General features: G+C 63.1%; 51 protein-coding genes and 2 pseudogenes (1 of these 53 only partly in view). 29 read left to right on the forward strand and 24 right to left on the reverse strand.

What is annotated here, in order from left to right:
• The 3 genes in view from pheS to ACVWYQ_RS22925 are tightly spaced (at most 55 nt apart) and all read left to right on the forward strand, a layout consistent with a single transcriptional unit that may run on beyond the window.
• A protein-coding gene (gene pheS, locus ACVWYQ_RS22915) for a phenylalanine--tRNA ligase subunit alpha (protein ID WP_271543350.1) crosses the window boundary here: on the forward strand, positions 1-584 show its 3' portion. Its footprint begins 499 nt before the window's first position; 584 of the gene's 1,083 nt are visible here — the last part of the coding sequence; its start codon lies off the left edge, out of view; it ends in the stop codon at positions 582-584.
• Positions 581-2,989: a phenylalanine--tRNA ligase subunit beta gene (gene pheT / locus ACVWYQ_RS22920; protein ID WP_404544915.1), complete on the forward strand. Its 2,409-nt coding sequence runs from the start codon at positions 581-583 to the stop codon at positions 2,987-2,989. The genes pheS and pheT overlap by 4 nt, the downstream gene beginning before the upstream one ends.
• Positions 2,990-3,044: 55 nt before the next feature.
• Complete coding sequence (locus ACVWYQ_RS22925) at positions 3,045-3,815, forward strand: sulfite exporter TauE/SafE family protein (protein ID WP_404544917.1); 771 nt, start codon at positions 3,045-3,047, stop codon at positions 3,813-3,815.
• 180 nt (positions 3,816-3,995) lie between these two features.
• Here the strand turns inward: ACVWYQ_RS22925 and ACVWYQ_RS22930 are convergent, their stop codons facing one another.
• Positions 3,996-5,384 carry a flavin monoamine oxidase family protein gene (locus ACVWYQ_RS22930; protein ID WP_404544919.1) on the reverse strand — a complete coding sequence of 463 codons (1,389 nt, stop codon included), beginning with the start codon at positions 5,382-5,384 and terminating at the stop codon, positions 3,996-3,998.
• Between the two features lie 192 nt (positions 5,385-5,576).
• Here ACVWYQ_RS22930 and ACVWYQ_RS22935 point away from each other — a divergent pair, with 192 nt between their 5' ends.
• Complete coding sequence (locus tag ACVWYQ_RS22935) at positions 5,577-6,542, forward strand: YiiX/YebB-like N1pC/P60 family cysteine hydrolase (protein ID WP_404544921.1); 966 nt, start codon at positions 5,577-5,579, stop codon at positions 6,540-6,542.
• Between the two features lie 220 nt (positions 6,543-6,762).
• On the opposite strand, the gene ACVWYQ_RS22940 is transcribed toward ACVWYQ_RS22935, so the two are convergent.
• Positions 6,763-7,038: a metal-sensitive transcriptional regulator gene (locus ACVWYQ_RS22940; protein ID WP_157287293.1), complete on the reverse strand. Its 276-nt coding sequence runs from the start codon at positions 7,036-7,038 to the stop codon at positions 6,763-6,765.
• Between the two features lie 63 nt (positions 7,039-7,101).
• On the opposite strand from ACVWYQ_RS22940, the gene ACVWYQ_RS22945 reads away from it, so the two are divergent.
• From ACVWYQ_RS22945 to ACVWYQ_RS22955, 3 genes are all read left to right on the forward strand, one after another.
• Positions 7,102-9,555, forward strand: coding sequence for a heavy metal translocating P-type ATPase (locus ACVWYQ_RS22945; protein WP_404544924.1), 2,454 nt, complete (start codon positions 7,102-7,104; stop codon positions 9,553-9,555).
• A gap of 200 nt (positions 9,556-9,755) precedes the next feature.
• Positions 9,756-10,202 carry a nickel-responsive transcriptional regulator NikR gene (gene nikR / locus ACVWYQ_RS22950; protein ID WP_271543339.1) on the forward strand — a complete coding sequence of 149 codons (447 nt, stop codon included), beginning with the start codon at positions 9,756-9,758 and terminating at the stop codon, positions 10,200-10,202.
• A gap of 470 nt (positions 10,203-10,672) precedes the next feature.
• Complete coding sequence (locus ACVWYQ_RS22955) at positions 10,673-11,413, forward strand: sulfate transporter family protein (RefSeq protein WP_271543337.1); 741 nt, start codon at positions 10,673-10,675, stop codon at positions 11,411-11,413.
• 20 nt (positions 11,414-11,433) lie between these two features.
• Here ACVWYQ_RS22955 and nth read toward each other — a convergent pair whose 3' ends face one another.
• Complete coding sequence (gene nth, locus ACVWYQ_RS22960) at positions 11,434-12,186, reverse strand: endonuclease III (protein WP_404544928.1); 753 nt, start codon at positions 12,184-12,186, stop codon at positions 11,434-11,436.
• A 22-nt stretch (positions 12,187-12,208) separates the two neighbouring features.
• Here nth and ACVWYQ_RS22965 point away from each other — a divergent pair, with 22 nt between their 5' ends.
• Together ACVWYQ_RS22965 and ACVWYQ_RS22970 are read left to right on the forward strand one after the other, a co-directional pair.
• Positions 12,209-12,739, forward strand: coding sequence for a DUF2244 domain-containing protein (locus tag ACVWYQ_RS22965; protein ID WP_271543335.1), 531 nt, complete (start codon positions 12,209-12,211; stop codon positions 12,737-12,739).
• A 54-nt stretch (positions 12,740-12,793) separates the two neighbouring features.
• Positions 12,794-13,690 carry a methylated-DNA--[protein]-cysteine S-methyltransferase gene (locus tag ACVWYQ_RS22970; RefSeq protein WP_157287299.1) on the forward strand — a complete coding sequence of 299 codons (897 nt, stop codon included), beginning with the start codon at positions 12,794-12,796 and terminating at the stop codon, positions 13,688-13,690.
• Between the two features lie 132 nt (positions 13,691-13,822).
• On the opposite strand, the gene ACVWYQ_RS22975 is transcribed toward ACVWYQ_RS22970, so the two are convergent.
• From ACVWYQ_RS22975 to dnaK, 8 genes are all read right to left on the reverse strand, one after another.
• Positions 13,823-14,446, reverse strand: a complete 624-nt coding sequence (locus ACVWYQ_RS22975) for a 2,3-bisphosphoglycerate-dependent phosphoglycerate mutase (RefSeq protein ID WP_157287300.1) — start codon at positions 14,444-14,446, stop codon at positions 13,823-13,825.
• Between the two features lie 24 nt (positions 14,447-14,470).
• The gene (dapB, locus tag ACVWYQ_RS22980) at positions 14,471-15,286 is read right to left on the reverse strand and encodes a 4-hydroxy-tetrahydrodipicolinate reductase (RefSeq protein ID WP_271543333.1); all 816 of its coding nucleotides are present in this window, start codon (positions 15,284-15,286) and stop codon (positions 14,471-14,473) included.
• A gap of 165 nt (positions 15,287-15,451) precedes the next feature.
• On the reverse strand, positions 15,452-15,763 hold the full coding sequence (locus tag ACVWYQ_RS22985; RefSeq protein WP_157287302.1) for a DUF1330 domain-containing protein: 312 nt from the start codon (positions 15,761-15,763) through the stop codon (positions 15,452-15,454).
• 21 nt (positions 15,764-15,784) lie between these two features.
• Entirely contained in the window at positions 15,785-16,495 is a 711-nt protein-coding gene (gene pyrF, locus ACVWYQ_RS22990; protein WP_271543306.1) for an orotidine-5'-phosphate decarboxylase, read from the reverse strand.
• Positions 16,496-16,501: 6 nt separating this feature from the next.
• Positions 16,502-17,080, reverse strand: a complete 579-nt coding sequence (locus ACVWYQ_RS22995; RefSeq protein ID WP_271543304.1) for an NADPH-dependent FMN reductase — start codon at positions 17,078-17,080, stop codon at positions 16,502-16,504.
• Positions 17,081-17,135: 55 nt separating this feature from the next.
• Entirely contained in the window at positions 17,136-17,735 is a 600-nt protein-coding gene (locus tag ACVWYQ_RS23000; protein WP_128265084.1) for a class I SAM-dependent methyltransferase, read from the reverse strand.
• Between the two features lie 88 nt (positions 17,736-17,823).
• Positions 17,824-18,960, reverse strand: coding sequence for a molecular chaperone DnaJ (gene dnaJ / locus ACVWYQ_RS23005; protein WP_036024343.1), 1,137 nt, complete (start codon positions 18,958-18,960; stop codon positions 17,824-17,826).
• A 272-nt stretch (positions 18,961-19,232) separates the two neighbouring features.
• Entirely contained in the window at positions 19,233-21,134 is a 1,902-nt protein-coding gene (gene dnaK / locus ACVWYQ_RS23010) for a molecular chaperone DnaK (protein ID WP_036003245.1), read from the reverse strand.
• A gap of 394 nt (positions 21,135-21,528) precedes the next feature.
• Between dnaK and ACVWYQ_RS23015 the strand changes: the two are divergent.
• Positions 21,529-22,459, forward strand: a pseudogene (locus ACVWYQ_RS23015) (hypothetical protein).
• 186 nt (positions 22,460-22,645) lie between these two features.
• A complete protein-coding gene (gene pncA, locus ACVWYQ_RS23020; protein WP_157287306.1) occupies positions 22,646-23,368 on the forward strand; it encodes a bifunctional nicotinamidase/pyrazinamidase in 723 nt (240 codons plus the stop codon).
• Positions 23,369-23,517: 149 nt separating this feature from the next.
• On the opposite strand, the gene grpE is transcribed toward pncA, so the two are convergent.
• Both grpE and hrcA read right to left on the reverse strand, forming a co-directional pair.
• Complete coding sequence (grpE, locus tag ACVWYQ_RS23025) at positions 23,518-24,135, reverse strand: nucleotide exchange factor GrpE (protein WP_036003237.1); 618 nt, start codon at positions 24,133-24,135, stop codon at positions 23,518-23,520.
• A 94-nt stretch (positions 24,136-24,229) separates the two neighbouring features.
• Complete coding sequence (gene hrcA, locus ACVWYQ_RS23030; RefSeq protein ID WP_036003234.1) at positions 24,230-25,318, reverse strand: heat-inducible transcriptional repressor HrcA; 1,089 nt, start codon at positions 25,316-25,318, stop codon at positions 24,230-24,232.
• Between the two features lie 168 nt (positions 25,319-25,486).
• On the opposite strand from hrcA, the gene rph reads away from it, so the two are divergent.
• Genes rph through hemW form a run of 3 tightly spaced genes read left to right on the forward strand, consistent with a single transcriptional unit; the run spans position 25,487 to position 27,991 of the window.
• Complete coding sequence (rph, locus tag ACVWYQ_RS23035) at positions 25,487-26,200, forward strand: ribonuclease PH (RefSeq protein ID WP_220003677.1); 714 nt, start codon at positions 25,487-25,489, stop codon at positions 26,198-26,200.
• 11 nt (positions 26,201-26,211) lie between these two features.
• Positions 26,212-26,847 carry an RdgB/HAM1 family non-canonical purine NTP pyrophosphatase gene (rdgB, locus tag ACVWYQ_RS23040; protein ID WP_275500417.1) on the forward strand — a complete coding sequence of 212 codons (636 nt, stop codon included), beginning with the start codon at positions 26,212-26,214 and terminating at the stop codon, positions 26,845-26,847.
• Positions 26,834-27,991 (forward strand): radical SAM family heme chaperone HemW, encoded by a 1,158-nt coding sequence (hemW, locus tag ACVWYQ_RS23045; RefSeq protein ID WP_404544936.1) that lies wholly within the window; start codon positions 26,834-26,836, stop codon positions 27,989-27,991. Before rdgB ends, hemW begins: the two co-directional genes overlap by 14 nt.
• A 107-nt stretch (positions 27,992-28,098) precedes the next feature.
• Here hemW and ACVWYQ_RS23050 read toward each other — a convergent pair whose 3' ends face one another.
• Positions 28,099-29,331, reverse strand: a complete 1,233-nt coding sequence (locus ACVWYQ_RS23050) for a penicillin-binding protein activator (RefSeq protein ID WP_404544938.1) — start codon at positions 29,329-29,331, stop codon at positions 28,099-28,101.
• Between the two features lie 353 nt (positions 29,332-29,684).
• On the opposite strand from ACVWYQ_RS23050, the gene rsmI reads away from it, so the two are divergent.
• From rsmI to ACVWYQ_RS23085, 7 genes are all read left to right on the forward strand, one after another.
• Positions 29,685-30,635 carry a 16S rRNA (cytidine(1402)-2'-O)-methyltransferase gene (rsmI, locus tag ACVWYQ_RS23055; RefSeq protein ID WP_271543288.1) on the forward strand — a complete coding sequence of 317 codons (951 nt, stop codon included), beginning with the start codon at positions 29,685-29,687 and terminating at the stop codon, positions 30,633-30,635.
• A complete protein-coding gene (locus ACVWYQ_RS23060; RefSeq protein WP_036003220.1) occupies positions 30,622-31,023 on the forward strand; it encodes a YraN family protein in 402 nt (133 codons plus the stop codon). The genes rsmI and ACVWYQ_RS23060 overlap by 14 nt, the downstream gene beginning before the upstream one ends.
• Before the next feature lie 10 nt (positions 31,024-31,033).
• Positions 31,034-31,978: a glutathione synthase gene (gshB, locus tag ACVWYQ_RS23065; RefSeq protein WP_404544940.1), complete on the forward strand. Its 945-nt coding sequence runs from the start codon at positions 31,034-31,036 to the stop codon at positions 31,976-31,978.
• 360 nt (positions 31,979-32,338) lie between these two features.
• A complete protein-coding gene (gene cpaB, locus ACVWYQ_RS23070) occupies positions 32,339-33,160 on the forward strand; it encodes a Flp pilus assembly protein CpaB (RefSeq protein ID WP_275511735.1) in 822 nt (273 codons plus the stop codon).
• A gap of 10 nt (positions 33,161-33,170) precedes the next feature.
• Entirely contained in the window at positions 33,171-34,688 is a 1,518-nt protein-coding gene (locus ACVWYQ_RS23075) for a type II and III secretion system protein family protein (protein WP_157285177.1), read from the forward strand.
• 49 nt (positions 34,689-34,737) lie between these two features.
• Positions 34,738-35,469 (forward strand): CpaD family pilus assembly protein, encoded by a 732-nt coding sequence (locus ACVWYQ_RS23080; protein WP_157285176.1) that lies wholly within the window; start codon positions 34,738-34,740, stop codon positions 35,467-35,469.
• Positions 35,466-36,755, forward strand: a complete 1,290-nt coding sequence (locus tag ACVWYQ_RS23085; protein ID WP_404544942.1) for an AAA family ATPase — start codon at positions 35,466-35,468, stop codon at positions 36,753-36,755. Before ACVWYQ_RS23080 ends, ACVWYQ_RS23085 begins: the two co-directional genes overlap by 4 nt.
• A gap of 92 nt (positions 36,756-36,847) precedes the next feature.
• Here ACVWYQ_RS23085 and ACVWYQ_RS23090 read toward each other — a convergent pair whose 3' ends face one another.
• Both ACVWYQ_RS23090 and ACVWYQ_RS23095 read right to left on the reverse strand, forming a co-directional pair.
• Entirely contained in the window at positions 36,848-37,645 is a 798-nt protein-coding gene (locus tag ACVWYQ_RS23090; protein WP_157285175.1) for a tetratricopeptide repeat protein, read from the reverse strand.
• 81 nt (positions 37,646-37,726) lie between these two features.
• Positions 37,727-37,972, reverse strand: a complete 246-nt coding sequence (locus ACVWYQ_RS23095) for a PilZ domain-containing protein (RefSeq protein WP_018644993.1) — start codon at positions 37,970-37,972, stop codon at positions 37,727-37,729.
• A gap of 228 nt (positions 37,973-38,200) precedes the next feature.
• On the opposite strand from ACVWYQ_RS23095, the pseudogene ACVWYQ_RS23100 reads away from it, so the two are divergent.
• A pseudogene (locus ACVWYQ_RS23100) lies at positions 38,201-38,845 on the forward strand (magnesium chelatase domain-containing protein); the annotation flags it as partial.
• A 75-nt stretch (positions 38,846-38,920) separates the two neighbouring features.
• Here the strand turns inward: ACVWYQ_RS23100 and ACVWYQ_RS23105 are convergent.
• Complete coding sequence (locus ACVWYQ_RS23105) at positions 38,921-39,526, reverse strand: hypothetical protein (RefSeq protein ID WP_456726400.1); 606 nt, start codon at positions 39,524-39,526, stop codon at positions 38,921-38,923.
• Positions 39,527-39,881: 355 nt separating this feature from the next.
• Between ACVWYQ_RS23105 and ACVWYQ_RS23110 the strand changes: the two genes are divergently transcribed.
• The 4 genes from ACVWYQ_RS23110 to ACVWYQ_RS23125 all read left to right on the forward strand — a co-directional run bounded on the left by ACVWYQ_RS23110 (position 39,882) and on the right by ACVWYQ_RS23125 (position 43,063).
• The gene (locus ACVWYQ_RS23110) at positions 39,882-40,517 is read left to right on the forward strand and encodes a hypothetical protein (protein ID WP_456726401.1); all 636 of its coding nucleotides are present in this window, start codon (positions 39,882-39,884) and stop codon (positions 40,515-40,517) included.
• Between the two features lie 170 nt (positions 40,518-40,687).
• A complete protein-coding gene (locus ACVWYQ_RS23115; protein WP_456726402.1) occupies positions 40,688-42,274 on the forward strand; it encodes a DNA polymerase in 1,587 nt (528 codons plus the stop codon).
• Between the two features lie 86 nt (positions 42,275-42,360).
• Positions 42,361-42,738: a hypothetical protein gene (locus tag ACVWYQ_RS23120; RefSeq protein ID WP_456726403.1), complete on the forward strand. Its 378-nt coding sequence runs from the start codon at positions 42,361-42,363 to the stop codon at positions 42,736-42,738.
• A complete protein-coding gene (locus ACVWYQ_RS23125) occupies positions 42,728-43,063 on the forward strand; it encodes a hypothetical protein (protein ID WP_456726404.1) in 336 nt (111 codons plus the stop codon). Before ACVWYQ_RS23120 ends, ACVWYQ_RS23125 begins: the two co-directional genes overlap by 11 nt.
• 580 nt (positions 43,064-43,643) lie before the next feature.
• Here ACVWYQ_RS23125 and ACVWYQ_RS23130 read toward each other — a convergent pair.
• The 7 genes from ACVWYQ_RS23130 to ligD form a co-directional block, all read right to left on the reverse strand.
• Positions 43,644-43,832, reverse strand: a complete 189-nt coding sequence (locus ACVWYQ_RS23130; RefSeq protein ID WP_456726405.1) for a hypothetical protein — start codon at positions 43,830-43,832, stop codon at positions 43,644-43,646.
• 254 nt (positions 43,833-44,086) lie between these two features.
• A complete protein-coding gene (locus ACVWYQ_RS23135; RefSeq protein WP_456726406.1) occupies positions 44,087-44,575 on the reverse strand; it encodes a rolling circle replication-associated protein in 489 nt (162 codons plus the stop codon).
• Positions 44,554-44,973, reverse strand: a complete 420-nt coding sequence (locus tag ACVWYQ_RS23140) for a hypothetical protein (RefSeq protein WP_456726407.1) — start codon at positions 44,971-44,973, stop codon at positions 44,554-44,556. The genes ACVWYQ_RS23135 and ACVWYQ_RS23140 overlap by 22 nt, the downstream gene beginning before the upstream one ends.
• A 744-nt stretch (positions 44,974-45,717) precedes the next feature.
• Positions 45,718-46,443: an SOS response-associated peptidase gene (locus ACVWYQ_RS23145; RefSeq protein ID WP_456726408.1), complete on the reverse strand. Its 726-nt coding sequence runs from the start codon at positions 46,441-46,443 to the stop codon at positions 45,718-45,720.
• A 2-nt stretch (positions 46,444-46,445) separates the two neighbouring features.
• The gene (locus tag ACVWYQ_RS23150; protein WP_456726409.1) at positions 46,446-46,895 is read right to left on the reverse strand and encodes a hypothetical protein; all 450 of its coding nucleotides are present in this window, start codon (positions 46,893-46,895) and stop codon (positions 46,446-46,448) included.
• Between the two features lie 20 nt (positions 46,896-46,915).
• Positions 46,916-47,317 carry a hypothetical protein gene (locus tag ACVWYQ_RS23155; RefSeq protein ID WP_456727203.1) on the reverse strand — a complete coding sequence of 134 codons (402 nt, stop codon included), beginning with the start codon at positions 47,315-47,317 and terminating at the stop codon, positions 46,916-46,918.
• Between the two features lie 44 nt (positions 47,318-47,361).
• Complete coding sequence (gene ligD, locus ACVWYQ_RS23160; RefSeq protein WP_456726410.1) at positions 47,362-48,288, reverse strand: non-homologous end-joining DNA ligase; 927 nt, start codon at positions 48,286-48,288, stop codon at positions 47,362-47,364.
• Between the two features lie 409 nt (positions 48,289-48,697).
• On the opposite strand from ligD, the gene ACVWYQ_RS23165 reads away from it, so the two are divergent.
• The 3 genes from ACVWYQ_RS23165 to ACVWYQ_RS23175 all read left to right on the forward strand — a co-directional run bounded on the left by ACVWYQ_RS23165 (position 48,698) and on the right by ACVWYQ_RS23175 (position 55,713).
• A complete protein-coding gene (locus tag ACVWYQ_RS23165) occupies positions 48,698-48,955 on the forward strand; it encodes a hypothetical protein (protein ID WP_456726411.1) in 258 nt (85 codons plus the stop codon).
• 701 nt (positions 48,956-49,656) lie between these two features.
• Positions 49,657-53,196, forward strand: coding sequence for a hypothetical protein (locus tag ACVWYQ_RS23170; protein ID WP_456726412.1), 3,540 nt, complete (start codon positions 49,657-49,659; stop codon positions 53,194-53,196).
• 9 nt (positions 53,197-53,205) lie between these two features.
• The gene (locus tag ACVWYQ_RS23175; protein WP_456726413.1) at positions 53,206-55,713 is read left to right on the forward strand and encodes a hypothetical protein; all 2,508 of its coding nucleotides are present in this window, start codon (positions 53,206-53,208) and stop codon (positions 55,711-55,713) included.
• The last annotated feature ends 3 nt before the right edge of the window (positions 55,714-55,716 follow it).

The following is a 55,716-nucleotide window of genomic DNA, read 5'->3' on the forward strand; positions in this document are numbered from 1 at the left end:
ACGGCTCGCGCATGCTGCTGCGGACCCACACCTCGCCGGTGCAGGTGCGCACCATGCTGAGCCAGAAGCCGCCGATCCGCGTGATCTGCCCGGGCCGCACCTACCGCATCGATTCGGACGCGACCCACACGCCGCAATTCCACCAGGTCGAGGGCCTCGTCATCGACAAGAGCTCGCATCTCGGCCACCTCAAATGGATCCTGCACGAGTTCTGCAAGGCGTTCTTCGAGGTCGACCACATCAACATGCGCTTCCGGCCCTCGTTCTTCCCGTTCACCGAGCCGTCGCTCGAAGTCGACATCCAGTGCCGCCGCGACAAGGGCGAGATCCGCTTCGGCGAGGGCGAGGATTGGCTCGAGATTCTCGGCTGCGGCATGGTGCATCCGAACGTGCTGCGCGCCTGCGGCATCGATCCCGACGAGTACCAGGGCTTTGCCTGGGGCATGGGCATCGACCGCATCGCCATGCTGAAATACGGCATCGCCGATTTGCGCCAGCTGTTCGACAGCGACGTCCGCTGGCTGTCCCACTACGGCTTCAAGCCGCTCGAAGTGCCAACGCTTGCCGGAGGGCTGAGCACGTGAAATTCACCCTCTCCTGGCTGAAGGATCATCTCGACACTGACGAGCCGCTGGAAAAGCTCGCCGAGAAGCTCACCATGATCGGGCTCGAGGTCGAGAACATCGAGGACAAGGCGAAGGCGCTGAAGCCTTTCACCATCGCAAAGGTGATCTCGGCCGAGCAGCATCCGAATGCGGATCGCCTGCGCGTCTGCATGGTCGACACCGGCGACGGCGGTACGCCGGTGCAGGTGGTGTGCGGCGCGCCGAATGCGCGCGCCGGGCTCGTCAGCGTGTTCTCGCCGCCCGGCACCTACATTCCCGGCAAGGATATCACGCTCGGTGTCGGCACCATCCGCGGCGTCGAGAGCCGCGGCATGCTGTGCTCGGCGGCCGAGCTGCAGATCTCCAACGATCATGACGGCATCATGGAATTGCCTGAGGACGCGCCGATCGGTGCTGCCTATGCCGAATGGGCCGGCCTCGGAGATCCCGTGATCGAGATCAATCTGACGCCGAACCGGCAGGACTGCACCGGCGTGCACGGCATCGCGCGCGATCTCGCCGCCGCCGACATGGGCAAGTTCAAGAATCCAACGATCAAGCCGGTCAAGGGCGAATTCCCCTGTCCGGTGAAGGTGACGGTTGAAGACGCCACGCTGTGTCCGGGCTTCGCGCTCCGCCTCGTGCGCGGCGTCAAGAACGGGCCGTCGCCGGAATGGCTGCAGAAGCGGCTGACCGCGATCGGGCTACGTCCGATCAACGCGCTGGTCGACATCACCAACTTCATCACCTACGACCGCGCACGCCCGCTGCACGTGTTCGACGCCAAGAAGGTGAAGGGCAATCTCGTCGTGCGGCGCGCGCGCGAGGGCGAGAGCCTGCTGGCGCTCGACGGCCGCACCTACAATCTCGATCCCGCCATTTGCGTGATCGCGGACGAGCACGGCGTCGAATCGCTCGCCGGCATCATGGGCGGCGAAGCATCGGGCTGCGACGAGAACACCACAGACGTGCTGATCGAGTCGGCGCTGTGGAACGAGATCAACATCGCCCAGACCGGCCGCAAGCTCGGCATCAATTCGGACGCGCGCTACCGCTTCGAGCGCGGCGTCGATCCGGCCTTCATGGTGCCCGGAATCGAGCTCGCGACCAAGCTGGTGATGGAGCTTTGCGGCGGCACGCCGTCTGAAACATTCGTGGTCGGCAAGACCTTTGGCGACGATCGCCTGATCGAATTCCCGATCACCGAGGTCAAGCGCCTTTCGGGCATCGAGGTGCCGCAGGTCGAGATGAAGCGCATTCTGACCCATCTCGGCTTCATGATGGCGGGTCCCGGCCCGGTGGTGAAGGTCGCAGTGCCCTCGTGGCGCTCCGACGTGCACGGCAAGGCCGACATCGTCGAGGAGATCGTCCGCATCTTCGGCGTCGACAAGGTGCCGATGACGCCGTTCGAGCGCGGCGACGAGCCGCGCAAGCCGGTGCTGACGCCGCTGCAGCTGCGCACCCGCCGCGCGCGGCGCGCGCTCGCAACCCGCGGCATGGTCGAAGCCGTGACCTGGTCGTTCATCGCAAAATCTGCGGCCGAATTGTTCGGTGGCGGACAGCGCGAGCTCGAAGTGGCGAACCCGATCGCCTCCGATCTCTCCGACATGCGCCCGACCCTGCTCGCCGGCCTGATCGCGGCGGCGCAGGCCAATGCCGATCGCGGATTCGGCGATGTCGCGCTGTTCGAGGTCGGCCAGGTGTTCAAGGGCGATCGCCCGCAGGACCAGTTCATGGCGGCGAGCGGCGTGCGCCGTGGCCTTGCGTCGTCCGAAGGGCTCGGACGGCACTGGACCGGCTCGGCGCAGGCCGATGTGTTCGACGCCAAGGCCGATGCGCTGGCGGTGCTAGCGGCCGCCGGCGCGCCGATGCAGGCGCTCCAGATCGTGGCGGGCGGTCCCGGCTGGCTGCATCCGGGCCGCTCCGGCACGATCCAGATCGGGCCGCAGAACGTGCTCGGATATTTCGGCGAAGTGCACCCCAGAGCGCTCGAGGCGCTCGGCGCCGACGGGCCGCTTGTCGTGTTCGAGGTGATCCTCGACCGCATCCCCGAGGCGAAGAAGAAGCCGACGCGCGCCAAGCCCTTGATCGAGCTCTCGGCCTTCCAGCCGGTGTCGCGCGACTTCGCTTTCATTGTCGACCGCGCCGTCAAGGCCGGCGAGATCGTCCGCGCCGCTCAGAGCGTCGACAAGAAATTGATCACCGGCGTCAATGTCTTCGACGTCTACGAGGGCAAGGGCATCGATGACGGCAAGAAGTCGATCGCGATCGCGGTCACGCTGCAGCCGCGCGAGAAAACCCTGACCGATCAGGAGATCGAAGCCGTCGGCGCCAAGATCGTGGCCGAGGTCAGCAAGAAGACCGGCGGCACGTTGCGAGCATGACGCCGAAAAGTGCGAAGCGGTTTTCGGACAACGTCATGCTCGAGAGCCATAGAGCATGAGTCCTGCGGACTTCCTTCCGAAGGACGTCAGCCTCACGATCGCGGCGGCGCTCTGCGCCGTCGCTTTCGTTTCGGGCACAGCGCGCGGTTTCTCCGGCTTCGGTTCGGCGCTGATCTTCATGCCGCTGGCGAGCAGCATCGCGGCGCCGCGGCTCGTTGCTGCCCTGCTGCTCGTCATCGATTTCGTCGCGGCCGTGCCGCTGCTGCCGGATGCGTGGCGGAAGGCCGATCGCAAGGCCACCGCGGTGATCGTGCTGGGCGCGCTGATCGGCGTCCCTATCGGCACCTATTTCCTCAGCGTGCTCGAACCCGTCACCACGCGCTGGATCATCTCCTGCTTCGTCGCGGCGCTGTTGCTGCTATTGCTGTCGGGCTGGCGCTATCGCGGCAAGGACCACGCCTGGCTGTCGGTCGGCATCGGCAGCCTCTCCGGCTTCTGCAGCGGGCTCGCGCAGACCGGCGGCCCGCCGATCGTCGGCTACTGGCTCGGCCGCCCGATCGCGCCGATGGTCGCGCGCGCCAATATCGTGCTGTTCTTCGGCGCCTCGGATTTCTTCTCGATGGTCAGCTATGCGACGACCGGCCTGATTAGCCGCGAATCGCTGGTGCTGTCGCTGATCGTCGGCCCGGTCTATGCGGTTGGCGTTGCGTTCGGCAGCTCATTGTTCGGCCGCGCCAGCGAGAAGGTGTTTCGCGGCATCTGCTATGCGCTTATTGCGATGGCGGTGATCTTTGGATTGCCGGTGCTGGATGGGGTGTTGCGATAGCTCTCTCCGCGGGTCGTCCCCGCGAAGGCGGGGACCCATAACCCCAGGAAGAAGTTATGGTGCAAGCTGGTCACCGCGAGTCTTCGCCAAACCAGGCCCTGTGGTTATGGGTCCCGGATCGGCGCGCGCCTTGGGGCGCGCTTGTCCGGGACGACGGCGGAATGTGTCGCCGCTTTATTGCTACTGCCGCGGCACGCGCCGCTTCTTGGTCGACTGCGTCGGCACATCCGCCGGCTCGTCCTTCAGCGCGCCGATCTTGCGCAGGGCGGCGTCCGCGGCACGTTCGCCGCTCTCCCACGCGCCGTCGACGGTGCCCCAGAGCGTCTCGTGCGTGGCTTCGCCGGCGAGGAACACATTGCCGATCGGCTCGGCGAGGGTTCTTCGCGACAGCTGGCCGCCGGGCGAGGCGGCCGACATCGCGCCCATGACGTAAGGCGAGGCGTTCCAGCGCGTGGCGCTGGTCTTTTGCACCACGGCAGCGGCCTCGCTACCGAACAGCTTCGTGATCCACTCCCGGGCAAAGGCCGCCATCGCCTTCTCGCCCTGGTCGGCGAGATCGCGGCCGAAGGAGCCGCCGACATCGATCGAGCACAGCGAGGAGCCGCCGATATTGGCGAACATCAGCGCCGTGCGGGTCGAATTGCTCTGCTCGATGAGGATGTCGTCGCGCGACAGGCCGAGCGGATTGCCGGGCAACTGCAGCACGATACGATCGTAGCTGCCGAGGCTGAGCTTCGATGCCGCATCCAGCGTCCGCTTGGGAATGTCGGGTGCGAACTTGATCGCGCCCGATGTCAGCACATTGGTCGAGACCGTGACGATGGCGGCGCGCGCCGCGATCTTGCCGGCTTGCGTCTCGATGCTGACGTCGCGATTGCTCCAGGCGATGCGGTTCGCCGTCGTCGACAACGCCACCGGCGCCTGCTCGGCGAGCTTGGCGATCAGCGTGCCCAGGCCCTGGCGGCAGGCGATCGCTGCGTTGCGGTCCTGCGCGCGTCCCTTGTCGATGGCAGACAGCTCCTTCAGGTCCTTGCCGGCAAAGCTCGCACCCAGCATGAACTCGGCCGCGCCGGCCCAGTCGCCGAGATCCTTCGGCAGCACCGATGCGCAGGAGGTATCCAGCTTGCCCCGCCCGGCCTCGTCGATGGCGCGGTTGGCGCGCACCAGGGCGGCCAGGAATTGCTCGGTCTCGCCGGCGCGGGCATTGCGGCGGCCAATGCGCACCTTCTGGCCCGAGGGCGCCGGCAGCACGTCCAGCCCGGCGCTGCGCGCCAGCCGGATCATCGGGTTGGTGTCGGGATTGTGCAACCAGCGCGCGCCGCGGTCGAACGGCGTGTCGAAGGTCGTGCTGTCGGTGATGCAGCGGCCGCCGACCTGCGCGGCCGCCTCCACCACGATGACCTTGCGGCCCGTCGCGATGATGCGCCGCGCCGCGGCAATTCCCGCCGCCCCCGCGCCGATCACGACGATGTCAGCCTCGCGCGGCAGGGGCGCGGCCGATGCGCGCAGCACCGGCATCGCCGCAAGGGCCGCCGACGCCGAAAGAAAGCCGCGGCGCGTGATTGTCATGTCATGGTTTCCGGGGACTTGCGGCGAACGTGAACAGCCCGCGAACCTTGCCGTATCCGATGTTGCGCAGCAACCAGGATGGTGAATCAACCATGCTTGATCTCACAGAGTGATGAACCGAATTGCAACACGTTTCGACCATGATAGAGAAGGGAAAAAGACGGCCGGAAAAGGCCGTGGGGGGAGTTCGGCATGGGGACGGTCCTGGATTCTGTCGGCAAGGTGATTGCCGCGTACCTCTCGAAGGAGGTGCCGGGCTACGAGCCGTTCACGCCGAGCGACCCCGAGCATCTGCGCGGCGTCATCGAGCCCGGCGACGTGCTGCTGGTCGAGGGCAACAACCGCATCTCCGGCATCATCAAATACCTGACGCAGTCGACCTGGTCGCATGCCGCGCTCTATGTCGGTCCGGTCGAGGGAGCAGAGGAGCCCAACGGCGAGCCGCATGTTCTGATCGAGGCCAATATCGGCGAAGGCGTCACCTCGGCGCCGCTGTCGAAATATTTCCCCTATCACACCCGCGTCTGCCGTCCGGTCGGGCTGTCCTATGAGGATCGCACCACGGTGTGCCGCTATGCGATCAACCGCATCGGCTTCGGCTACGACACCAAGAACATCGTCGACCTCATGCGCTATCTGTTCCCGCTGCCGATACCGCAGCGCTGGCGCCGACGCATGATCGCGATCGGCTCGGGCGACCCGACCAAGATCATCTGCTCGGCCCTGATCGCGCAGGCCTTCGACGCCGTGCGCTACCCGATCCTGCCGAAGATCACCAAGGCCGGCAGCCGCGCCGCACGGCGAGAGATCCTGCACATCCGCGATTCCTCGCTCTACATGCCCCGCGACTTCGATATCTCGCCCTATTTCGAAGTCGTCAAACCCACCATCGTGCACGGGTTCGACTACACCGCCTTGCACTGGGCCGACAAGCAGAAGCCGCTCGAGGAGGTGGCGGGCTCATTCAGTGTGTTTCCAGAAGCGCTCGTGGCGCCGCCGCTCGCTCCTGAAGCGGCTGACGAAGCGACATCGGGTGAAATTCCGGCTCAAGAAGTGAGCGCGCCGGATGCGCGAGCCAGCGTGGCTTTCTCCGAGCATTTTGTGCAGCTGAGCGAGCTCGCGGTGTATCGCGCGCGGGCGCGGGAGATGACGGCTTAGGTTCGCACGGTCTCGTAGGGTGGGCAAAGGCGCGAAGCGCCGTGCCTACGTTCAGGCCCGATCACTGACGGATGGTGGGCACGCTCCGCTTTGCCACCCTACGAGGCGTCTCCTCCGTCATTGCGAGGAACTCTTGCGACGAAGCAATCCAGATTGCCTCCGCGGTAAAAGTCTAGATTGCTTCGCTGCGCTCGCAATGACGACGGAGAGAGAGCGCGCGCTACCGATCCGCCCGTCCGATCACCGCCATCAGCTCCGCGATCTTGGCGCGCTGGTCGGCCTTGTCGCCGCTCGCGATGGCGTGCTCGACGCAATGGGCGACGTGATCCTTCAAAACCTCTTCCTCGACCCGGCGCAGCGCGGCGCGAACCGCCGCGATTTGCGTCACGATGTCGATGCAGTAGCGGTCTTCCTCTACCATTTTCGAGAGACCACGAACCTGGCCCTCGATCCGGCCGAGACGTTTTCCGACGGATGCCTTGATGTCCTTGCGCATGGGCTCTATATACCCCTACCGGGTATGGGTTTCAAGACCAGACGCAAAGGCCGGAACATGGCAATGAACAACAACGAGCACGAGCATCGTCACAACGCGGCGACGCATTCCGGATGCGGCTGTTCCACGAAAGCTGCAGCGCCGGCGGCGAAGCCCGAGCTTTCCTCGTGCTGCGGCGGTCATTCCGGCCACGACCATCATCACGGCCATGATCATGGCGACGCCGTAACCAAGCTCAAAGATCCCGTCTGCGGCATGAGCGTCGATCCCGCGACCTCGAAGCACCACATCACACATCACGGCGAGACCTTCCATTTCTGCTCGGCCGGCTGCCGCACCAAGTTTGCCGCCGATCCCGCCAAATATCTTGCCAAGGACAAGGCGCCCGAACCGGAGGTGCCCGCGGGCACGAACTACACCTGTCCGATGCACCCGCAGATCCGCCAGGTCGGCCCGGGCACGTGCCCGATCTGCGGCATGGCGCTGGAGCCTGAGGTCGCAAGCCTTGAGACCGGCCCCAATCCCGAGCTCGCCGACATGACGCGACGCTTCTGGATCGGCGGCGTGCTGTCGCTGCCGCCGATCGCGCTGGAAATGGGCGGCCATCTCGCAGGCCCGCACAGCTGGATCGATCCGACCCTGTCGAACTGGATCCAGCTCGTCTTTGCAACACCCGTGGTGCTGTGGGCCGGCTGGCCGTTCTTCGTCCGCGGCTGGCAATCGCTGCTGACGCGCAATCTCAACATGTTCACGCTGATCGCGATGGGCACGGGCGTTGCCTACGTCTACAGCGTGCTCGGCACGCTCACGCCGCAGATATTCCCCGCCACCTTCCGAGGCCATGAGGGCGCGGTCGCAGTCTATTTCGAGGCGGCCGCCGTCATCACCGTCTTGGTGCTGCTCGGCCAGGTGCTGGAGCTGCGCGCCCGCGATGCGACCTCGGGCGCGATCAAGGCGCTGCTGCAGCTCGCGCCGAAGACCGCGCGCCGCGTCGACGCAGACGGCAGCGAGCACGAGGTCGAGATCGACACGCTGCATGCCGGCGATCGCCTGCGCGTTCGTCCCGGCGAGAAGGTGCCGGTCGACGGCATCATTCTCGAAGGCCGCTCGTCGCTCGATGAATCGCTGGTGACGGGCGAATCCATGCCGGTCACCAAGGAGGCTGGCGCAAAAGTCATCGCCGGCACGCTGAACCAGTCTGGCAGCTTCATCATGCGCGCCGACAAGGTCGGGCGCGAGACGCTGCTGTCGCAGATCGTGCAGATGGTCGCGGATGCGCAGCGCTCGCGCGCGCCGATCCAGCGCCTGGCCGACCAGGTCTCCGGCTGGTTCGTGCCGCTGGTGATCGTCATCGCCGTCGCGGCCTTTGCCGCCTGGGCCTGGTTCGGACCGGAGCCGCGGCTCGCCTTCGGCCTCGTCGCCGCGGTCAGCGTGCTGATCATCGCCTGCCCCTGTGCGCTGGGCCTGGCCACCCCGATGTCGATCATGGTCGGCGTCGGCCGCGGCGCGCAGGGCGGCGTCCTGATCAAGAATGCCGAGGCGCTCGAGCGGATGGAGAAGATCGACACGCTCGTGGTCGACAAAACCGGCACGCTGACCGAGGGCAAGCCCAAGGTGGTCTCGATCGCGCCGGCGTCCCGCTTTGCGGAAGACGATATCCTCCGGCTGGCGGCCACCGTCGAGCGCGCCAGCGAGCATCCGCTGGCCGACGCCATCGTGCGTGCGGCCAAGGAGAAGCAGCTCCCGCTCGGCCAGGTCGAGCAGTTCGATTCGCCGACGGGCAAGGGCGCGACCGGCAAGGTCGACGGCAGGACCATCGTGCTCGGCAATGCCAGATATCTGTCGTCGATCGGCATCGACACCACGGCGCTCGACGCCGAGGCCGAACGGCTGCGCGGCGATGGCGCCACCGTGATCAACATGGCCGTCGACGGCCGGCTTGCCGGCCTGTTTGCGATCGCTGATCCGGTCAAGGCCTCGACGCCGGAGGCGCTGAAGGCGCTCGCGGCGGAAGGCATCAAGGTGATCATGCTGACCGGAGACAACCGCACCACGGCCGAGGCCGTGGCGCGCCGGCTCGGCATCGCCGAAGTCGAGGCCGAAGTGCTGCCCGACCAGAAGAGCGCGGTGGTGACCAAGCTGCAGCAGGCCGGCCGCAGCGTCGCCATGGCCGGCGACGGCGTCAACGACGCGCCGGCACTGGCGGCGGCCGAGGTCGGCATCGCCATGGGCACCGGCACCGACGTTGCGATGGAGAGCGCCGGCGTGACGCTGCTCAAGGGCGACCTCGTCGGCATCGTCCGCGCGCGAAAACTGTCGCAGGCGACGATGAGCAACATCCGGCAGAACCTGTTCTTCGCCTTCATCTACAACGCCGCCGGAATTCCTATCGCCGCCGGCGTTCTCTATCCGGCGTTCGGTCTGCTGCTCTCCCCGATCATCGCCGCGGCGGCGATGGCGCTATCCTCGGTCAGCGTCGTCGGCAACGCGCTGCGGCTGCGTGCGACGCGGCTGTGAGGTGCCAGCGGCAACGAAGGCGCGCTCCCTCGCCCCGTTCTCCCGGGGAGAGCGTTGGGGTGAGGGGCTGTCCGCAATCCCGGTGACAGTTGGACTCGCGGAGAGTCCCCCTCACCCGGAATTCAAGCTACGCTTGAATTCCGACCTCTCCCCGCAAGCGGGGCGAGGTAAGAGAGAGCGGCGCCCGCGGAGAGGAACTGATGCAGCGGATTACCATCACGATCGAGGACGATCTCCTGGCGGAGATCGATGCGGCGGCGGAAGCGCGCGGCTACCAGAACCGCTCCGAGATCATCCGCGACCTCGCGCGCGCCGGCCTGCAGCAGAGCGCCGAGGACACCGCGCAGACCGGCCAATGCGTCGCCGGCCTCGTCTACGTCTATGACCACGCGGCGCGCGATCTGTCGAAACGGCTGGTGCAGGAATTCCACGGCCATCACGACCTCGCGCTGGCGACGCTGCATGTCCACCTCGACGACAACAATTGCATGGAGATGACGGCGCTGCGCGGCGCGGCCTCCGAGGTCAGGCATTTCGCCGACCACATCATCGCCGAACGCGGCGTGCGCTACGGCCGCGTGGTGATGATCCCGACGGGGGACGGCAAACAGGCGAAGGCGCGCAAGCACGGGCATAGACACGATTAGGCTGAATCTTACCCTCCCCTGGAGGGGGAGGGTCGGCACGTGATCGAGCGAAGCGAGATCGCGTGACGGGGTGGGGTGATCTCTCCACTCGGGCACTGTTCATCGCGGAGGGACCGTCACCCCACCCCGCTCGCGCTGCGCGCGATCGACCCTCCTCCTCCAGGCAGGGCTATCGCATATGAGACGTCGCTGTGGGCACCGGCTGCCGCCACAGCGTCATGGCCGGGCCTGTCCCGGCCATCCACGCCTTTCCACGCAGCACAAAGAACGTGGATGCCCGGGACAAGCCCGGGCATGACGACCTCTGCAATATCGACATGCGATCCATATGCGATAGCCCTGCTCCTCCAGGGGAGGGTGAGCAAGAGCTCGCGCCGCGTCCGCGGCCGAGGGCTGCTCAGCCACTCGCCCTTGCCGAAGCCGCATTGGGTGTCTACCTCTCGCGCAGTGTCTACCTCAGAGGGTCCCCCATGCTGGATGCCGCCATCAAGGCGCTGTCGCAATTGATCTCGCCGCCGATGCGCTCGATCCTGTGGCGGTCGATCGGGCTTGCGCTGGTGCTGATCACCGTGCTGGCGATCGGCTTGCAGCGGCTGCTCAGCTGGTTTGCGACCTCCGGCGAGGTGTGGCTGGAAGGCCTGCTCGGGCCCGGCTGGCATTCTTCGATCGAGGTTCTCTCCTGGATCGTCTCGATCGCGACGGGTCTCGGCGTCGTGTTCGGCGGCATCTTCCTGATGCCGGCCATCACCTCGGTGGTGGCGAGCTTGTTCGTCGACGACGTCGCCGACATCGTCGAGCGCGAGCATTATCCGGCCGAGCGGCCGGGCGCGGCCCTGCCGTTCAGCCGGGCGATCCTCGAGGGCATCAAGACCGCGCTCGTGGCCATCCTGGTCTACCTCGCCGCGCTGCCGCTGGTGCTGTTCGCCGGCGCGGGATTCCTGATCTTTTTCCTCGCCGCCGCCTGGCTGCTCGGCCGCGAATATTTCGAGCTCGCCGCGATGCGCTTCCGCCCGCCGGAGGAGGCCAAGGCGATGCGGCGCGACAATGCCGCGACGGTCTTCACCGCCGGCCTGTTCATCGCCGCCTTCGTCTCGATCCCGATCGTGAACCTGGCGACACCGATCTTCGGCATGGCCTTCATGGTCCACATGCACAAGCGCCTGTCAGGCCCGCGGCCCGAGCTGATCGAGCCGGCGCGGCAGGTGCGATAGCGGCCCGGCGCAGCGCTGTCTCACACCGTCTTCTCCGGCCAGCGACAGAGATCGTTGATCAGGCAGACCTCGCAGCGCGGCTTGCGGGCGAGGCACGTATAGCGGCCGTGCAGGATCAGCCAATGATGCGCGTGCAGCATGAACTCCGCTTGGATCACCTTTTCGAGGCCAAGCTCGACCTCGAGCGGTGTCTTGCCGGGCGCTAGGCCCGTGCGGTTGCCGACGCGGAAGACATGGGTGTCGACCGCCATGGTGTGCTCGCCGAAGGCCATGTTGAGCACGACGTTGGCGGTCTTGCGACCTGCGCCGGGCAACGACTCGATCTCCGTGCGCGTGCGCGGCACCTCGCCGCCGAATTCACCGAGCAGCTTGGCCGACAGCGCGATCACGTTCCTGGCCTTGGTGCGGTAGAGGCCGATCGTCTTGATGTACTCGCGCAAGCGCTCCTCGCCGAGATCGAGCATCTTCTGCGGGGTGTCGGCAACCTCGAACAGCGCGCGCGTCGCCTTGTTGACGCCGGCATCGGTCGCCTGTGCCGACAGCACCACCGCGACCAGCAGCGTGAACGGGTTGACGTGCTCGAGCTCGCCCTTGGGCTCCGGATTGGCCTTGCGGAAACGGCTGAAAACCTCGTGGACCTCGGCCGGCGTCCACGGTCTTGTGGCTTTAAGTGATTTCTTCGCGGGCGCTTTCGGCTTGGTCGCGACCGGTTTTGCCGTTTTCTTCGGCACCGCCGCTTTGCGCGGGACCGGCTTGCGGGTGATTTTCGCCATGATCGGGATATACTGATGGACGATGAGCACAGGCAACGAAATTGCGCGGCCGTCTGAGAGCGAGGATGAGCCTCAGATCTTCTCTGCGCTGCTCACGCCGCACCGCTCGCTGAACCGCACCGGCTTTCTCGCCGTGATGCTGTTCCTGAGCGCCGTCAGCTTCGTCACGGGCCTCGCTTTCCTGATGATGGGCGCCTGGCCAGTGCTCGGTTTCTTCAGTCTCGACGTGCTCGTGATCTGGTGGGCCTTCAAGGTCAATTTTCGCGCCGCACGGGCCAGCGAGGAGATCGTGGTGACGTCATCGGAATTGCGGGTGCGGCGCGTCAGCCATCGTGGCCAGGTTGCCGAATGGACCTTCAATCCGCTCTGGGTCCGGCTCGACCAGGAGGTCGACGAGGAATACGGCATCGAGCACCTCTATCTGATCTCCCGCGGCCGCCGCCTGCTCATCGCCCGCTTTCTTGGCCCGGAAGAAAAGGCAAGCTTTTACAATGCCTTGGTTGGCGCTCTCAACGCCGCGCGGCGTGGTCCGACCTATCATCCGGCGACCTGAGCGCAGTCGGAAATCGGGTGGTTTCGCGCGGGCCCCTCCCCTACATTCCCGGTCATGATGACCCTTGCGATACATGACCAGCGCCTGGCGAGGCCAGGCACCCAGAACGCCGCGTTGCGCGATTATGATTCTGTGCGCCGGGCGATCGCCTTCATCTCGGCGAACTGGCGCGCGCAGCCGACCATCGAGGCGATGGCGGATGCCGCCGGCGTCACTCCGGATGAGCTGCACCATCTGTTCCGCCGCTGGGCTTCGATCACGCCAAAGGCCTTCATGCAGGCGCTCACCCTCGACCACGCCAAGAACCTGCTCCGGGATTCCGCCAGCATCCTCGACGCGGCGCTCGACTCCGGCCTGTCGGGGCCGGGCCGGCTGCACGATCTCTTCGTCACCCATGAAGCGATGTCGCCGGGCGAATGGAAGAACGGCGGTGCCGGCCTCACCCTGCGCTACGGCTTCCACCCTTCGCCGTTCGGCACCGCGATCGTGATCGCCACCGACCGTGGCCTGTCGGGCCTCGCCTTTGCCGATCACGGCGAGGAGAAGATCGCGCTCGCCGACATGACGCGGCGCTGGCCGAACGCCACCTATGTGGAAGATCACGAAGGCACCGCGCCGCTCGCAGCGCGCATCTTCGATCCAAAATTGTGGCGGCCGGATCAGCCGCTGCGCGTGGTGCTGATCGGCACCGATTTCGAGGTGCGGGTGTGGGAGACGCTCTTGAAGATTCCGATGGGCCGCGCAGTGTCCTATTCCGACATCGCCTGCAACATCAGGAATCCCAAGGCTTCACGCGCCGTCGGTGCCGCCGTCGGCAAGAACCCGGTCTCGTTCGTCGTGCCCTGCCACCGCGCGCTCGGCAAGAGCGGCACGCTCACCGGCTATCATTGGGGCATCACCCGCAAGCAGGCGATGCTGGGCTGGGAGGCCGGGCAGCTGGGGCTGCAGTAGGCGCAACAAGCACGCTGCTGTAGGGTGGGCAAAGACGCATCGCGCCGTGCCCACCATCTTTCTCAAATTGCTGACGCTGCGTGGGCACGCTGCGCTTTGCCCACCCTACGGCACCGCGTGTACGGCGAAAGCCTACCCCGCCAGATCCAGCTTCGAGGCCACCGTCGAATCCGCGTTGAGGCGGTAGATGATCGGCACGCCGGTGGCGAGCTCGCGCTTCAAAATGCCTTCGGGCGAGAGCTTTTCCAGCACCATGATAAGCGCGCGCAGCGAGTTGCCGTGGGCGGCAACCAGCGTGCGCTTGCCGTTGAGCACACCGGGCAGGATCTCCTGCACGTAGTACGGCAACGCGCGCGCGAGCGTGTCCTTCAGGCTTTCGCCGCCGGGCGGCGGCACGTCGTAGGAGCGACGCCAGATCAGCACCTGCTCCTCGCCCCATTTCTTGCGGGCGTCGTCCTTGTTGAGACCGGAGAGATCGCCGTAGTCGCGCTCGTTGAGCGCGAGGTTCTTCGAAGTCGGCAGACCCTCCTGGCCGAGCTCGCCGAGGATGAGATCGAGCGTGTGCTGCGCGCGCGTCAGCACCGAGGTGTAGGCGACGTCGAACACCAGGCCTTGCGCCTTCAGCTTGCGGCCGGCTTCCTTGGCTTCCTTCACGCCGAGCTCGGTGAGATCAGGGTCCTTCCAGCCCGTGAACAGGTTCTTCAGATTCCATTCGCTCTGGCCGTGGCGCACGAGCACGAGAAGACGTTCGCTCATCAACTGCTTTCCGTGTTGTTCAGTTCAGATGTCGGACAGGCCGAGCACGTCGGCCATGGTGTAGTGCCCCGGCTTCTTGCCGTGCGCCCACAGCGCCGCCTTGAGCGCACCATGGGCGAACAGCATGCGGTCCTCGGCCTGATGCGACAGCGTCAGGCGCTCGAACGGGCCGAGGAAGGTGACGCTGTGGTCGCCGGCCACGGTGCCGCCGCGCAAGGAGGCGAAACCGATATTGCCCGGCCGACGGGCGCCGGTGATGCCGTCACGGCCGCGTTCGGAATGGTCATCGAGGTTGACGCCGCGGCCGCTCGCTGCGGCCTGGCCCAGCATCAGCGCGGTGCCCGAGGGCGCATCGACCTTCATGCGGTGATGGGTCTCGACGATCTCGATATCGAAACTCTGGTCGAGCGCCTTGGCGACGCGCTTGACCACGGCGGCGAGCAGATTGACGCCGAGACTCATATTGCCCGACTGCACCACCACGGCGCGATTGGTGACGCTCTTGATCACGGCATTGTCCGAGCCGGACAGGCCGGTCGTGCCGATGACGTGCACGAGGCCGCGTTCGGCGGCGATCGCGACATTGGCGATGGTCGCCGCCGGCACCGTGAAATCGAGGATGCCGTCGGCCTCCTTGCACATCGCCCAGAGATCGGCGGAGAGCTTGATGCCGTTGGCGGGCAGGCCGGCGAGCACGCCGGCATCCTTGCCGAGCAGCTCGGAGCCCGGCGCCTCCAGCGCGCCCGCCAGCACGGCGCCCTCGCTTTCGGCAATCGCCCGCACCAGCGCCCGGCCCATCCGGCCGCCGGCTCCCGCAACAATCAAGCGCATGTCGGACATGGTGTGATCCTCTTCGAGGCCGTTGTAGCGGGGGGAGGCAGTTCCGGCAACCGAGGGGACAACCTTCCGCCGTCATGCCCGGGCTTGTCCCGGGCATCCACGAAAGGCCACACAAGAGGGCGTAAAGACGTGGATGGCCGGGTCAAGCCCGGCCATGACGGAGTGTTATCCGTCAGACGGCTGCGGGCCGTCGTAGCCTTCGATGACGATGAGGTCGGCGATCGAGTGCGGCTGGCGCACCTTGATGTTGGCCTGGTATTCCGGCGAGTTGTAGCAGGCGAGCGCGGTCTCGTAGTCAGGGAATTCGATCACGACGTTGCGGTTGCGGCTGGCACCTTCGACGGCGGTGAACTTGCCGGCGCGGACGACGAAGCGGCCGCCCCATTTCTTGAAGATCGGGCCGTTGGCGATGGCGTAGGGCTTGTAGCCCTCGTCATTGCTGACGTCGACACGCCCGATCCAGTAACCCTTTGCCATTGGTCTTCTCCCTGTTGTTGATTAGCCAAGCGCCTGCGCGATCTCGGCCTGAATGGCCTCTGCGACGGCCTTCGGATCGGCGGCTTCCACGATCGGACGCCCGACGACCAGATAATCCGCGCCCGCGGCGATCGCACGCCCCGGGGTCATGATGCGCTTCTGGTCGCCGCTGGCGGCGCCCGCCGGACGAATGCCGGGGGTGACGAGGCTCATCTGGTGGCCGACGATCTTGCGCAAGGCCCCGACCTCCTCCGGCGAGGATACGAGGCCGTCGACACCGAGCACCTGCGCCTGCTGCGCACGTGCCTCGACCAGCTCCGACACGCTGAGCCGATAACCGGCCGCATGCAAATCGTCGTCGTCGTAGGACGTCAACACCGTCACGGCGAGGATCTTCAGGCTGGCGCTGCCGCGGCCTTCGACGGCGCCTTTCATGGTCTGCGGATAGGCGTGCACGGTGACGAAGGTCGCGCCCAGTTTGGCGACGCTCTCGGTGCCACGCGCGACCGTATTGCCGATGTCGTGCATCTTGAGATCGGCGAACACCTTCTTGTCCCTGTCGACAAGCTTGCCGATCAGCGGCAGGCCGCCGGCATAAGCGAGCTGATAGCCGATCTTGTAGAACGTGACGCTGTCGCCGAGCTTCGCGATCATCGCCTCCGCGGCATCAACGCTCGCCAGATCGAGCGCAACGATCAGGCGGTCCTTCGGGGCGATCTCGGCTGGCGTCATGTCATCTCACATCATGCGTTGGGAAACGTCGATCAACTGCGTCACCAGCTCCTTCAGCGCGGCGATATCGCCCTCGTTCTTCAGCCTGTCCCTATCGTCATAGGCCTGGTCGGCAAAGGCGAGCGTGAGCTGGCTGGCAATCACGTTGGCGTGGCAGGCGGAGAGGATCAGCCGCAGGGCCTGCAGCGCGCGGGCGGCACCTAACCGGCTCTGGGACGCGCCGGCAAGCGCATAGACGCGGTTGCGGAACACCTCGCCGCGCGCCTCGTGCAGCTCGTGCACGCGGCTGACCCAGTCGATCGCGTTCTTCAGCAGCGGCGGCACCGATGCGTTGTATTCGGGCGAGACGATGAGGACGCCGTGATGCGCGCCGATCATGCGCTTCAGATTGATCGCGTGCTTGGGCACGCCGGATTTGGCCTGGAGATCGCCGTCATAGATCGGCAGCGGAAAATCGGCGAGCGAGATGCGGGTGACGTCGACGCCGGCCTGAGCAAATTCATAGGCCGCCACCGCCGCCAGCTTCGCATTATGCGAGCCGGTGCGCAGCGAGCCGGGAATGATCAGGATCTTGGGAGCTGGCATCCAATCCCATGCGTTCGGCGAAACGAGCCCGCCGCGCAAAGAGGAGCCGGCGGAATTAATGCTTGCGATACACCCAGACGCGGGCCGGCGGAAGGTTCATCCAGATCCGTTCCGAGGCCTCTGTGGACACGCCGGACAGCGATTTCGGGATCGGCGGCACCACCGCATAGGTGAACTGGATGAAGGGCGCACCGGGCGCGAGCGCGGTGAAGGCATCGCGGATGAGCCGCAGCCGCGTCAGCATCGGCTTGGTGACGAGCGGCAGGCCGGACACGACCGCGCTGGCCGGCGTGCTCAAGACGTTCCAGAGCGTGTCGCGCAGGCGGTAGGCATCGCCCTGCACCACCTTGGCTTGCGGGTAGCGATCGCGCAGCAGCGCGCAGAAGCCGGGATTGTATTCGACGAGAACGAGACGCTTCTGGTCGATCCCGCGCTCGATCAGCGCGGACGTGATGGCGCCGGTGCCGGGTCCGAGCTCGACCACCGGTGCGTCGGAATCGGGATCGACATAATGAGCCATGGTCCGCGCCAGCAGCTTGCCGGACGGCATCACCGCGCCCATGTGCAAGGGCTTTTCGATCCACGACCTGAGAAAGCGCACCTCGTCATCGAGACGAGGCTTCTTCAACGCACGCGCGGACGATGGCAATGGCATGTCGGGACCGGACGGAACCGCAGGACCGCGGCGTGTCAGAAAATGGTCATAAAGACGTATAGGCCGGAGGCGATACGGTCAAGACGCGTCAGTTCGCCCGATTGCCGAAGAAATCCTTGACCTTGGCGAAGAAGCCCTCGGCTTCCGGCTGGGTGTTGCCGGAGGAGAGCTTCTCGAACTCGGCCAGCAATTCCTGCTGCTTTTTGGTCAGGTTCTGCGGGGTCTCGACCATGACCTGAACGTACATGTCGCCCATCTGGCGCGACCGCAGCACCGGCATGCCCTTTGATGCAATGCGGAATCGGCGACCCGACTGGGTGCCGGCGGGCACCTTCACCTTGGTCTTGCCCTTGTCGATGGTCGGCACCTCGAATTCGCCGCCGAGCGCGGCGGTCACCATCGAGATCGGCACGCGGCAATGCAGGTCCGCGCCGTCGCGCTGGAAGAACTGGTGCTGGGCCAGCGACAGGAAGATGTAGAGGTCGCCCGGCGGCCCGCCGCGCACGCCAGCCTCGCCCTCGCCGGCGAGCCTGATCCGTGTGCCGTCCTCGACGCCTTGCGGAATGTTGACCGAGAGCGTCCGCTCCCGGGTGACCCGCCCTTGTCCCGCGCAGGACGGGCAGGCGTCCTCGATCATCTGGCCGCGGCCCTGACAACCCGGGCAGGTTCGCTCCAGCGTGAAGAAGCCCTGCGACTGCCGCACGCGGCCGGCGCCGCCGCAGGTCGAGCAGGTCTTGGGCTTGGTGCCAGCCTTGGCACCGATGCCCGAGCAGGCCTCGCAGGTGACCGAGACCGGAATCTCGATCTGCGCGGTCTTGCCGCCAAAGGCTTCCTCGAGGGTGATTTCCATGTTGTAGCGCAGATCGGCGCCGCGCTCGCGGCCGCCGCGGCCGCGCTGCCCGGCCATGCCGAACAGGTCCTCGAAGATGTCGGAGAAAGAGGAGGCGAAGCCGGCACCGAAACCGGCGCCGCCGCCGAAGCCGCCGCCCTGCTCGAACGCGGCGTGGCCGTAACGATCATAGGCGGCGCGCTTGTCCTTGTCTTTCAGGACCTCGTAAGCCTCGTTGATTTCCTTGAACTTGACTTCGCTGGTCTCATCCCCGGGGTTGCGGTCGGGATGGAATTTCATCGCCAGCTTGCGGAACGACGATTTCAGCTTGCCTTCGTCGGCGTCGCGTTCGACTTCGAGGGTCTCGTAATAGCAGCGCTTGGTGGACGTGGACATGATGAGCTCGGTCTATCCAATCGCGATTCAAGTTGGCGCGGAACAACGCTGACATGCGGCGGAATGAGCGCCCTTCGACCTTGCGGCAGAGAGCAGCCTGGCAGCGCTGAGAATAACGGCTGGGAATTGATCGATCGTAACGGGGCCGACTTTGAAGGAGTCTTGAAAGGAGTCTTGGCCCGCCCGTCCCGACACGATGGCCTCCCCCGCGAGGGAGGAGGCCGGTAGCGTGTGTGGGGTCCAAGCCGTCCGCATCGTCACCCTCTCGGGGCTTAAGCGGACTTCTTGTTGTTCTTGTCGTCGTCGACCTCGGTGAATTCCGCGTCGACGACGTCGTCCTTGGCCGCATCCTTCTTGGCGTCGGCCTCGGCCTGCTGCTTGTACATGGCCTCGCCGAGCTTCATCGAAGCCTGCGCCAGCGTCTGGGTCTTGGCCTTGATCGCCTCGGCATCGTCGCCCTTCAGCGCTTCCTTGAGGTCGCTGACGGCATCCTCGATGGCGCGGCGCTCGCTCTCGGCAACCTTCGAGCCGTGCTCGGCCAAAGCCTTCTCGGTCGAATGCACCAGGCCATCCGCCTCGTTCTTGGCGGTGACGGCCTCGCGGCGCTTCTTGTCCGCCTCGGCATTGGCCTCGGCGTCCTTGACCATCTTCTCGATGTCGGCTTCCGACAGGCCGCCGGAGGCCTGGATGCGGATCTGCTGCTCCTTGCCCGTGGCCTTATCCTTGGCCGAGACGTTGACGATGCCGTTGGCGTCGATGTCGAAGGTCACCTCGATCTGCGGCATGCCGCGCGGCGCCGGCGGAATGCCCATCAGGTCGAACTGACCGAGCATCTTGTTGTCGGCCGCCATTTCACGTTCGCCCTGGAAGACGCGGATGGTGACGGCATTCTGGTTGTCTTCAGCCGTCGAGAACACCTGGCTCTTCTTGGTCGGGATCGTGGTGTTGCGGTCGATGATGCGGGTGAACACGCCGCCCAGCGTCTCGATGCCCAGCGACAGCGGGGTGACGTCGAGCAGCAGCACGTCCTTGACGTCGCCCTGGAGCACGCCTGCCTGGATCGCAGCGCCGATCGCCACGACTTCGTCCGGGTTGACGCCCTTGTGCGGCTCCTTGCCGAACAGCTGCTTCACGACTTCCTGGACCTTCGGCATGCGCGACATGCCGCCGACCAGCACGACCTCGCCGATCTCACCGGCGGTGACGCCGGCGTCCTTCAGCGCCTTGCGGCAGGGCTCGACGGTCTTCTGGATGAGGTCGTCGACCAGCGCCTCGAACTTGGCGCGGGTGAGCTTCATCGTCAGATGCTTCGGGCCGGTCTGATCCGCGGTGATGAAGGGCAGATTGATCTCGGTCTGCGTCGTCGACGACAGCTCGATCTTGGCCTTTTCAGCGGCTTCCTTCAGGCGCTGCAGCGCGAGCTTGTCGTTGCGCAGGTTGATGCCCTGCTCCTTCTGGAACTCGTCGGCGAGATAACCCACGAGGCGCATGTCGAAGTCTTCACCGCCGAGGAAGGTATCGCCGTTGGTCGACTTCACCTCGAACACGCCGTCGCCGATTTCGAGAATGGAGATATCGAACGTACCGCCGCCGAGGTCATACACCGCGATGGTACCGGCCTTGGTCTTGTCGAGACCATAGGCGAGCGCGGCCGCGGTCGGCTCGTTGATAATGCGCAGCACTTCGAGGCCCGCGATCTTGCCGGCGTCCTTGGTCGCCTGGCGCTGGGCGTCGTTGAAGTAGGCAGGAACGGTGATGACGGCCTGCTCGACCTTCTGGCCGAGATGGGCTTCCGCGGTCTCCTTCATCTTCTGCAGGATGAATGCCGAGACCTGCGAGGGCGAGTAGGTCTGGCCGTCGGCCTCGACCCAGGCGTCGCCGTTGGAAGCCTTCACGATCTTGTAGGGAACGAGCTTCTTGTCCTTCTCGACCATCGGGTCGTCGTAGCGGCGGCCGATGAGGCGCTTCACTGCGAAGAAGGTGCGCTCGGGATTGGTGACGGCCTGGCGCTTGGCGGGCTGGCCGACGAGGCGCTCACCGTCATCCGTGACGGCGACGATCGAAGGCGTCGTGCGCATGCCTTCGGAATTCTCGATGACTTTGGCGTTCTTGCCATCCATCACGGCGACGCACGAATTCGTGGTGCCGAGGTCGATCCCAATGACCTTTCCCATGGTCCTGATATCCTTCTTTTTGCGGCAGGTTGGCTGGGCCCAAGAGGCACCCGAACCGAAACCCCCTAAGATCAAACATCCGCGATATTGCGATGATTGAGGCTCATATAGGAGGGGGGGAGGGGCCCGCAAGGACCGAAGCTAGGTTTCTGCCGCTAAAACATCGGGTTTTGGAAGGTGATATCCGGGCTCAACCGCCCTTGCGGGTGAGGAATTATTAACAGGTCCGGGCCTCGGCAAGCCCCCGCACCCGCAAGCCCGCCCGCCCTGTTGCGGCGAGGCCAAACCGGCTAAAAGGCGGACCGACCGCACAGCCGGCGCAGCTGCTTCGCGCGACAAAGCGGCCCGGTGGCCGACCATCGAACGGCCTCAATGTGAACCAATCAGAGTGGCCATGAAGCTGATCCGCCCCCTCGCCGCGCTCGCCCTCCTCGCCGTAACAGCGCTTCCGGCCTTCGCCGCCGACGTCGTTTTCCCACCCGGCTTGCGTCTCGGCATGGTGCCGTTGATCGGCCTCAGCACGGCCAAGACCTTTCCGGGCTTCGAGAGCGAGGACGGCAACGTCAAGGTGCTGGTCACCGAGCTGCCGCCGGCCGCCTATGGCGAGGTCGTGAGCGCCTTCAATTCCAATCCCGGCGGGACGGGCGGCGTCAAGCAGGACAAGGTCGAGACCCCCGCTGGCCTTGCCTATTTCACCACCGAAAGCGGCAAGGCCGGCGATACCCCGGTGAAGCGCTATTCGATGATCGTGCCCGGCGCCGGCTTCTCCGGCTATGTCGCGGTACAGATCCCGGAGAATGCGACCAAGATCTACACGGACGAGGCGGTGCGACAGATGTTCGCGAGCGCCACCACCCGCAGGCAGGTCTCGGCCGAGGAGCAGATCGCGCTGCTGCCGTTCAAGATCACCGATCTCGCCGACTTCAAGGACATCAAGACCCTGGCACCGGGCTCGAGCATCATCCTGGCCGACGGCGATGAGAGCGTGGGCTACGAGGATGATCCTCGGCCTGATCGGCGCCACCCCGCAAGCCGCCGACGACCGCGCCCGCTTCGCCCAGGAGGCGGCGCTCCAGATTCCCGGCGTGCGCGAGTCGCGCATCACCATGTCCGAGCCGATCCGCATCAACGGCCAGCAAGGCTTCGAGACCCGGATCGACGGCGTCAGCGGCAAGGACAAGGTCCCGGTGACGGTGGTGCAGTGGATCCGCTTCTCGAGCGGCGGCGCATCATTGCGCATCATCGCCAGCGCCCCGCGCGACCAATGGCAAGCCGCCTTCACCCGCTTCCGCGCCGTGCGCGACGGGATTCAGCCGAAGGGGTAGGGCCCGAGGCGCTTCAACACCTCCAATGTCATCCCCGCCTGGTGCGCAATTGCGCACGGGGGGCGACGATGATGTTGGGGCTAAGAGCCCAACTGCTCATCAGCCCGGCTGCATTTTCAGGCTTCTGTTCGTATACGAACGGAACTAGGCTTCCTCCCGTTGGATCATCCTGGAGGGGAGGTAGACATGCTGGTTCGGCGACAGGTCTTGGCAATGCTTGGAACGACGGCGCTGGCGACGCTCGCGCCAACCGCGCTGTTCGCGGCCGCACCGATCAAGCCGGACGAAGCGTCCGCGCTGCTCGTGATCGACGTGCAGAACTGCTTCCTGCCCGGCGGCAGCCTCGCCGTGAAGGAAGGCGAGCAGGTGGTGCCGGTCATCAACAAGATCTCGAAGGCATTTGCGAATGTGGTGCTGACGCAGGACTGGCACACGCCGGGCCACGTTTCGTTTGCGTCGGTTCATTCCGGCAAGAAGCCATTCGAAACGGTCGACCTGCCCTACGGCAAGCAGGTGCTGTGGCCGGACCATTGCGTGCAGGGCACCGAGGGCGCGGCGCTGTCGAAGGACCTGTCGATCCCGCACGCCGAGCTCATCATCCGCAAGGGATTTCACAAGAACGTCGACAGCTATTCGGCCTTCCTCGAGGCCGACGGCAAGACCTCGACCGGGCTCGCCGGCTACCTGAGGGGCCGCAAGATCAAGCGCGTCTTCGTCGCTGGTCTTGCGACAGATTTCTGCGTCGCCTGGACCGCGCTCGACGGGCGCAAGGCGGGCTTCGAGGTCTATGTGGTGGAAGACGCCTGCCGCGGCATCGACACGCAGGGCTCGCTCGCCAAGGCCTGGGCCGACATGGCCAAGGCGGGCGTGAAGCGGATTCAGTCTGCGGATATCGCGGTGAGCGCGTAGGCGGCGCGCCATCTTCCGTCATTCCGGGGCGCGCTTCAGCGCGAGCCCGAAATCCATTGTGCGGTTGTCTCTGCTGTTCGATGGATTCTCAGGTGCGCATTGCGCACCATAGTTCTCGACTTCGTCGAGCCCCGGAATGACGCCAACACTCAATTCGCCGCGCTGCTCGACTCGTTGTTGTTCGCCGCGGGCGCAGTCTTCGCGCCGCCCTTGGCGACGCCGACCAGCGCCGGGCGCAGCACGCGGTCACCAATGGTGTAGCCGGCCTGCATGATCTGCACCACGGTGCCCGACGGCACCGACGCGTCAGGCACTTCGTACATCGCCTGGTGGAAGTTCGGGTCGAACTTCTGGCCCTGAGGATCGAGCTTCTTCACGCCGTGTTTTTCCAGCGCGTTGAGCAGCGCGCGCTCCGTGAGCTCGACGCCCTCGATCAACGAGACCAGGCCGGGATCGGCCGCAGCACGCGCCTCCGCCGGAACGGCATCGAGTGCACGCTGGAGATTGTCGGCGATGTCGAGCACGTCGCGCGCGAAGCCGGTGATGCCGTAGAGGCGGGCGTCGGCGACTTCCTTGGCGGTGCGCTTGCGCAAATTCTCCATCTCGGCCAGCGTCCGCAGCATGCGGTCGCGCGCTTCAGCCGCTTCCTTTTGCAGGGTTTCGACCGAACCCGGCTCGGGATCGTCGGGCATGATGTAGGGTTTCGACACCACGGGCTCGCCGGTCGCTGCAGTCGTGTCTTGGGGTTGCCGGTCTTGCTCGGTCATCGGCTCTGATCTCGAACTCGTTTCAGGGATGTTGGCCCGGATATCGTGCCTAAACTCGCGAAAATCAAGCGCCCGTGATCGGCGGAAAGGCCGGTCAGCCCCCCAAGAGGCGGCTGACGATGCGGGCGGCGTAGTCCACGGTGGGGATCACGCGGGCATAATTCAGCCGCGTCGGGCCGATCACGCCGAGAACGCCGACGATGTGGCCGGCGGCATCCCGATAGGGCGAGATGATGGTGGACGACCCCGACAGCGAGAACAGCTTGTTCTCACTGCCGATGAAGATGCGCACGCCTTCGGCGGTCTCGGCCCGGCCGAGCAGGTCGATCACGCCGCGCTTGGTCTCGAGGTCGTCGAACAACAGCCGAACCCGCTCCAGATCCTCCAGCGCATGCAGATCTTCGAGCAGATTGGCATGGCCGCGGACGATGAGCTGGCGATCCTCGCTCTCGCCGCCGGACCAGCTGGCGATGCCGGCCGAGATCACTTTCTGTGTCAGCTGATCGAGCTCGGCACGGGCCTCGCCGAGTGCGGTCTCGAGCTCGAGCCGCGCCTCGGCCAGGGTACGGCCCCGGATCCGCGCATTGAGGAAATTGCCGGCCTCCGTCAGCGCCGAAGAGGGAACTCCGGGCGGCAGCGTCAACACGCGGTTTTCGACCTGGCCGTCTTCGCCGACCAGGATCACCAGCGCTTTTTCCGGTTCCAGGCGGACGAATTCGATGTGCTTCAGCCGCGCATTGGATTTCGGCGTCAGCACGACGGCGGCCGCCCGGGTCAGGCCGGAGAGCCGCATCAAGGCCTGGTCCAGCGCCGCCTCGACCGATTGCGCCTCGCCGACGGACGAGAGCTGGCTCTGGATCGCCTGCCGCTCGGCCTCGTTGAGGTCGCCGACCTGCATCAGGGCATCGACGAAGAAGCGCAAGCCCAGTTCCGTCGGCAGCCGGCCGGCCGAGGTGTGCGGGGCATAGATCAGGCCGAGCTGTTCCAGATCGGCCATGACGTTGCGGACCGAGGCCGGCGACAGCGGCATGGCGATCAGGCGGGAAATGTTGCGCGAGCCGACCGGCTCACCGGTCGCGAGATAGCTTTCGACAATTTGACGAAAGATGTCGCGGGAACGCTCGTTGAGCTGGGCAAGGCCTGCGCGCGGCGCGATCAGATGGATCGGATCGTGATGGGCCACAGACGGTAACTCCTCTCAGATACTTATAATTTGTCCATCCGGGCCGCTTCTGACAAGCGTCGCGTTTACGGGCCGGCGGTCAGGGGGTGAATAAGCCCTTGCCGCCCACCCCCGCCCCACCTACAAGCACCGCGAACAGCCTATTCCCGCGAGTTTTGGAGATTTCCCATGCGGCCAAGCCGCCGTGCGCCCGACGAATTGCGCCCCGTGACGCTGGAGCGCGGCGTGGTCAAATATGCGGAAGGCTCCTGCCTGGTGAAATTCGGCGACACCCATGTGCTGGTCACCGCCACGCTGGAGGACCGCCTGCCGCCGTGGCTGAAGGGTCAGGGCCGCGGCTGGGTCACCGCCGAATACGGCATGCTGCCGCGCGCCACCTCCGAACGCACCCGCCGCGAGGCCTCCGCCGGCAAGCAGAGCGGCCGCACCGTCGAGATTCAGCGTCTGATCGGTCGCTCGCTTCGCACCATCGTCGATCTCGAAGCGCTCGGTGAGCGTCAGATCACGGTCGATTGCGACGTGCTCCAGGCCGACGGCGGCACGCGCACGGCCTCGATCACCGGCGCCTGGGTGGCGCTTGCCGATTGCATCAACTGGATGAAGGCGCGCAACATGGTGAAGGCCAACGTGATGCGCGACAACGTCGCCGCGATCTCCTGCGGCATCTACAACGGTACGCCGGTGCTCGATCTCGACTATGCCGAGGATTCGGAAGCCGAGACCGACGCCAATTTCGTCATGACCGGCGATGGCCGCATCATCGAGGTGCAGGGCACCGCGGAACGCGAGCCGTTCACGCAGGACGAGTTCCTGAAGCTGATCGCCCTGGCGCAGAAGGGCATTGCGCGTCTGGTGGACTTGCAGAAACTGGCCGTGGCGTAGTCAATAGGCCCATGCACCGCCGAATCACCGACAAGCTCGTCATCGCCACTCACAATCCCGGCAAGCTCGCCGAGATGAAGGAGCTGCTCGCGCCGTACGGGATCGAGGCGGTGTCGGCAGGCGAGCTTGGCCTCCCCGAGCCCGAGGAAACCGGCAACGATTTCCGCAGCAACGCTGCGATCAAGGCGGTCGCCGCAGCGCAGGCGACCAAGCTTCCCGCCTTCGCCGACGATTCCGGCATCGTCGTCGACGCACTCGACGGTGCGCCGGGAATCTACAGCGCGCGCTGGGCCGGTCCATCCAAGGATTTCAACGCGGCGATGGCGCAGATCGAGCGCCTGCTGCAGGAGCGCGGCGCCACCACGCCGGACAAGCGCAAGGCCCACTTCGTCTCCGCGCTTTGCGTGGCCTGGCCCGACGATCATCGCGAGGAGGTCGAGGCGCGCGTCGACGGCACGCTGATCTGGCCACCGCGCGGCACGGCCGGCTTCGGCTACGACCCGATGTTCCTGCCGGACGGGCACAGCCGCACCTTCGGCGAGATGACCAGCATCGAGAAGCACGGCCTGCCGCCGCTCGGCCTCGGCCTGTCGCACCGCGCCCGCGCTTTTCGGAAACTGGCGGAGATCTGCCTTGAGCCGCGCTAACAAGGATGCGTTTGGCGTCTATGTGCACTGGCCGTTCTGCCTGTCGAAGTGCCCCTATTGCGACTTCAACAGCCATGTCCGCCATGCCGCGATCGACGAGGCGAGGTTTGCCGCCGCCTTCGCGCGCGAGATCGCAACGACCGCCGAACGCGCGCCCGGCCGCGAGGTCACCTCGATCTTCCTCGGCGGCGGCACGCCGTCACTGATGCAGCCCGCCACCGTCGGCGCGGTGTTAGACGCGATCGGCAAGCACTGGACCGTCGCAGGCGACGTCGAGGTGACGCTGGAAGCGAACCCGACCAGCGTCGAAGCCACGCGCTTTGCCGGTTATCGCATCGCCGGCGTCAACCGCGTCTCGCTCGGCGTGCAGGCGCTCGATGACGCCTCGCTCAAAGCGCTCGGCCGCATGCACAGCGCGCGCGAAGCGCTCGATGCCGTCGCCATCGCGCGCCGCGCGTTCGACCGCTATTCGTTCGACCTGATCTACGCCCGCCCCGACCAGACGCCGGCGATGTGGGCGGGCGAGCTGCGGCACGCCATCGATGAAGCGGCCGAGCATCTGTCGCTCTATCAATTGACCATCGAGGAAGGCACGCCTTTCTTCGGCCTGCACCAGGCCGGCAAGCTGAAGACGCCGGACGAAGCGGTCGCCCGCGCGCTCTACGACGTCACGCAGGAGACCTGCGACAAGCTCGGGCTGCCCGCTTACGAGATCTCCAATCACGCGCGGCGCGGCGCCGAGTGCCGGCACAATCTGGTGTACTGGCGCGGCGAGGAATATGCCGGCATCGGCCCCGGCGCACATGGCCGCCTCGACATCGACGGGATCAGGCACGCCACCGCCACCGAGAAGCGTCCCGAGGCCTGGCTGATGCGGGTCGAGACCAACGGCGACGGTGTCGTCAGCGACGAGCTCCTCAACAGCGAGGAACGCGCCGACGAATTCCTGCTGATGGGATTGCGGCTCGCCGAAGGCATCGATCCCGAACGCTACAAGGCCCTCGCCGGCCGCCCGCTCGACCCCCGCCGCATCGCGCTCTTGCGCGAGGAAGGCGCGATCACGGTGGATGCAACGGGACGGTTGCGCGTGACCAGCAGCGGTTTTCCGGTGCTGGATGCCGTGGTCGCGGATTTGGCTGCGTAAGGAACTCTCGTAGGTGGGCAAAGCGAAGCGTGCCCACGCAACTTTCATTATCGAAAGAGATAGTGGGCACGGCGCAAGAGCGCCTTTGCCCACCCTACAGCACCGAGCTACGCCCCAAAGCTCTTCGGCGAGCCCGCCACGGCGACGCCGCCGCCTTGCGTCACCTTCATGACGGCGAGCCCGCGTTCATTCGTGCCATCCGCACGGAAGCGGAACAGGCCGTCGATGCCGGCAAAGCCGGAGGGGTTGGTGAGCACGTCGGAGGAGAAACGCTGGCCGCCTTGCGTGCGGGCCAGCGCGGCAACGAGCGCGACCGCGTCATAGGAAAGGGTCGCGGTGCGGATCGGCTCCGCGCCGTATTTCGTGCGGTAGCGGCCGGAGAAGGCGCGCCAGCCGGCCGGATCGGGCGCGGCGTAAAGGCCGCCCTGCAGCGCGGCGCTGGCATAGACGCGCGGATTGTCCCAAAGGCCGGTGCCAAGCAGCTGGATGTTGCGCAAGTTCGCGCCCGCGGCAGTCATGGCGTCCGCGACTGACACGACGGCATCGCCGTCATCGGCAATGAACAGCGCGTCCGCACTGCCGAGCTGCTGCGCCACGGTGCGCGCCGGCGTGGCGCGATCGGCGCCGTATTTCTCGAACGCGACGATGCGCCCGGCCCGCCGCGGCACCGCCGCCTTCACCGCGGCCTCGACGACATTGCCATAGGCGTTGTCGGGCACCAGCACGGCGAAGGAGCGCTTTCCGATGCCGGCGGAATATTCGACGATGCGGTTGACGTCCGACTCCGGCAGGAACGAGAGCAGATAGACGCCGCGTCCGGCGATGCTGGAATCGGTCGAGAACGCGATCACGGAAATGCCGCGCGTGCGCGCGACCTGCGCCACCGCCGGCACCGACTGTGCGAACAATGGTCCCAAAATGATCTCGGCGCCCTCGTCGACCGCCTGCTGCGCGCCGGCCTGCGCGCCTTGCGGGCTGCCATTGTCGTCCTTGATCAGGAGCTGTATGTTCGGGTTCTGGAACTCGGCCAGCGCCATCTCGGCGGCATTGCGCATCGATTGCGCGGCGAGCCCGGCATTGCCGGCAGCTGAGAGTGGCAGGATCAGGCCGACCTTCACGCCGCCGGTGCCGGCGGTCGTCGCCTGCTGCTGCGGGCCAGCCGGCTGGGCCGGCGGTGCGGAGCTCGAGAACGGGTTGGAGAACTGGCTGAGGCTTTGCTGCACGCCGGCGCAGGCCGACAGCACGGGCGCGCCGAGCAACAGGCCGAGCGCAGTCCGCCGGGTCGCCCCTGGCGATCGGGACCCCGGAAGGTGAGACTTTGGATGACGCGGGCCGACCATGGCAGCTTCTCTTCCGACCCGCCGTCGCCGGCCGATCACGACATTGCTTTCCGCGACACAGGCCGCGGATTCAGGCAGTGTGTCGGCAAATAGTTAACCAAAACAAAAGGATAACAATCGCTTAACGCGGCCGCAATCCCGTCCCGGCTACTCTTCGCCGTCACTCATTCACTCATCAAGGCGGCGTTTCCGTCGCGAATATGGCGCGAGGGCCCCTCCTGCCTCCCGGCGCGATCTCGACCGATCACATTCCCGTCCGTTCCTCGCCCCTCACCCGGATACGATCCTTGGGCACGATCTTTTTCGGCGAGCCGGTTCCCAGCCTTAGCGATCGTGCCTAAGTTGGCTCCATTATGCGCGCAAAGCCGGCCCCGATAAATACGCCTGAAGCTCAAGACGCCGCCTCGCGCGGTTTCTCCATCGATGTCCATCGGCTCGCGGCGCCGAAGGCCGCGCCGGGCCTCCACCTGGTCGCGACTCCGATCGGCAATCTCGGCGACATCACCCTGCGGGCGCTGCAGACGCTCGCCGGCGTCGACGTCATCGCCTGTGAGGACACCCGCATCACGCGCCGCCTGACCGAGCGCTATGCGATCACGGCCCAGCTCAAGCCATATCACGAGCACAATGCGGAGGCCGCGCGTCCCAAAATCCTGGAAGCTCTCGGGCAGGGCGGCTCGGTCGCGCTGGTGTCGGACGCCGGCACGCCGCTGATCTCCGATCCCGGCTTCAAGCTGGTGCGCGAGGTCTGCGCCGCCGGCCATGCCGTGTATGCGCTGCCCGGCCCGTCCTCGGTGCTGGCCGCGCTGTCGGTCGCCGCGCTGCCGACCGACCGCTTTTTTTTCGAAGGCTTCTTGCCGGCGAAATCAGCCGCGCGGCGCAGCCGTCTTACCGAGCTCGTCCGCATCGACGCGACGCTGGTGATGTTCGAGTCAGGCAACCGCGTGCAGGATACGCTGGCCGATCTCGCCGAGATCATGGGACCGCGCGAGGCCGCGATCTGCCGCGAGCTGACCAAGCTGCATGAGGAGATTTCGCGCGCAACGCTGAGCGAGCTGGCGCGCGAGGCTGCAACGCTGGAGACACGCGGCGAATTCGTGCTGGTGATCGCTCCGCCCGCGGCCGACGCCGAGGTTCTGACATCGGACGCGCTCGATAGTCTGTTGCGCGAGCAGCTTGCCGCGCACAGCGTCAAGGATGCCGTGGCGCACGCGGTCGCGTTGTCGGGCCGGCCGCGCCGCGAGGTCTATGCCCGCGCGCTCGAGCTCGCAAAGGATTCGCGGGGCAGCGATGGCGAAGACTGAGATTCCTGCGGAACCGAAGGTCGCGTCGCCCGAGCGCGTCGCAGCGTTCCAGACCGGTATTTCCGCGGAGAGTCGTGCCGCCGCCTACCTCATGGCCAAGGGCTACCGCATTCTCGCCAAACGTTACCGCACGCCGCATGGCGAGATCGACATCGTGGCGCGGCGCCGCAACCTGATCGCCTTCGTCGAGGTCAAGGCCCGCGCCACGCTGGACGAGGCCGCATTCGCCGTGACGCCGCGCCAGCAGCAGCGCATCATCGACGCCGCCCAAGGCTGGCTCGCAGCGCATCCCGAGCATGCCGAATTCGAATTGCGATTCGACGCCATGCTGATTGCGCCGCGCTCGCTTCCGCGCCATGTGTTGGCGGCATTCGACGCCTCGACCTGAAAGGCAGCCCATGAAACTGAACGTCGCCGTCCAGATGGACCCCATCGCCCGCATCAACATCAAGGGCGATTCCACCTTCGCGCTGCTCTTGGAGGCGCAGAAGCGCGGCCATGGCCTGTCTTATTACACGCCCGACAAGCTCTCGATGGTCGGCGAGGAGCTGGTCGCACCGGTTCAGCTCCTGACCGTGCGCGATGAGCCAGGCGACCATTTCACCCTCGGCGAGCCCAAGCGCGAGGCGCTGAACGGGTTCGACGTGGTGCTGCTGCGCCAGGATCCGCCGTTCGACCTCGCCTACATCACCTCGACGCATTTCCTGGAGCGCATCCATCCGAAGACGCTGGTCGTCAACGATCCCGCCTCGGTGCGCAACGCGCCGGAAAAGCTGTTCGTCATGAATTTTCCGCAGCTGATGCCGCCGACGCTGATCTCGCGCGACCTCGATGAGATCAATGCGTTCCGCGACAAGTACGGCGCGGTCGTCATGAAGCCGCTGCACGGCCATGGCGGCGCGGCGGTGTTCCGCGTGATGCCGCAGGACATGAATTTCGGCTCGCTGTTCGACATGTTCTCGGTGACGTTCCGGGAGCCCTGGGTGATCCAGCAATTCATCCCCGAGGTAAAGCACGGCGACAAGCGCATCATCCTGGTCGACGGCGAGTTCGCCGGCGCGGTGAACCGCGTGCCGGCCGCCGACGACCTCCGCTCCAACATGGTGCGCGGCGGCGCGGCGCATGAGACCGAGCTCACCCCGCGTGAGCGCGAGATCTGCGCCACGGTCGGCCCGGCGCTGCGCGAGCGCGGCCTGCTGTTCGTCGGCATCGACGTCATCAACGGCAATCTCACCGAGATCAACGTGACCTCACCGACCGGCATCCGCGCCATCGCACGGCTCGGCGGCCCGGATGTCGCGGCGAAGATCTGGGACGTGATCGAAGCGAAGCGGAAGAAGTAGAGCTCTGCGCGCAGCCCGGATGGGGCGTTAGCGAATCTGAGACGCCCCCCACTTGCACTGGCCCCGGATTACGCTTGCTCTCCATCCCGGCTATGGACGACGCTCGCGGCCACCTCGCACGCTAACGACGTATTCACCATGACGCCGCGCGCGTCGTGCGAACGTACGTGCCCGCGTAGGTGAAACTACGGGGCCGTTGGCCGACCCAATAACGCCGCGTTCACCATCTGCCGAAAACCAGCATCGCGGCCGGCGATCGCGTTCGGCCTCGCAACACCCCTTATACTTTTGCTCCCTACTCATCGACGCGGGGGAACACGCCAGGTGCGGTTCGAGTGCCCCGCGTAAGAGTAGAAGCGTATGAATACCGCACGCATTGTCGTTCTCGTCATCGCTCTCGGCGCCGGCGGCGTCGCTGCATATCTGGCGAGCGGCTATCAGAATCCGCCCGCGGCCGTCCTGCCCGTCGCCGAGAAGCTGCCGACGGTCGAGGTCCTCATCGCCAAGAACGACATCCAGCTCGGCCAGGCCGTGAAGCCCGAGGACCTGCAATGGCAGGCCTGGCCCGCGGCCACCGCCAGCAGCGCCTTCATCCGCCGCGACGGCAGGCCCGAGGCACCGGCGCAGATCGCGGGATCGATCGCGCGCGTGCCGTTGATGCAGGGCGAGCCGATCCGCGAGCAGAAGCTGGTCAAGGCCGAAGGCTCCGGCTTCATGGCCGCGATCCTGCCGTCCGGGATGCGTGCCGTCTCCACCGAGATTTCAGCCGAGACCGGCGCCGGCGGCTTCATCCTGCCGAATGACCGCGTCGACATCGTCCTGACCCGCCGGCTGAAGAATCCGGACGGCGGCAACACCAACGGCCCGACCGGCGGCAACGACCTCATCCTGTCCGAGGTCATTCTCACCAACATCCGAGTGCTCGCGATCGACCAGGCCCCGAAGGAAAAGGAGGGCCAGAACGCGGTGGTCGGCAAGACCGTCACGCTCGAGCTGCGGCCCGACCAGATCGCCACGCTTTCGGCCGCACGCCAGGGCGGCACTCTGACACTCGCGCTGCGCAGCATCGTCGATGCCAACGCAGTCGACGGCACGCCCGAGGACCAGGCGATCAAGCGCCCGGGCGGCGTGAACGTAATCCGTTACGGCGTCCAGGCACGGCAACTGACGTCACAGAAGTGATGGGGACAGCATGAACTACGGGGGTGATCGGACGGGCCTGCGCATTCGGGGGAAGCGCGCGCGCTCGGTCCTGGCGGGGACGATGTTGATGCTGGGGCTGCTCGCGGCTCCCGGCGTCGTCGCTGCCGCGGAAGCGCCGGTCGGCGACCAGGCGCCGATGCAGGCGTCGGATCTCGGCTTATCGTCGGTTGGGACGATCGCACCGGCGCGGTCGCGCTTTCTGTCGCTCGGCATCGGCAAGTCCGTCGTCATCGACCTGCCGCGCGAGGTCAAGGACGTGCTGGTGGCCGATCCCAAGATCGCCAATGCGGTGATCCGCTCGGCCCAGCGCGCCTATATCATCGGCGGCCAGGTCGGCCAGACCAACGTCGTGTTCTTCGCGGCCGATGGCCAGCAAGTCGCCTCCTATGACATCGCGGTGAAGCGCGACCTCAACGGCATGCGTTCGGCGCTGCGCCAGTCGCTGCCGGGCGTCCAGATCGAGGGCGTCGGCGACAGCGTGATGCTGACCGGCTCGGTGTCGAGCCCGGTCGAGGCCCAGCAGGCCGGCGACGTCGCCGCAAAGCTGGTCGGCGGCGCGGACAAGGTCGTCAACAACATCGTCGTGCGCGGCCGCGACCAGGTCATGCTCAAGGTCGTGGTCGGCGAAGTCCGCCGCGACATCGTCAAGCAACTCGGCGTCGATCTCAGCGCCAGCCTGAATGCCGGCACGGCGGTGGTGAATTTCAACAATTCCAACCCGTTCTCAGTCTCTGGCGGACCGATCGTCAGCAGCAATGGGCTCGGCGTCACCGGCCTCGCCAAGGGCGTCGCCACCGTCAACGCCACGATGCGGGCAATGGAAAGCGCCGGCGTCATGCGGACCCTGGCCGAGCCGAGCCTGACCGCGATCTCGGGCGAATCCGCCACTTTCGTCGCTGGCGGCGAATTCCCGATTCCCGGGGGCTATGCCTGCGATCCGGTCACCCACGTCTGTACCACCCAGGTCACCTACAAGAAGTTCGGCATCTCCCTGAACTTCACCCCGGTCGTGCTCAGCGAAGGCCGCATCAGCCTGCGCGTGATGACCGAGGTCTCGGAGCTGTCGAACACCAACTCGATTACGCTGACGCAGTCGGTGTCCGCGGGCTCGACCAACTCGATCACCATTCCTTCGATCCAGACCCGCCGCGCCGAAACCACCCTGGAAATTCCCTCGGGCGGCTCGATGGCGATGGCCGGCCTGATCCAGCAGCAGACCAAGCAGGCGATCAACGGACTGCCTGGTGTCGACCAGGTGCCGATCATCGGCGCGCTGTTCCGCAGCCAGGACTTCGTCAACAACGAGACCGAGCTGATGGTGATCGTGACGCCTTACGTGGTGCGCGCGGTCGCTCAGAAGGAATTGTCGCGGCCCGACGACGGCTTCGCGCCGGCCTCGGACGCACAGAGGGCGCTGCTCGGCAGGGTCAACCGCCTCTATGGCATCGCGAGCCGTGTCGATCCGGTGGCCGGCACGCCGGGCGATTTCGGCTTCATCATCGACTGAGACGAACGGTTTGGGGACCGGGCAAGGCAGGGGCAGGAGGGATCAGGGGATGACGACAACATCAGCCGATCGACGTCGCAATTTGCGGCTCGCACTGGCACTGACGGGCCTCTCCGTCATGCTCGGCGCCTGCAACACCACCGAGATCGTCACCCAGACGGTGCCGACCGATTATCGCCAGCGCCATCCGATTGCGGTGCAGGAAGGCAAGAAGTCGATCGTGATCTTCGTCGGCAAGAGCAGAGGCGGCCTCTCGGCTGCGCAGCATTCGGACGTCGCGGGCATCGCGCGGGACTGGATGCGCGAAGGCACCGGCTCGGTCGTCGTCGATGTGCCGGTCGACACCGCCAATTCGCGCGCGGCCGCCGCAACCTATCAGGAGATCCGCTCGGTGCTCACGTCCGGCGGCGTGCCGTCGCGCGCCATCGTCCAGCGGCCCTATCGCCCTGATGATCCCGGGCTGCTGCCCACCATCCGCCTGAGCTATTCCAAGATCACCGCGGTCGCCGGCCCCTGCGGGCTGTGGCCCGAAGACGTCGGCCCCAACATCCTCAACCCCGGCTACACCGAGAACCGCCCCTATTTCAATCTGGGCTGCGCCAGCCAGCGCAATCTCGCCGCGATGATCGACAACCCGGCTGACCTCGAGCAACCGCGCGCCGAGACGCCCGCCTATACCGCACGGCGCGACATCGCGTTCGATCGCTATCGCAAGGGCACGACGACGACCACCACCTATCCAGAATCCGACAAGGCCAAACTCAGCGATACCGCCAAATGACAGGCATCCACGACGAAGACGCGGACGATCCGCAGCATCCCGAGGAACACATCGCGCCGGTTCCGCGCATTTCGGTGCAAGCCTTCTGCGAGACCGAGCAGACGCTCAAGGCGGTGACGGCGGCTGGCCAGGATCGCCGGCTCGCCAAGGCCCATCTCAGCGCCAAGGACGGCGGCCTCGCCGCGGCGATCGAAGCCTATGAATCGATGCCGACGCCGAACGTGATCGTCATCGAGTCCGACGGCACGCGCGACATCCTCGAAGGACTGGACGATCTCGCCGGCGTCTGCGATCCCGGCACGCGCGTGGTCGTGATCGGCAGCCCCAACGACACCGCGCCCTATCGCGAGCTGGTGCGCCGCGGCGTCAACGATTACGTAGTCGGACCGGTCGAGACGATCGACGTGGTCCGCTCGATCTGCAGCCTGTTTTCGGCCTCCGAGGCCATCATCACCGGCCGCGTCATTGCGGTGGTCGGCGCCAAGGGCGGCGTCGGCGCGTCCACCGTCGCGCATAATCTGGCATGGACCATCGCCCGCGACCTTTCGCTCGATTCCGTCGTGATCGATCTCGACCTCGCCTTCGGCACCGCGGGCCTCGACTACAATCAGGATCCGGTGCAGGGCATAGCCAATGCGGTGCTGTCGCAGGACCGGCCGGACACGGCGCTGATGGAGCGCCTGCTCGCCAAATGCACCGATCGCCTCAGCCTCCTGGCGGCGCCCGCCACGCTCGACCGCGTCTACGATTTCAGTGCCGAAGCCTTCGACGCAGTGTTCGACACGCTGCGCATGACGACGCCCTGCATCGTGCTCGACGTTCCCCATCAATGGTCCGGCTGGACCCGCCGCGCGCTGGTGAACGCCGACGACATCGTGATCGTGGCCGAGCCCGATCTCGCCAACTTGCGCAACACCAAAAACATGCTGAGCGTGCTGAAGGCGGCGCGACCGAACGACCGGCCGCCGCTGTACTGCCTCAACCAGGTCGGCATGCACAAGCGCGCGGAGATCGAGGTCAAGGCCTTCGCCAAGACCATGGAGAGCCAGCCGATCACGGTGATCCCGTTCGATTCGAAACTGTTCTCGACCGCGGCCAATAACGGCCAGATGATCGCGGAGGTCTCCAGGACCCACCGCACCACCGTTCTGTTTCAGAACATGGCGAACCGCCTCGCCGGCCGCGGCGAGGTGAAGAAGCCAAAGCGCTCGCTGCTCGAGCCGCTTTTGAAGAAGCTGAAGGGCAAGTCGGGACGCAGCTCGGCCCCGCATCGCAAGGCGTCTTAGGCGTAGCTTATTTGAGCATGATCTTTTCGGAAAACCGCTTCACACTTTGCGCTGACGCGGCCCTTCGGGTCCGGATCATGCTCTAGGGCGGACTACCTGTCCGCCCGCTGCTGCTTTTTCGCCAGCAGCTGCTTCAGCGCCGCGACTTTGGCCGCGGCCTGGTCCGGCGGCAGATCTGCCTTGACGAGGATTTCGGCCTCGGCCTCGCGACCCTGCAATCCCAGCACGAGCGCCAGATTGGCGCGGACCCGCGCATCGTTCTGATTGCGCTGATGGGCGCGGCCGAGCACCTGTTCGGCCTTCGATAGATTATTCTGCAGCATGTAGGACAGGCCGAGATTGGACAGCACGGTCGGCTCGTTCGGCACGATCTTCAACGCCGCGGCGTAATATTGCTGGGCTTCCTCGTTGCGGCCGAGCTGGTCGAGCACAGCGCCCTGCGCCGACAGGATGCGCCAATCGGGATCCTCGGGCGAATGCGCCCGGCCGAGGACGTCGAAGGCCTGCTGGAAATTGCCGTTGTCGGCGAGCGCGCGGCCGTAGCCGGCGAGCAGCGCCTTGTTGCCGGGACGGGCGAGCACGGCCTGCTCCAGCACTGCGACCGCCTGCGCGCGCTGGCCGCTGCCACGCAGCGCCTTGCCGTATTCGAGAGCAATGGCGGGATCGCTCGGCTTGGCGCGATAACGCTCGCGAAGTGCGTCCATCTCCGGCGTGGGGTCGGCCTTGCTGTCGGACTTGCCGTCAAGCTTGGCGGCGGACTCCCGCTTGCCGCCGAGCGCACCGGTGACGTCGTCGATGCCGGCCGTCTGACAGCCGCCGAGGGCGAGGATCAGGACGGCGGAACACAGATATCCCGCCGGGGGAAAGGCGAGGAACGAACGCTTGGGCATACTCTGATCACTCGGCAACTGATCAGAGATGCTTACCGATTAACGCTAAAGTCCCGTTAAGGAGGGCGCGCGTGTTGAGGTTCAGTCGACGAACTCGGCGCCGAATTCGCAGCCGATGCGCCAGCGCAGGCGGCATTGGCGGGAATAATCAGGCGCGAAGATGATGGTGAACTGCGGCGGCACTTCCAGAAATTCCGCCACCACTTTCACGCCGCCATCCGAAATATCCGTGATCGTGCAATCCCGCGGCAGCGAGCCCGCGCCAAAATGGATCTTGGCGAGGCGGCTGCACACCCGACGTTCGCTTCTCCGGCGATTTGCAAGCATTTGAACTGTTCACCCGTTAGACCACGGCCCATCCCGCAGCCCTAGGAGTAGCGGACATTCGTTGGAATGTGCTGAGGAGAGAAGGTGGCATTCGAGACGTAGTGACGGGACCGCATTTACGCCTGGTTAGGATTTGACGGGCCGCCAAGCGATTGTTCCCGTATTGTTCTTGCGGAAACGGCCGCGCTCTGCTACCCCTAATTGCAGCAATGGGCAGGCTGGTTCGGCATGGTTCAGCGGGTTTCTACCGTCGCCTTTGAGGGGATCGAGGCCCGTGCGGTCGACGTGCAGGTGCAGGTCGCGCCCGGCCTGCCGGCCTTTGCCATCGTCGGCCTGCCGGACAAGGCGGTGTCGGAGGCGCGCGAGCGGGTGCGCTCGGCGCTGATCGCCTCGGGGCTGGCGCTGCCGGCGCGGCGGATCATCGTCAATCTGGCCCCGGCCGACCTCCCGAAGGAGGGCAGCCATTACGACCTGCCGATCGCGCTCGGGCTGATGGCCGCGATCGGCGCCATCCCGCCGGATGCGCTGACCGGCTTCACCGTGCTCGGCGAGCTCGGTCTCGACGGCTCGATCGCGCCGGTGGCCGGCGTCCTTCCCGCCGCGATCGGCGCCAATATGCGCGAGGAAGGACTGATCTGCCCGGCGTCCTGCGGCTCCGAGGCGGCGTGGGCGAGCCCGGACATCCAGATCATTGCCGCACACTCGCTGATCCAGATCGCCAACCATTTCAAGGGCACCCAGGTGCTGTCGCGGCCGACGCCGAAGGTGCACGAGGCCGCCGCCTCGACGCTCGACCTGCGCGACATCAAGGGCCAGGAAAGCGCCAAGCGCGCGCTGGAGATCGCGGCCGCCGGTGGGCACCACCTGCTTATGCGGTGTCCTTTTGATTTCAGATCGATTGGCCACCTCGTGATGTCCTTTAGATTCAGCTTTACCGTTTCTTGAGTATCAGTCGGCGGACAACAGACCAGGGCCTTTAAGAGCCAGCAGCCATTTTCGTATTTCGGCCTCTTCCTGCGGGTCCTTGAGCAGAACCGGCTCGCTCTGCAACCTTGAGTGTGCCCAATTCAGCGCGAAATAAAGCTGCCTCATGAGAGCGTTTTTGATCTTCTCGGGTTCAACAGATTTGACCAAGTCGACAATGGGGTGAGACTTGGCGATCAGCTTGATGCACACGCCTTGAAGATGGTCGTTCGGGTTAAGCCGCTTCTGCTCATAAGCAGCCTTTAGCAAGATTCGGTACTGGGGGATGTCCCAGGACTTTGAGCGAGAGTGTCTTCCGTAGTGGATTTCAGCGAACAACCCCAGAAGCAAATACCAGCTGATTTGATACTGGGGATCTAGATCTGATTGGTCGAACAGCTCGGCTAGGGGCCCATCCAGATTGCGAAATGGATCGGCCATAAGTTCGTCCCCCTTCACCTCGCACCCGACCCAGTCCTTTAGCCTGCTATCTATGCGGTCCCTATATGGCTTCGTCGTCATCAAGCCCTCCCCAAATTGTAGCCACAACCCATTGAAATAGCTGAATTTTTCTATTTTTTTCCAGGCCACACTCGATCCTTCAAAGCCCAGACATGAAACTCGCTTTGCCCAAATAAACAAGGAGCGAAAGATACATGTCAAAGACTGTCCGACCCAGCGGAATGACTCCATCCACTGCAGCCCGCGGCGTCCGGCCGAGCGAACCTCACAGGCCGAACCTCGTCGTCCGCATTCGTAAATTGCAAGGCTCGACCGCAACGAAGTCAGTAGCGACGAGGATTATTCCGACCATTCGCGAAATGATGTGCAGCAAGCTTCGAGTGCTGTACCTCGTCCAGCACTCGCCCGAGAAGATGGCGGCTTTGTCTGCCGCTGACGGCGAGCATCACGTCCGCTCACTTTCGATCCAATAGGGGGACGAGAAATGTCCACCCTCATCGATACCGACGTCGCGGTTTCCCCTCCCGCATCGGCCCCGCGTCCCTCCCAACCCACCAATTTCTTCGCCGATCTTGAGCAGTTCAAGGTCGACATGAAAGAGGCGGGGCTCGAAGGGGCGGAGGAGGTCCTGTCTTCTGTCAGCGTTCGAAAGCCGCCGGCAGAAGATTATGTACGGGTTCATCCCGATCGAGAGATGACAATCACGGTTGCGCTGCACGAGAGCAGGGACGGCTATACGAGCGAATATTTTATCGTCATGCCGAAGATGCTCAGCACCATGATTGGCTTGCGCGGAGCATTCTATGCCCAACTGTACGTGACCGTGACCCGTTCAGGCAGCGCGATGCTGTGGCCTGTCAAGTTGCCGACCGGTGGCGCTGGGAACCCTTGGTACGAGAGCGCATTGCATGGAGCAGAGCTGGCGAAAGCGAACTGGATTCGCATCTTCGCCGACGCTGGGCAAAAGCAATATCGCATCATGAAAGCTCTTGGTGAAAACAATCCGCCAAAGTTTCCGAACAAGCCGATGAACGAGCTTCTTGAGATCGCCTTCAAGAATCACGTTATCGATAACGACGATCATCCCATTTGCCGCAAGCTCCGCGGCGATTTCCGGTGACTGTTCAAGCAATTGGGGGCGGCCTTGAGGCCGTCCCCTTTAAGTACGTCTACTGTGTGGACACGGAATTCCGCTCTGTTGGTGGTAACAGGCCGGAGACAGTGTGCCTGGTCGTTCGTGAGCTTCGAACTGGTGAGACTCGCAGATACTGGCAAGACGAGCTTCGCAAGATGTCCCGCGCTCCGTTCGAGACCGGCAGTGACTCTCTCCTAGTGGCCTTCTCCGCTCAAGCAGAGATCGGCTGCTTTCGGGCATTGTCTTGGCCGGTGCCCGCGAACATCGCCGACCAGTACGCAGAATTCCGCGTTCAGACAAATGGCTCGCGGCAGAACGCCGGCCTGCTCAATGCTCTGGCCTTCCATAACCTGCCGCACATGGATGCAAGCCTGAAGGATTTCATGCGCGAAAAGATCTTGAGTGGTTACTGGACCCACGAAGAGATCCCGCAAATCCTTGACTATTGCGAGATGGATGTGGATGCCAGCGCTGCGCTGCTATCAGCTACGGCGAACTCTATTGACTGGCCTCGTGCCCTTATCAGGGGGGCGTATTGCTCAGCCGTCGCAGGGATGGAATACTTTGGCATTCCCATCGACGTCGACCGTCTGTACCAACTCCGGAGTCAGTGGCCGCAAGTCAGGATGAGTCTGATCGCTGAAGTGGACGCAAATTATGGCGTCTACGACGGGGACGTTTTCAAGCGGGACAGATTCAGTCGATGGCTGCACCACAAGGGCATCCCGTGGCCTCGTCTTGATTCAGGATTGCTCGACTTGTCAGACGAAGCGTTCAAGCTGCAAGAGCAAGCTTGGCCCGTGATCGCCCCGTTGCGAGAGCTCCGCAATACCGTCCGAGAGGCCGATCTCAGGGGCCTGCACGTCGGTCACGATGGGAGGGCTCGTACATCTTTGCGTCCATTCAGCTCGGTGACAGGGCGCAACCAGCCTTCCACGACCAGATTTCCTTTCGGAACCGCCAAATGGATGCGGGGCTTTATCGCACCTTCACGTGACAGGGATCTCGCCTACATCGATTTCTCCAGCCAGGAGATCGCTATCGCTGGAGGGCTGTCCGGTGACGAACGATTGATCGCCGCCTATCTGGATGGCGACCCCTACATGGCCTTCGCCAGACTAGCCAAGCTCGCTCCTGCTGACGCCACGAAGTATTCGCATCCCCACATCCGAAGCATCTGCAAGGTGGTGGTCTTGGGATTGAACTACGGGATGGGTGCCGAATCAATTGCGCTGCAGGCAGGTATTACAGTGGCGCACGCGAGGGAGTTGGTCGCATCGCACAAACGTATCTACAGCGTGTTTTGGAAATGGAGCGATGCAATGGTCGAAACGTCGCTCGTTGTCCGGCGGATGAAGACTGTGTTTGGATGGGAGCGAAAGCTCTTTGGTGGGGAGAGACTCACATCCATCAAAAACTTCCCGATGCAGGCAACTGGTGCCGAAATGATGCGCATTGCTGCAATCGCTGCCATTCAGGCTGGCATCGAGGTCTGCGCTCCAGTGCACGATGCGTTCTTGATCGCGGCCGCACCAGAGCGTCTTGCATCTGAAGTTGAGACGATGAGGAACATCATGACGCAGGCAGGAATGCTCGTCTGCGGTGTTCCCGTTCGCACCGAGGCGAAGCTCATCCGGTATCCAAACCGGTACATGGAGGCGCGTGGCATAGAGATGTGGAATCGGGTCATGCGGCTCGCGAGCATTCCGGAAGCGCGTTTCGATGGACCAGCAACGGTCTAACTAGCTGCGCCCCGGACTGTCGCGACAGCGCGAAAGCTGTGGCGCTCCAGCGCGACACCGTCTCATTTAATAGTGAATCTCCTGTCATGCCTGAAGCCCAGATTTACGAGATCGAAATAACGACCGGTGCAAGCCGTAACAAGGCAGTCCCTGCCAAGCATAGGTTCTTGAAAGGGCCTATCCCGATGAGCGAGCTCTGGGCTGCTGCAAGGCAGCCAGGCCAGGCGCTGGCCGTCTATTTAGCTGTACGCCATCAGTGTGACCTGACGCGGAAAGACACAGTGACGCTCCCCAAAGCCCTCCTGGAGCGATTTGGGGTCGATAAGGACTCAAAGTCGCGCGCCATCAGGGCATTGAGTGTGGCTGGCCTTATCAAGATTGAACAGAAGCGCGGGCGATCTGCTCGGATCACGCTCCTCTCTGGTTCGCCGAGCCATTTGGAGGGCGAACGTCATGACGCATGAGGAAGAATTCGAGCGTGAGCTGCTCAGGCGGACCCGTATGGCCGCCCAGCTCACCGGTCATTCATTCTCCGGCCTGCTCAAACTCATCGAGAAGCTTGGCGGCATAGCCGTTGCACGCCAGTTAGTAGCTGCTACGAACAGCAACATCGGGAGGTTTCAAGTCGGCATGCGGGTCCTCGCTCGTGCGGGCTTGCTTCACCTCTCAGTGGAGCAAGCTGTAATTGACTTCGGCGAGGCCGGTAAGATCTTCAGCCCAGATGAAGTCCGCGAAGCAAGGCAACGCCTGGAGATGGCTCGGATGGTGCTGAAGAGGAGCAAGAAGTGATTTGTTCCTCCATAGAAACTCTGCCGCTGATCACCAGCATCAACCAGTAATAAAGCCCCCCTCACTCCCGGCCAGATGTCCCTTAGGGCCGATGCCTCGGTGTCTGGGGCATCGCTGTGATCAAAGTCGTCGTACTTGGAATGGTCTGTGTAGGTGGCGTTGGGGCTATTGCTGCCGCCGCCTCCAGGTCTGCCTCTATGCCAGCGCCTCCAGTCACCTATCCTGCGGTAACCGATAACGAGGCCGATCGGCTGTCGCTAGTCAGCGCCCAAGGCATCCAGTCGACGGTGGGCAAAGTGGATCTTACCTTCACACCTCCTCCTCCCGAACCACCCGCTCCAGGCCTGCCTCAGCCGAGGGAGTCGGTGAACGCCAAAGCTCCAGAGTTTATTCCTAGCCACTGGCACGATCCGCATGACACCCGAGCCAGTGCTATCAAGTCCAAGACAGACAGATCCAGAAGCACTTCCCGCAATAATCCGGCCAGTATAAAGGTGGCCGAGATTCGAGACTGCCGGACGGATGCCCCAGTTCGTTGATGCGCAAACTCTCTTTGCAGCCGGCGTGTAGTCGTTGACAACTATCGCTGGTGCCCAAGACCGATGCCGAGCGCCAATGCCTTTTGCCTCAAAGAACCCTCACTACGCTTCATCAGCTTCGATAGTTTGGTTACCGGCGTACGAGACTTCGAATGAGCTTTGAGCAATTTAATGTCGGCTGTTGAGTAAGCTTTTCGTACCTTCTTCACGCTTTTCGACTTCTTAGCCAATTGTCGCCTCCATCAATAATCTGAAGGCGCTTCATTAGCAGCAACCGGCAATCGTTCAATCCCAAAGACTCGCTTCGCTCGATTACATTCAATTGACTTGGCTTACCGATCAGGCTGCTCTCTGCGACGGTGCCTTCGAACTCTGCATCACTTACATTAGAGTACAGTTAGCTATTAAAGCGCCTCCAAACGAGACGCTTCTACGCACTGTTACAAGATGATCGGTTACCTGAGAGGGGCCTTTCGCCCAGCAATCACAGTTGGCAGTTCGCCCAATCTATGGAGTCAAGCAGCGACCGCTTCTGCCGCAGCTTGAGAAGGTAGTCAGTCCATCCGAAATTGGGCCGGTCCTGAACGTCTACTTGGTGATAGCCGAAATCAGTTTTCGGCCATTGGTCTCGAATGATCGCTCGGAAGCGCTCAATGGGGCAGTGGTAGGGCCGCTCAAAGATGCAGTGATAGTGCAAACGATGGTCAGCGCTCATTTCCAGCACGCAGACCATCCGTAACCTTCTGCCATGCCTTTTCGCAGCACGGTTAAGAACCCTTGTTTCAAGCCGTGTGCGAAAGAGCCGAAGATTGTCAGAAGCAACGATGTCGTCTGCCACTCGCGCTCCCGCACGCTTCTTCATAGTAAGGGTCACAGCCACTGGGTTGTCGAATGGCACTGCTTTGATAAGGGTCGCCAGAACGTCGCGCTCTTCCCGCTGTGTCGCGGGTATCAGTATCTGATTGGCGGCCATCCACGAGCCTTCCTGAGACGGCAAAGCACACGCAATAGATAGTGGCGTGACTTTTCACTTACGATCATGACGGCGCTCTTTGGGCCAAGCAGCTTGATCTTGCGCTCTCCGTAATGCGTGAGACCCAGCAGAAATATGCGGTACTCTCCCTTGGAAGACAGGCTGTACAAAGCGCGACGCAAGTCCATCAATTCAGCGAAGTCCGCCGGATCGTTCTCTCGAAGCCATGCGATCAGGTCGGTGCTAATGGCGTTTTGTAGCTTCCGCTTGTATCTCGCCAAGGCTTTAGCGCCCAACGAAGGAGCTGGGGGAAAACGCAACAGGAACTCAGCACGCGATACAGCACGTGTGTCAATATTTAAAGTCGTGTTGGCGTTGTTCGCATTTTGATCGTTCACGGCAGCTCCCCGCGCTGACGGAGATCCGCCTCGTAGCTCTTGCGTTGCTCTTCAGTATAGACGCGAGCTGGGCCTGCCGCCCCGTAAGTGCCTCCTCGGAGACCGCGCTCGTGCTGGAGGTTGTTGCCTCCAAAGCGATTCGTCGCCATCCCGCGAAGGTATGAGGGATAGTCGCCGACCAGACGCTCTTCGATGCTTGTGAGATGTGGGAATTTGAAAGCCGGATCTGTCCAGCGAGTCGGCTTGCGGGCCATAATATCTCCGTTCGTGTGAATGGGATGCAGCGATGACTGCATATGGAGATATTTAGAGGGGCTGCGCGGTAAGCTTCCGCCCTTTGGGAATTATCTGTTAGTGATGCAGCTTGCTCCAGCCATCCGGCCACTATAATTTTGTTTTTACCGAAATCGTTACTTGCGCCGTCGGGCAAAACAGTGGTTTATGGGGTGCTGGTAGTCGCCACAGGGAGCCAGCACCGTGACGGACGAAACCTCTTCAGAGCTATCGAAGATCGCTAAGCTCAATGGTGACTTTAGGCGGAATTACGGAACGCTGCTCGGTGCGTTTCTGTATCTGCGTTCGATTAGTGCCGCGCGCGGACGGTCTTGGTTCTGGTCCGGTGTGATCTCTCTTGTTTGTTCCGCGGTCCTTGCTTGGCTGTCTCGGTACGGGTGGGGCTCGCTAGCCTCGCCGTGATCGCAGCGTTCAGCTCGCCACCTGTTTGCGGGTGAGCATGAAGCTCCTTCAGGTTGACGCAGAGTCCTCCTTTTCGCCAGTCGCAACGATTTGCAGCGCCCCATCTGCTAGCGGCCTCTGTAGCGCTTTGGCTTCATCCCACGGTGCGCGGAGCCACACGTCGAATTCGTCGGGCTTTGTCAGAATGACTGGGATGGCTTTGGGATGGACTCGCCCAACCTCCTCGTTAGGTTGGCAGGTGAGAAATCCGAATACATCAGTAGTGATTTCGCCTTCCTTGGCCTTTCGGACACTCGTCCAGTTCGTCCAAAGGCCGGCGAATGCTATCAGGGGGCGGTCTTCGCTGAGCGCGAACCACACGGGCACCTTCTTTCCGTTGATAGTGTCGTACTCGCTGAAAGATGTGAACGGTACCAGGCATCGGTGTTCGGGTACTAACCAGCGCTTCCAATGCGAACTACTGACGTTCCGAATATTGGTCGTCCCGCTGTCGGGCTCCATTTTCAGGAGTTCTTTGAAGTCTACTGACTTGCCCTTCGATTGGAGTTTTTCGGCTCGCTTCTTCGTGGCATCCATCAATGCCTTCTGCGACGACGGCATCCCCCACCGTGCCATCGAGATTTCTCGGCCGTTTGATGCATTGCGGACGATGGGCGCGGGATAGTCCGGAAAGATCCCTGGCATGCTCGGCAAGTTACCGACGTTGCTATTAAGCGCTCCGAACAAGCGCCGAATCGCATCGACGTTTTTCGTCATCGAGTAAAGATTGCACATGCTCAGGTATCCTGATCGATCTGACGAGGCCGCTGCACAAGCTGCATCAATGTCGCTGTTGGCCTACGACCAGCCTTGGCACACTTACTACAACGAAGACGGCCGGCAAGGTCATGGACATGGGTTGTCGGAGGATGATGCAATAACGCCAAGTCGACGTCTCGCTTGGTCTTGCAGCGAGAGCATTCAATTTCGAGCCATGCGTACCCACCATTCACCGCCTGGTCGATCGATGGCGAAGGATCGATCGGGCCACCGTCAGCCCACATGCGCTCGTTCCAGCTTTGGCAAAGAAGCTTGTCGGCGGTCTGGATTAGGGCCTCGCCTTTGGCCCGGGCTTCCGACGATTGTGCGGCAAGGATAGTCGTCATTGCCCTCGCTTTCCCCAACTCCTTCGATAGAGCCCTCCGGTCGCCTCCTGAGAGTGGGGTCGGGTGGTGTTTGGGAGCCATGGGCCGCCCCTCTGGCTCAATCAGGCCACGTCAAACGACGGCCAACAGCCATCCTCCTCATGGCGTCCTGTCCTTTGCGTACAGGTGTTGTCGAGGAGGCGCTGACAAACGTTTCTCCAAGTGGCGTCCGCGCCATATAGCCGAACGGCGTCAGCCTTCTGAATCTCGACCGTCCTTGCACAGCGCCGGCAACTCACCCTCAAAATATGTCGAGCGATCTGGCTTAGTCGCTTTCCTTCCCCTGAGACGACGGGCTTCGCGTGAGCTCGAGGATCATCGAGGAGTGCTTGCCAGTATTCAGGAGGGAGGTCCTGATTCGGTGCCAATCCCGGCTCTGCTTCCGCTGATCTGCTTGCTGCAGCTGCTATTTTTTCCATTTGCTTGGGGGTAGGCATACGCCAGCTCGCCGGTCGATCGGACATCGCCAGAATAGAACATAAAGAGAACATCAGAGTCGAGTCCCGAGCTACTTCCGAGACAATCCCTTGAAGGAACTCGCACGAAGCAATCCTTCCGAGGTGATGTCTCGGTACTCGATGTCTGCGTAAAATTTCGGCTCGACCCAGGTGGCCTTCGGCTTTCTAACGGGCCTGGTGAGCTTCTGCTTCGGGCTCACTACCGTATCCAGGGCGTCCCTGATCTTGCGGGATTTCGTCCGGCTCCAGCCGGTGCCGACCTTGCCCATATAGACCAGCTCTTTCCCTTCCTCCTTGCCGAGGTAGAGAGCGGCGACGCCGGTGGGGTCCTTGATGAACCCGACAACGGGGAATTTTCCCTTCTGGACGACTTTGACCTTCTGCCAGGCTTCCACACGTTCCGAACGATATGGGGCGTCAACTCTCTTGGAGACGATACCTTCGTAATTCAGCTTCCTTGCAGCTTCGAACAGTGCCTGCCCGTCGCCCTCATGGTGCTCGCTGTAGAAGATCGGCTCCTCGAGCTGATTGCTTTCGATCAGATCCTTCAGCAGCTCCTTACGGGCAAGCTGCGAAAGTTTCCGCAAGTCCTGTCCGTCGAGCCACAGGAGGTCAAAGGCAAAGAACAGCAAGCGGTCCTGGTCGCCTCTGGCGAGGTCGGCCTGGAGTTCGGAGAAATTGGTGCGGTCCTCGTGGATGACCACCACCTCACCATCGACGATGGCTTGCCCCTGGATGTCAAAGGCCCCCGCAATGACGGAGAACTTGCGAGTCCAGTTAAGGCCATTACGGGTGAAGACCTTTCGGTCGTCACCATTGATGTGGAGCTGGATACGATAGCCGTCGTATTTGACTTCGTGAATCCATTGAGCCCCCGAAGGTGCTTTCATCTTCAGGGTCGCAAGCTGGGGGCTGATAAAGCCCGGCACAGCGGCACGCGGCCTTTTTGCCGGTACCGTCCTGGTACGCTTCGCCACTTACGCAACTCACAAAAAGCCCGCCGTCAGGTTGGGGCCAACGGCGGGCAGTTTACCTACCTTATTCACGACTCTCCAACCGCAAGGCTGATGGGACGTTCCGAGCGCTGTTCTCATATACAACCGGCATCGCGATTCGAGGTTGTATTTTCAACGTCAACGAGAACGCCCGCCGAACGGCTCGGGAACACCAAGCCGGGAGCGTTCCCTACAGCGAACACCCTTTCCGCCAAAACGGGACTTCTCGTTCGGCAGAACGACGCGATCAAGGCCGTCCATTCCTCCTGAAGTTGGATGTGTGGCTCAAACAAGCCAAGACGTCCGAGCCAGCTCTCCATCTGGACAGATCGTCGTGCCAAGTGACTAGAAGCGCTCTTGTTTCCCGGCCTATAATATCTATCTGGCTCGCATGAACTTAACTGACATTCAGGACTTCGCCATTCAGGCTCGCATAGCTGCGATCGTCGGAGCGACTGAGTTTGATCGCGTATTCGCTGGCGTTCGTTTTGCCGAGGTTGAAGGTCCTTTGCTGTACGTCTACGCCAAGGACGAACCCGCCGCCGCTACGATTGAGGACGACTTCTCTCTGCTCATCGCAGACATAGCCAGCCGCATCCTCAAGCAGGAAATCGAGATCGTGCTCGTGCTGCCAAAGGTCTTGCAGTAGCTCAATTCATTTCGACGATTTCGGCCGCGAGTTCAGCGACCGCCCGTCTTCCAGCTTCACTCAAACCGCCGAGTGCAGCGGCATCAATTTACACGCTCGCTCCAATGCCACATCCATGTTGGAGATGGTTCGCTCACTGAATTTTTCTGAAAGCAACATGACGTACTCCACGAACAAAACTGTTCACGGAGGCGACCACTTTCCCTGCGCAAAGGGTCAGTAGCACTCCCCAACCAATTCAAATACCCATGCCATTCCAAAATATAGTCGTCACTGGGCGGCTTGGGATTCACAAGAGTTTAATGCCCGGGTCACGAAGTTGAAAATGTCGGCTCTTACCTCATAACCGGCGTGAGCGGCTAGGTAGTAATTGGCCGCTAAGGGCCAAAATGCGAAGAACTCAGGTTGAGCAAAACTAGTCCGCTCTGCCGCGATGAGCGGACCTCCATGAGACCCAGCGCAACTTCGCAGATGGGCCAGAAGCCGACATTGGCCAAGCCGGGTCAGCGCCAAACCAGAAGGACCGCTAGTGCGATGAGCGCACCGACCTCGCTCCTATCAAGGCTGTGACGAACACTCACGCGCAAGCTGCTCGATTGCTGTAACTCAACTGAAATGGTAAAAAGCTAGAAACCGTCGCGGTCCTGCCTAGCGCGCTGCATGCGTACTCGGCGTAACTTTTGCTCGCAAAAGGAGGACTCATGGGTACAGTCCACGGGCAGGTCATCTGCAAGGAAAGTGCTCTTGGCGTCAAAGGTCTCGTCGTCGAAGCCATCGACATTCCGGCCGCGGAACTTTCCACCACCCATACGACGTTTCCCAGAGCCAAGCGCCTCGCCTCGGGTTTTACCGGTGTGGACGGCAGCTTTGTGCTGACTTTCGGCAAGGCGGCTGATGAGCAAGAGCCAGTCAACCTGCTTGTCGCCGTCTCAGGGCCAGAAGAAGCGGATCAGGTTTCAACTCCGTTGTTTATCTCGCCGCGCGTGCGCTCGCATGCGGCCGCGCACGAAGGCTATTTCATCCAGATTCCGGAAGAGAAGTTGAAGAAGGCGGGGATAGCTCCGCCCGGAATCAAGGAAGAGGATGCCAAGCCCGTCGACGTAGCGCGGCGCCGCATTGTCGGAGCGGTGGAAGACGAGCTGAAGATTGCCGAAGCTGCGATTGAGGCTTCCGCGCTTAAGATCGACCGAGCCGCGACAGTTGCGAAGAAGTTCCAAGAGGATTTCCTGCCAAAGATCCAGGCGCGGTTGAGCCGGGTCACCAAGGAACGCGCGGACTCCGACACCTTCGTCAAGGACGGCGATCCGGTCGAGGACGCCTTGACCATGCTGATCGGCAACGATCTCACCTCCACGATCAACGATGGAGGGAAGAAAGCGCCGGTCAAGGTGAGGTTTGCCCTCACCCAAGCACAACACGATGAAGTCGCCGCGGCGCTCGAGAGGGGCCGGATTTCGCGACGGCGCCTCGATGAGCTCCTCGGTGATGGCTTCTTTGCCAACGAGCTGGAATATGTGGCTGAAAGTCCGCTCGCAGTTTTGACGCGGGATTTCTCGGACAAGGAGCGAGCCGCCGCCGAGGCTCTGGGTGTCAAGATACAGCCGCCGGAACCTGACCCGAGACCCGCGCAACCGACGGTGCGCGGAACGACCGACCTTCTCGGCCCCAACGCCGCGGCTCTTGAAGAAGGTGACATCGACAAGTTTCTGGGGCGCCTCACCGCCAATATGACCTCACCTGAGGAGGAAATCCTCGCTGGTATTGAGCCAAAGGCAACACAAGACAACCTTTCGAGCCGTATGCAGAGTCTCAAATTCACGCCGAGCCCTGCAGAAGTCTGCTCCTTCTATGATTTCAGCCATTTGCAGATCGCATTTCGTCATGTCTGGCAGGAAGCGATCGACGAAGGGATCCTGAGCCTTGCCGAGACGGCCTACGACCAGATCGTCAAGGCTGGCGGAACGCCTGATTCAGGAGCCCATCGCGATCCAGTGAAGGCATTGACCAAGGCGGGCGAGCTTGTATTTCGAGCCGCTTCGACAGGAAGCGACATGGCGGTGATGGCGAAGGCCGCGCCCGCGAACCTTCCGCCTCCGCCCACGGGCGCGAGAAAGCCTTTCCCGCCCGTCTGGGCCGGTCCCATCGACAATGTGTTTGAAGTCATCAAAGACCCGACTGGTAATCCCTCGGACGAGCTTCCTGACATCATCAACGAGTTGAACCAGCGATTGCGGGAGCCCTATTCGTTTACGACCTTCGCAGCTAACCGCCAACAGCGCAGCGTCAATTTCGGGTGCCTGGTCACCTACAGGCAATGCTGGTGCCCGGTCGTCTACCAGGCTGGCAGGATCGCCAAAACGCTGACGCTTGCGCCCAAAGAGGTGCAAAAATACACCAAAACGATCCGCCGTAAGACGCGCCGCGCGGAAAAGGAAGTGAAGAACCACCTCTCGATCCGCAAGGAGGAGATGTCGCAGACCGCGCGTCTCGAGCAGGAGATCATCTCGAAAGCACAGACGAAAACTCATTTCGAAATGAGCGCCGAGCAGTCGACACCAGGCGGCACCGGCCCGACATCGAAAATGTCGTTCGGCCGCGAGGCGAGCCAGAACAGTGACCAGGCAAAAAAGGCGTTCCGCGAATCCGTCATCAAGGCCGCGCAGGAATTCAAGGACGAGTTCACGCTTGAGGTGACGACGGAAGAATCAGACGAATATGAATCTATAGAGACCGGCGAGCTGCATAACTCCAACGAGGGAGCCGCGCTTTGCTTTGTCTTTCTCGAGCTGCAGCGCCGCTACCGTGTCAGTGAACGGCTGCACCGGCTAACTCCGATCGTCTTCGTTGCTCGCGAAATGCCGGCGCCCCACGAGATCAACGAATCCTGGATCATCGCCCACGACTGGATCTTGCGTCGCGTGCTCCTCGATGACAGCTTCGTACCCGCGCTCGACTATTTGTGCACCAGGATTGTTGGCGACCAAGTCGCTATCCAGGAGATCAGGACCAATATCACCCAACAGCGGCAGATCCTCGTAGAGCTGAAGCAGCAATTGACAATCGTCCGTGAGCGCACGGCCACCTATCGTTCCATGCTCGAAAAATCGATGCTCGTCACTGCTCAGCGGCGCGCAGAAAGCGGCGGCGGAGGTGGCATACTCGGAAGCATTCGCAGCATCCCCGGTGTCGGCGCTGCTATTGAACTCGGCGAAGACGCGATGGAGGCCGTCGGTGATTTCCTCAATCCCGATACGCCGAATGTCGGCGACAATCGCCTCGACACTCTCAAGGAGACCATCCAGCGTTCGATCGAAGAAGAGCGCGACATGTTGATGCGGGTCGAGCGTGAGGTCACGGCCTTGAACGCGCTTACTGAATCTTATGCCAAACTGCTCGCCGATAATAAAAACCAACGGGCCCAGGTTCTCCGCTTGAGAATTCACCTCAAGCAGAACATCACTTACTATATGCAACAGATCTGGAGCCACCAGCCGCCCGACCAGACCTTCCTCGAGCTTCACGAAACACCCGTCCCCAAATTCAAGGATGAGAGCGAGTATGATTTCGGAGCCTTCGATCCGGTTGAGGACGCGCTCAATCCATATGCTCACCGCAACGCGGGTACTGACGAACCGACCGAGATCTACGAAGCGACCATCATCTCCAACTTCACCCTCGATGGCACCGATCCTCTGGCAAAAGTTGCTCACCTTGACGATGTTAAGGGCTATTTCGGCAATTACATGATGTTGGCGCTGCGGGAGTCGAACCCGCTCACTGAATTCATGATGGAGCCCTACGTTCTGCGTGGGTTTGAGGAACTGACCGATCCGGATGACGTCGGCAATTGGACGCTCGACGAGTTTGCCGAATATGTCGTTCGATTGAAAGCCGGCCTAACGACAGCCCAGTTCAACAAAATCAAGGAACGGCTTGCCCGTCAGTACGAGAGGCTCTTGAAATCGCCCATCCGCAACGGCGAAGAGATTGTAGTGCCCACTGGCTCCTTGTTCATCGAAGCCTTGCCTGCGGGCACCTCGCTGCACGAGGAGCTGAAGCGGCTGCAGCGCGCTATGGACGTGAAACTCGCGCAGGAGAACGTGCGCGCAGCGGCGCTCAAGAACTTGTTGCTCGCCGACCGTATCCTCAACAACGAGCGCGACGATCCAGACATCGATAAGAAGGTTGTGATCACCGGTTTAGCGGCTGGGCCGACTGTTCCGGTCGACGATCCGAATTAGGGATCCGCGGTGGCCCGGCCGGTCGACGAGGCATTCCGCGCGCATCTGCGGAAAGCGCTTGATACGGCGATGCGCACGTCCAAGCAGAGCTCACCATACCACACGGCCTTGCGGAACTTCATCAACGGCAATGTCCAGGAGGACGCGCTGGATGCCATGCTCGGCGTCTATTACGACGAGTGTGAGAAACTGGAGGAGCAAGGCGGCAAAGACGCCGTTTACATTTCGGGAAGCACATTCGAGCAGTTAGTGCACTTAAGAATCGAGGCATCGCTGTTCTACGACCCGTGGCTTCAAGAAGCACTGAAGTTAGTAAAGAAGCCAATGCCGCCCGTCGATCCAACCGACCGATTCCGCAAACGCTTCGACCGGCTCGAAAAGACCGATCCGGTGGGTGCGTCGAGAATCCGCGGCACGCTTGACCTGAGGATGAAACTCAAGCGCGAGAACCTTACCTTCTTCGAGATTCTGATCGACATCTATGCGCAGAAGCATGGGCTGCCGCCCGATGACGATCAGCAGTTGTTTGTGCTCGATCCGGCGCCTGACCCGGCCCTCGAGAAAGAGTATGACGGCAAGGTCGCCAGGTTGTTCTATGCTGTGCTGACTCAGAAAGATCCGGAAGCTGCCGAAAAGGCTCTTTACGACTTTGCGGATTGGGCGAGTCAGGTCAATGACATGGCGCGCGCCTTTCAGATTCTGAAATGGTGCCGCGACAGGGTCTTGAGGCTGCGGGCCAAGCCTCATCAGCTTCATGTCTGGCTGTTCAACGAGATCTATCTGACCAGCATCCAGCGCGCCGTCATCACCGCGACGAAAAGCGGCTATCACAAGGTCCAGACCGGCTTTCTTCGTGTGGAGGAAATTGACGTCCTGATCGAACCATTAGTTACCTCCTACTACTTCAGCGATTACGCCGATCGACTCTACCCATTCACAGATGGCGGCGGACGGGCGGCAGGTCTGAATTTCAACGGTCTGTCTGCCTTTCACATCTATCTGTTGATGTTTGCGGAGAGCCGCGACATCCGGCTCCAGTCTGCCAAGGATCGCGACGAAGTCGCCGAGCGGATCATGGCCGACCCTTCGCTAGTAGCGCGCGCCTTATGGATCAGCGGAGATCTTGCCGTTGCGGCGCGTTCGGTGAAGGCCGGCGCTAAGATGGGAAACGTCGGAAAGCTGGTTCTTGTTGAAGCCTCGAACGCGATGAACGTCAGTATCGAGCATTTTCCCCACCAACTGTTTTATGTCCACCCCAGCGTCGCCGGCAAGTGGCTCGACCAGCATTTGATCGACAAGCTCCTGGAAGGCACTGAGCACCTTCTCGTCCTCATTCCCGCCCTTTTTGATCTTCTCCAATATACGCACGTATTCATCACCGGCGGCATCAGCGGTCTGATCGAAGAACTGATCGAAGATCAAGTCGCTGAACTCGCAGGAAATCTGGTTTATGAGTACACCGGAAACGAGAAGCTGCAGATGGCGGTCGGCGCCCTCGCCAACCCCTCCGCGATCCTCGTTCCATCCCGCGCAATCGTGCGAACTGCCGCCAAAGGTGGCGCTAAGAGTGTGCGCAAGGTCCAGGCCCTCTGGAAATCGCGCGGGAGCATTGTTCGAGAAGCTAAGGTCGTAAAACGAAGGAAACCCGCGCCGGCCAAAGCTGGTCACTTGCCCAAGGTACCGAAGGCGAACAAACCAAAGCGCTTCACTCCCGAACAAGAGAAGCAGATCCTCGCGCATGAGGCTGAACTCAAGAAGCTCAATAAGAAGAAGGTTCGGCTCGGCAACAAAGAGGGCAAGAGCTTTGAAAATCTCAGCGGGATGGAGGCAGTCAAGAAGTTGTTCCGGGACACGATCGCACAAATCCCGAGGCTTGCGCAGCACTGGCCCGAGCATCTCAAAAAGCGATATGTCGACGAAATCAAGGCCGCGATCGAGACCGGCCTACAAAACAATCTCAAGCTTTGGAATCAGGTCAGAAAGAAACTCGACCAGAATATTCTCGATCAGGACGTGCTCAATTTGCTTCCGCAAGCCTTGCGCCAAAAGATTCGCGAAATCGTCGTCGATCGATGGGATTCGATCCGGAATGCTTTCTGGAGGAGCGTTCAGGCCGACAAGGATCTAGTCGATGAGCTTGAGGAGATCGGCATCAAGTTCGAAGGTAAATCAGCTGGATCGGCTCCCGACATGAAGCTTGCCGACATAAAAATGAAGTGCAGTCTCGACCACGTGAAGCGGAAGGTCGAAAACCCGCTGGAGGCGTTTAGCGCCGACAATCTGAGGATCCTCACGGGTCGCGACAACAGCGTGCTCAAAGAGGGTATCGTCCGCAATATCCGCAAGACCACCGAGCTGGATCTGGACACGTATTCCGCGAATAAGTCGTGGGGGCGCGACAAGGTACCCAAGGAATACAAGGAGGGGCTTGCCGAAACTCTCGATGCTGCGCCCGAGGAAGGTGGTATTTGGCGCAGCTTTGAAGATCCCGACCTACCGCCGAAACCAAAGCCTTAGGGC

The organism is Bradyrhizobium sp. USDA 3397 (genome assembly GCF_054060965.1).

What these genes read in the sequence shown, in the direction of transcription:
- ACVWYQ_RS22925 (WP_404544917.1), top strand. Translation starts at nt 3,045, where the DNA reads ATGAGTCCTGCGGACTTCCTTCCGAAGGACGTCAGCCTCACGATCGCG.
- ACVWYQ_RS22930 (WP_404544919.1), bottom strand. Translation starts at nt 5,384, where the DNA reads ATGACAATCACGCGCCGCGGCTTTCTTTCGGCGTCGGCGGCCCTTGCG.
- ACVWYQ_RS22935 (WP_404544921.1), top strand. Translation starts at nt 5,577, where the DNA reads ATGGGGACGGTCCTGGATTCTGTCGGCAAGGTGATTGCCGCGTACCTC.
- ACVWYQ_RS22940 (WP_157287293.1), bottom strand. Translation starts at nt 7,038, where the DNA reads ATGCGCAAGGACATCAAGGCATCCGTCGGAAAACGTCTCGGCCGGATC.
- ACVWYQ_RS22945 (WP_404544924.1), top strand. Translation starts at nt 7,102, where the DNA reads ATGAACAACAACGAGCACGAGCATCGTCACAACGCGGCGACGCATTCC.
- nikR (WP_271543339.1), top strand. Translation starts at nt 9,756, where the DNA reads ATGCAGCGGATTACCATCACGATCGAGGACGATCTCCTGGCGGAGATC.
- ACVWYQ_RS22955 (WP_271543337.1), top strand. Translation starts at nt 10,673, where the DNA reads ATGCTGGATGCCGCCATCAAGGCGCTGTCGCAATTGATCTCGCCGCCG.
- nth (WP_404544928.1), bottom strand. Translation starts at nt 12,186, where the DNA reads ATGGCGAAAATCACCCGCAAGCCGGTCCCGCGCAAAGCGGCGGTGCCG.
- ACVWYQ_RS22965 (WP_271543335.1), top strand. Translation starts at nt 12,209, where the DNA reads ATGAGCACAGGCAACGAAATTGCGCGGCCGTCTGAGAGCGAGGATGAG.
- ACVWYQ_RS22970 (WP_157287299.1), top strand. Translation starts at nt 12,794, where the DNA reads ATGATGACCCTTGCGATACATGACCAGCGCCTGGCGAGGCCAGGCACC.
- ACVWYQ_RS22975 (WP_157287300.1), bottom strand. Translation starts at nt 14,446, where the DNA reads ATGAGCGAACGTCTTCTCGTGCTCGTGCGCCACGGCCAGAGCGAATGG.
- dapB (WP_271543333.1), bottom strand. Translation starts at nt 15,286, where the DNA reads ATGTCCGACATGCGCTTGATTGTTGCGGGAGCCGGCGGCCGGATGGGC.
- ACVWYQ_RS22985 (WP_157287302.1), bottom strand. Translation starts at nt 15,763, where the DNA reads ATGGCAAAGGGTTACTGGATCGGGCGTGTCGACGTCAGCAATGACGAG.
- pyrF (WP_271543306.1), bottom strand. Translation starts at nt 16,495, where the DNA reads ATGACGCCAGCCGAGATCGCCCCGAAGGACCGCCTGATCGTTGCGCTC.
- ACVWYQ_RS22995 (WP_271543304.1), bottom strand. Translation starts at nt 17,080, where the DNA reads ATGCCAGCTCCCAAGATCCTGATCATTCCCGGCTCGCTGCGCACCGGC.
- ACVWYQ_RS23000 (WP_128265084.1), bottom strand. Translation starts at nt 17,735, where the DNA reads ATGCCATTGCCATCGTCCGCGCGTGCGTTGAAGAAGCCTCGTCTCGAT.
- dnaJ (WP_036024343.1), bottom strand. Translation starts at nt 18,960, where the DNA reads ATGTCCACGTCCACCAAGCGCTGCTATTACGAGACCCTCGAAGTCGAA.
- dnaK (WP_036003245.1), bottom strand. Translation starts at nt 21,134, where the DNA reads ATGGGAAAGGTCATTGGGATCGACCTCGGCACCACGAATTCGTGCGTC.
- pncA (WP_157287306.1), top strand. Translation starts at nt 22,646, where the DNA reads ATGCTGGTTCGGCGACAGGTCTTGGCAATGCTTGGAACGACGGCGCTG.
- grpE (WP_036003237.1), bottom strand. Translation starts at nt 24,135, where the DNA reads ATGACCGAGCAAGACCGGCAACCCCAAGACACGACTGCAGCGACCGGC.
- rph (WP_220003677.1), top strand. Translation starts at nt 25,487, where the DNA reads ATGCGGCCAAGCCGCCGTGCGCCCGACGAATTGCGCCCCGTGACGCTG.
- rdgB (WP_275500417.1), top strand. Translation starts at nt 26,212, where the DNA reads ATGCACCGCCGAATCACCGACAAGCTCGTCATCGCCACTCACAATCCC.
- ACVWYQ_RS23050 (WP_404544938.1), bottom strand. Translation starts at nt 29,331, where the DNA reads ATGGTCGGCCCGCGTCATCCAAAGTCTCACCTTCCGGGGTCCCGATCG.
- rsmI (WP_271543288.1), top strand. Translation starts at nt 29,685, where the DNA reads ATGCGCGCAAAGCCGGCCCCGATAAATACGCCTGAAGCTCAAGACGCC.
- ACVWYQ_RS23060 (WP_036003220.1), top strand. Translation starts at nt 30,622, where the DNA reads ATGGCGAAGACTGAGATTCCTGCGGAACCGAAGGTCGCGTCGCCCGAG.
- gshB (WP_404544940.1), top strand. Translation starts at nt 31,034, where the DNA reads ATGAAACTGAACGTCGCCGTCCAGATGGACCCCATCGCCCGCATCAAC.
- cpaB (WP_275511735.1), top strand. Translation starts at nt 32,339, where the DNA reads ATGAATACCGCACGCATTGTCGTTCTCGTCATCGCTCTCGGCGCCGGC.
- ACVWYQ_RS23075 (WP_157285177.1), top strand. Translation starts at nt 33,171, where the DNA reads ATGAACTACGGGGGTGATCGGACGGGCCTGCGCATTCGGGGGAAGCGC.
- ACVWYQ_RS23080 (WP_157285176.1), top strand. Translation starts at nt 34,738, where the DNA reads ATGACGACAACATCAGCCGATCGACGTCGCAATTTGCGGCTCGCACTG.
- ACVWYQ_RS23085 (WP_404544942.1), top strand. Translation starts at nt 35,466, where the DNA reads ATGACAGGCATCCACGACGAAGACGCGGACGATCCGCAGCATCCCGAG.
- ACVWYQ_RS23090 (WP_157285175.1), bottom strand. Translation starts at nt 37,645, where the DNA reads ATGCCCAAGCGTTCGTTCCTCGCCTTTCCCCCGGCGGGATATCTGTGT.
- ACVWYQ_RS23095 (WP_018644993.1), bottom strand. Translation starts at nt 37,972, where the DNA reads ATGCTTGCAAATCGCCGGAGAAGCGAACGTCGGGTGTGCAGCCGCCTC.
- ACVWYQ_RS23110 (WP_456726401.1), top strand. Translation starts at nt 39,882, where the DNA reads ATGTCCACCCTCATCGATACCGACGTCGCGGTTTCCCCTCCCGCATCG.
- ACVWYQ_RS23115 (WP_456726402.1), top strand. Translation starts at nt 40,688, where the DNA reads ATGTCCCGCGCTCCGTTCGAGACCGGCAGTGACTCTCTCCTAGTGGCC.
- ACVWYQ_RS23120 (WP_456726403.1), top strand. Translation starts at nt 42,361, where the DNA reads ATGCCTGAAGCCCAGATTTACGAGATCGAAATAACGACCGGTGCAAGC.
- ACVWYQ_RS23125 (WP_456726404.1), top strand. Translation starts at nt 42,728, where the DNA reads ATGACGCATGAGGAAGAATTCGAGCGTGAGCTGCTCAGGCGGACCCGT.
- ACVWYQ_RS23135 (WP_456726406.1), bottom strand. Translation starts at nt 44,575, where the DNA reads ATGGCCGCCAATCAGATACTGATACCCGCGACACAGCGGGAAGAGCGC.
- ACVWYQ_RS23145 (WP_456726408.1), bottom strand. Translation starts at nt 46,443, where the DNA reads ATGTGCAATCTTTACTCGATGACGAAAAACGTCGATGCGATTCGGCGC.
- ACVWYQ_RS23150 (WP_456726409.1), bottom strand. Translation starts at nt 46,895, where the DNA reads ATGGCTCCCAAACACCACCCGACCCCACTCTCAGGAGGCGACCGGAGG.
- ACVWYQ_RS23155 (WP_456727203.1), bottom strand. Translation starts at nt 47,317, where the DNA reads ATGTCCGATCGACCGGCGAGCTGGCGTATGCCTACCCCCAAGCAAATG.
- ACVWYQ_RS23165 (WP_456726411.1), top strand. Translation starts at nt 48,698, where the DNA reads ATGAACTTAACTGACATTCAGGACTTCGCCATTCAGGCTCGCATAGCT.
- ACVWYQ_RS23170 (WP_456726412.1), top strand. Translation starts at nt 49,657, where the DNA reads ATGGGTACAGTCCACGGGCAGGTCATCTGCAAGGAAAGTGCTCTTGGC.